Origin of the sequence: Streptomyces sp. NPDC044984, assembly GCF_040646935.1 — a bacterium.
Taxonomy (GTDB): Bacteria; Actinomycetota; Actinomycetes; order Streptomycetales; family Streptomycetaceae; genus Streptomyces.
On record NZ_JBEZBE010000030.1, the window covers coordinates 56,586 to 110,825 of the forward strand.

Sequence of the window (54,240 nt, forward strand, 5' to 3'; positions counted from 1 at the left end):
CGACGACGGCCGTGGACGACTTCTCAATGCGTCGCGCTCACGCTTGACTTGGAGCGCTCTCCAAGCGGAAGACTCCCGTTCCGTGCCCCGACGACGGGGTGTGAAACGGGAGGAGTCAGGCATGAAGTACCGCACCATCGGCACCGGTCCGCACAGCCGCCGCGTGAGCGTGCTCGCGCTCGGGGCGATGCTGTTCGGGTCGGTGACCGACGAGAAGACCTCCTTCGCCCTCCTCGACCGCTATGTCGAGGCCGGCGGGAACTTCGTCGACACGTCCGACAACTACGCCTTCTGGACCGACGGCGGCCAGGGCGGGCAGAGCGAGGAACTGCTCGGCCGCTGGCGCCGCAGCCGCGGGGTCGGCGACGAGATCGTCTTCGCGACCAAGCTCGGCGCCCGCCCCCTCGCCCCCGGCACCGGCTACACCGACAACGCCGAGGGCCTGTCCGCGAAGGTGATCCGGGAGTCGTCCGCACGCAGCCGCGAACGGCTCGGGCTGGAGCGGCTGGACCTGCTGTACGCGCACATCGACGACCACACCGTTCCCCAGCGCGAGACGGTCGAGGCCTTCGGGGCGCTGGTCGCCGAGGGCGCGGTGGGGCTGCTCGGCGTGAGCAACCAGGCCGTGTGGCGAGTGGAGCGGGCCCGCGCCCTCGCGGCGGCGGCCGGCCTGCCCGGCTACGAGGTCCTGCAGTACCAGCACAGTTATCTGCGGCCCCGCACCGACGTCCCCGACGACCTCTTCCCCGACGGCAGCCTCGGCCACGCGGGCGCGGAACTGGCCGGCTACCTGCGCGCCGAGCCCGCCCTGACCCTGGTCGCCTACTCGCCGCTGCTCAAGGGCGCCTACACCCGCCCCGAACGCCTGCCCGGCGACTACGACCACCCGGGCACCCCGGCCCGCCTCGCCGTGCTGCACGAGGTCGCCCGGGAGACCGGGGCGACGCCGGGCCAGGTCGTGCTGGCCTGGCAGATCGGTCACGAACTGCCGATCCTTCCACTGGCCGGCGTTTCGTCACTCGCGCAGTTGGAGGAGAACCTGGCGGCGGTGGACCTGGAACTGTCGGCGGAGCAGCGGGCCCGGCTGGACGCGGCCCACTGAGACGGACGTCCGCGCCCGCCGGTGGGACGGTGGAAGGGGTACCCGCACCTCCGGAGGGAGCCCCCGCCATGATCACCCACCCCGCCGCCCGTTCCCCGCGGGCGACCCCCGAGGGCCTGCTGTGGGAGCCCAGCGAGCGCTGGGTGCGCGGCACCACCGGCGGCGTCACCGTCGTCGACAGCCGCCACCCGGTCCTCGTCTGGGAACCCCGGCTGCCGGTCCCGCAGTACGCCTTCCCCCGTGAGGAGGTGCGCACGGACCTCCTCCGTCCCGCCCGGCACCCCCGGACGGGCAGCCACACCGGTTCCACGGTCTTCTACGACCTCCACGCCGGGGGCGGCCCGCGCCCGAACGCCGCCTGGACCTTCCCCGCCGACGACCTGTCCGGGTACATCGCCTTCGCGTGGTTCGGGCGCACCGACACCGGCCTCGACCACTGGTACGAGGAGGACGAGGAGATCTTCGTCCACCCCCGGGACCCGCACAAACGGGTGGACGCGATGCCGAGCAGCCGCCGCGTCCGGGTCGAGATCGAGGGCACCGTCGTCGCCGACTCGGCGAACCCGGTCCTGCTGTTCGAGACCTCGCTGCCGACCCGCTACTACCTTCCGCGCGAGGACGTCCGCCTGGACCTCTTCGAAGCCACGGACCACAGCACCCGATGCCCGTACAAGGGCACGGCCGACGCCTACTGGTCCTGGCGCGGCGGGGGAGCCGTACCACCGCACATCGTATGGAGCTACTCCGACCCGCTGCCCGCGGTGGCCGTGATCAAGGACCGCCTCGCCTACTACAACGAGGCGGTCGACCTGACCGTGGACGGCGAACGCCTGCCGCGCCCGGTCACCCCGTTCAGTGCGGGCCTCAGGACCTGACCAGCAGCTGGAAGTCGAACGAGTACCGGGACGCACGGTAGACGTGGGTGCCGTACTCCACCGCCCGCCCGGTGTCGTCGTACGCCGTGCGCTGCATGGTGAGCAGGGCGGCGCCCTCCTTCTCGTCCAGGCGGGCGGCCTCCGCCGCGGTGGCCGCGCGGGCGCCGACCGTCTGCCGGGCGCTGTGCAGGGTGATGCCGGCCGAACGCATCATCCGGTAGAGGCCGGTCGCCTCGAGCCGGGCACTGTCGAGGCCGAGCAGGTCCGACGGGAGGTAGTTGCACAACAGGGCCACCGGCTGGCCGTGGGTGCGGCGCAGGCGTTCCAGCAGGACCACCTCGCCGCCCTCGGCCAGCCCCAGGGCGGTCGCCACGTCCGCGGGTGCGGGGACCGTCTCGTTGCGGACCACCTGCGTGGTCGGGCCCTGCCCGGCCGCCTCCAGGTCGTCGTAGAGGCTGCTCAGCTCCAGGGGGCGCCTGACCTTGCTGTGCACCACCTGCGTGCCCACCCCGCGCCGCCGGACAAGGAGCCCCTTGTCGACGAGGGACTGGATGGCCTGGCGGACGGTGGGGCGGGACAGGCCGAGCCGCACCGACAGGTCGACCTCGTTGCCCAGCAGATTGCCCGGGGTGAGGACGCCCTGCTCGATCGCCGCCTCCAGCTGCTGCGCGAGCTGGTGGTACAGCGGCACCGGACTGCCCCGGTCCAGGGCGAAGTCCAGGGTGCTCAGCGCGGGTCCGGTCGCGGCACGTGCGGGGTCACCGGTCTTCGCCATGGACGTACCTTCCTGTAGCAGCGTGGGTGGGTTCAGAGGTGGCGGCGGCGTCCGGCGACCTCGGTGTCGTACCGTGCGCGGGCCCGGACGGCGGCCTCACGGGCGGACACCTCGGCCACCGGCACGTCCCACCAGGCCTCGGCCGGGGGCGCGGTGGGGGCGGGGTCGGTCTCGACGTACACGCACGTCGGCCGGGCGGAGGCACGCGCCTCGGCCAGCGCGTCGCGCAGCTCCCGCACGGTCTTGGCGCGCAGTACGTCCATGCCGAGGCTGGCCGCGTTCGCGGCGAGGTCCACGGGCAGCGGGGCGCCGGTGAAGGTGCCGTCGGCGGCCCGGTGACGGTAGGCGGTGCCGAAGCGTTCGGCGCCCACCGACTCCGACAGGCCGCCGATGGAGGCGTACCCGTGGTTCTGCACCAGGACCAGCTTGACCGGGAGGTCCTCCTGGACGGCGGTGACGATCTCCGTCGGGTTCATCAGGTACGTGCCGTCGCCGACCAGCGCCCAGACCGGGGTTCCGGGCGCGGCCTGCTGGACACCCAGCGCGGCCGGGATCTCGTAGCCCATGCAGGAGTAGCCGTACTCCAGGTGGTACTGGCGGGGGCTGCGCGACCGCCACAGCTTGTGCAGGTCACCGGGGAGCGAACCGGCCGCGTTGATCACCACGTCCTCGTCGCCGACGACCGCGTCGAGCGCGCCGAGCACCTGCGTCTGCGTCGGTACGGCCGTGTCGTCCTGCGCGCGGTAGGCGCTCTCGACGACCTGCTCCCAGCGCTCCTTGCCGGCCCGGTACTCGGCCTCGTACGACTGCTCCACGCGGTGCCCGGCCAGCGCCTCGGCGAGCAGCTCCAGACCGCTCCGCGCGTCGCAGACCAGGGTGCGCGCCGCCAGCTTGTGCGCGTCGAAGCCGGTGATGTTGAGGTTGAGGAAGCGGACGTCCGGGTTCTGGAAGAGGGTGCCGGAGGCGGTGGTGAAGTCGGTGTAGCGGGTGCCGACGCCGATCACCAGGTCGGCGGTGCGGGCCAGTTCGTCGCTGACCGCCGTGCCGGTGTGGCCGACGCCGCCGAGGTCGGCGGGGTGGTCGTGGCGCAGGGAGCCCTTGCCGGCCTGGGTGGAGGCGACCGGGATGCCGGTGGCGTCCACGAACGCCTTCAGCGCCTCCTCGGCCTCGCTGTGGTGGATCCCGCCGCCCGCGACGATCAGCGGGCGCCGCGCGGCCCGTACGGCCGCCACGGCCGCCGCCAGCTCCGCCGGGTCCGGGGCGGGACGGCGTACGGACCAGACGCGCTCGGCGAAGAACTCCTCCGGCCAGTCGTACGCCTCCGCCTGCACGTCCTGGGGGAGGGCCAGCGTCACCGCACCGGTCTCGGCCGGGTCGGCGAGCACCCGCACGGCGCCCAGCGCGGAGGGGATCAGCGCCTCGGGGCGGGTGACGCGGTCGAAGTACCTGGACACCGGGCGGAGCGTGTCATTGACCGACACGTCCGCCTCGACCGGGTGCTCCAGCTGCTGGAGCAGCGGGTCGGCGACGCGCGAGGCGAAGTAGTCGCCGGGGAGCAGGAGCACCGGCAGCCGGTTGACGGTGGCCAGGGCGGCGCCGGTGACCAGGTTGGTCGCGCCGGGACCGATGGACGTCGTCACCGCCTGCGCCGAGAGCCGGTTCAGCTGGCGGGCGTACCCGACGGCGGCGTGCACCATGGCCTGCTCGTTGCGGCCCTGGTGGTACGGCATCACGTCGGAGTACTCGACGAGCGCCTGCCCGACGCCCGCCACGTTGCCGTGGCCGAAGATGCCCCAGGTGCCCGCGATCAGCCGGCGGCGTACGCCGTCCCGTTCGGTGTACTGGGCGGACAGGAACCGCACCAGTGCCTGGGCGGTCGTCAGTCGGCGGGTGGCGGCGCTCATGCGGACCTCTCCGGTGCGGTGTAGAGGGGGAGTCGGGGGTCGACCGCCTGGTCGGGCCAGGTGGCGCGGATCCAGGCGTGGTCGGGGTGGTCGCAGATCAGCCAGGCGCGTTCGGCCCCGGGTCCCGCCATGACGTTGAGGTAGTACATGTGGTGGCCGGGCACGGCCATCGACGGGCCGTGCCAGCCGTCCGGGATGAGGACGACGTCGCCGTCGCGCACCTCCGCCAGCACGTCCGTCTCCCGGCCCGGACCGGACGGGGAGACCCGCTGGTAGCCGAGGCCGGGGGCGCCGTCGTGGCCGGTGAACTCGAAGTAGTAGATCTCCTCCAGCACGGACTCCTCGCCGGGCCGGTGCTCGTCGTGCTTGTGCGGCGGGAAGGACGACCAGTTGCCGCCCGGGGTGAGCACCTCGACCGCGATCAGCTTGTCGCACTCGAAGACCCCGGCGGCCCCGAAGTTGTTGACCTGCCGTGAGCAGTTCCCGGTGCCGCGCAGCTCGACGGGGACGCCGGAGGCGGGCCCGTACCGGGCGGGCAGCCGGCGGGTGCAGCGGGCGCCGGTGAGCGCGAACCGTCCGCCGTCCGAGGCGGACACCGTCGTACGGGCGTCGCGCGGGACGTAGGCGAAGTCGGTGACGCCGTCGAACACGCCGGTGCGGCCGGTGAGTTCGAAGGTGTCGTGGCCGAAGTCGTCGTCGGCGGTGACCGTGCAGCCGCCGCTCAGCGGCAGCACGATCCACTCGCTGTCGCCGGTGTCGAAGGTGTGCGTACCGCCCGGGGGCAGCTCCAGGACGCGCAGGCTGGAGTAACCCCAGCCGGCGGATTCCGGGGTCACGCCGACGGCATAGGGGCCGGCGGACGCCTTGCCCGCGGGAAGGTGATGTGTCATGCGATGCCTCCGTCTTCGTACGGGCTTCTCACAACAGGCCGACGGCCGTGTCGACCGCCGTCTCCACACTGCCCTCGGCCGGGTAGAGCAGCGAGCGGCCGACGACCATCCCCATCACGGTGGGCAGCCGCAGCGCCTTGCCCCACCGCTCGTACGCCGCCTCCTGGTCGCCGACCTCGCCGCCGAGCAGGACGACGGGGAGCGTGGAGGCCCCCAGCACCTCCGGCATGGCGTCGACGTCGTCGGTGACGGGGAGTTTCAGCCAGGTGTAGGCGGAGGTGCCGCCCAGCCCGGAGGCGATGGCGATGGAGCGGGTGACGGCCTCGGCGGACAGGTCGTTGCGGACCCGGCCGTCCGCACCCCGGCGCGATATGAACGGCTCCACGAACACCGGAAGCCGGCGTGCGGCCATGGCGTCGACGGCGCGGGCGGCGGACTCCAGGGTGGCCAGCGAGCCCGGGTCGTCGTAGTCGATGCGGACCAGCAGCTTGCCCGCGTCGAAGCCCAGCCGGGCGATGTCCTCCGCGCGGTGGCCGGTGAAGCGGTCGTCCATCTCGAAGGACGCCCCGGCCAGGCCGCCGCGGTTCATCGAGCCCATGACGACCTTGTTCTCCAGCGCCCCGAGGAGCAGCAGGTCCTCCAGGATGTCGGCGGTGGCCAGCACGCCGTCGACGCCCGGGCGGGACAGCGCGGTGCAGAGACGTTCCAGCAGGTCGGCGCGGTGGGCCATGGCCAGCCGGCGGTCGCCGATGCCGAGCGCGCCCCGGGCGGGGTGGTCGGCGGCCACGATCATCAGCCGCCCGCTGTCGCCGATCAGCGGGCGCCGTGCCCGGCGGGCGGCGGCCTCGGCGACGGCCTCCGGATTGCGGGCCCGGACCGTGGTGAGGTCGGGGATGCTGAGGTTCAAGGAAGGGCTCCGTTCAGGACTGGCTCGGCAGGTCCGCCGCGTCCGGCGACGCGGCCCGCGCGAGGAGGTCCGCGACCTCCGGCCCGGTCGGCATGGCGGACGAACAGGCGAGGCGCGAGGCGACGAGGGCGCCGGCGGCGTTGGCGTGGCGCATGGTCCTCTCCAGGTCCCAGCCGGAGAGCAGGCCGTGGCAGAGCGAGCCGCCGAAGGCGTCGCCCGCGCCGAGGCCGTTGACCACCTCGACCGGTACCGGGGACACCTCGACCCGGGTGCCGTCGCGGTGCACGGCGAGCACGCCCCGGGGTCCCTGCTTGACCACGGCCAGCTCCACCCCGGCCGCCAGCAGCGCCTCGGCGCAGGCATCGGGTTCGCGCACCCCGGTGGCGACCTCGCACTCGTCGAGGTTGCCGACGGCGACCGTGGCGTGGCGCAGCGCCTCGCGGTAGTACGGACGGGCCTGGTCCGGGTCGCGCCAGAACATGGGGCGCCAGTCCAGGTCGAAGACGGTGGTGCCGGACCCGTCCCGCGCCTCCAGGGCGGCGAGCGTGGCCGAGCGGCTGGGCTCCTCGCTCAGGCCGGTGCCGGTGATCCAGAAGATCCCGGCCGCGCGTACGGCGCTCAGGTCCAGCTCGTCGGCGCGGATCTCCAGGTCGGGGGCCTTGGGGCGGCGGTAGAAGTACAGCGGGAAGTCGTCCGGCGGGAAGATCTCGCAGAACGTGACCGGCGTGGGATACGCGGCGACCGGCGTGACCCAGCGGTCGTCCACGCCGAACCCCTTGAGCGCCTCGTGCAGAAAGGTGCCGAAGGGGTCGTCACCGGTGCGGGTGATCAGTGCCGTGGAACGGCCCAACCGGGCGGCCGCCACCGCGACGTTCGCGGCCGATCCGCCCAGGAATTTCCCGAACGTCTCCACCCGCGACAACGGAACGCCGGTCTCCAGTGGATAAAGATCGACCCCGATGCGACCCATGGTGATCAGGTCGAAATACTGTGGTGAGTGGGCCATTGAGCGACGCTCCTCGAGCAGCTGGGGATGCGGGTCCCGGGGCGCCCTGCCACGGTGGGGATGGATTCCAGGGACCTGCCGCCTCCCAGGTGTAGGTCTCGAAGGGCGACGCTGTCAATAGTTTGTACTTACATTCGGACTAGCTCGTGAAATGATGTCTTAACAAAGTATTGACAGCAGGCGGTTCTGGGGATTGGATCGCGTCCCAGCACGACCGCCGTGTTCCATGGCACACCCCCGGACTTCCGGGGCTCCGCGCACCGGATCCTCGGACTCCCGCCCTTTCCCCGCGTAACACAGTGAGGTGCAGGACAGATGGACCGCTCTTCTCACACCCGCTCCCGCAGAATCGCGCCGTTCGTCGCGGTCGCGGCGGCAGCCGCCCTTGCCCTCGCCGGCTGTTCCAGCGGTTCCGGAGGCAAGAAGTCGGAGGAGGGCGGAGCCGACGCCTCCGCCGGCAAGGCCTCGACCCCCCGCATGAAGGTCGCCCTGATCACCCACCAGGCGCCCGGTGACACCTTCTGGGACATCGTCCGCAAGGGCGCCGAGGCCGCGGCCGCCAAGGACAACGTCGACCTCGTCTACTCGGCGGACCCCAACGCCGGCAGCCAGGCCACCCTGGTGCAGAACGCGATCGACCAGAAGGTCGACGGCATCGCCGTCACCCTCGCCAAGCCGGACGCGCTCAAGGAGGTCATAGCCGAGGCGGACGCGGCCGGCATCCCCGTCGTCGGCCTCAACTCCGGTCTGAGCGACTGGAAGGACCTCGGCCTGCTGGAGTTCTTCGGCCAGGACGAGTCGGTGGCGGGCGAGGCGTTCGGCAAGAAGCTGAACGAGGTCGGTGCGAAGAACGCGGTCTGCGTCGTCCACGAGCAGGGCAACGTCGGCCTGACCCAGCGGTGCGACGGGGTGAAGAAGACCTTCGAGGGCGAGACCCAGATCCTCAACGTCAACGGCACCGACATGCCGTCGGTCAAGTCGACGATCACCGCGAAGCTGAAGCAGGACTCCTCCATCGACTACGTCGTCACCCTCGGCGCGCCCTTCGCGCCGACCGCGGTGCAGTCGGTGGGCGACGCGGGCAGCAAGGCGAAGGTCGCCACCTTCGACCTCAACAAGGAGCTGACCAAGGCGATCGAGGCCAGCGACATCCAGTTCGCCGTGGACCAGCAGCCCTACCTGCAGGGCTACCTCGCCGTCGACGGCCTGTGGCTCTACGAGAACAACGGCAACTACAGCGGCGGCGGTGAGCAGCCGGTGCTCACCGGCCCGGCGTTCGTCGACAAGTCCAACGTCGACGCGGTCTCCGAGTACGCCGCGAAGGGCACTCGGTGATGAGCATGGCCCGACAGGCGGAGCCGGCGGTGAACACACCGCCGGCCCCCGGCCCGAAGCAGACCGACGGCCGCACCGCGCGGCGCTCGCCGGCGCTGCGTCTGCTCGCCCGGCCCGAGGTCGGCGTGTTCCTCGGGGCCGTGGCCGTCGTGGTGTTCTTCCTGTTCGCCGCGCCGCCGGTGCGGGACGGCAGCTCCATGGCGAACATCCTGTACCAGTCGTCGGTCATCGGGATCATGGCGCTGCCCGTGGCCCTGCTGATGATCGGCGGCGAGTTCGACCTCTCGGCCGGTGTCGCCGTCGTGACCTCGGCGCTCACCGCGAGCATGCTCAGCTACCAGCTCACCCTGAACGTGTGGATGGGCGTGATCGTCGCCCTGGCGGTCTCCCTGGGCATCGGCGCGTTCAACGGCTGGATGCTGGTCAGGACGGGGCTGCCCAGCTTCCTGGTCACCCTCGGCACCTTCCTGATCCTGCAGGGCGTCAACCTGGCCGTGACCAAGCTGGTCACCGGCAACGTCGCCACCGACAGCATCAGCGACATGGACGGCTTCGACCAGGCCAAGGCGATCTTCGCCTCCAGCTTCGAGGTCGCCGGCGTCCAGGTGAAGATCACCGTGGTGTGGTGGCTCGTCTTCGCCGCGCTGGCCACCTGGGTGCTGCTGCGCACCAAGTACGGCAACTGGATCTTCGCCGTCGGCGGCAACCAGGACAGCGCCCGCGCGGTCGGCGTCCCCGTCACCTTCACCAAGATCTCCCTGTTCATGCTGGTCGGCTTCGGCGCCTGGTTCGTCGGCATGCACAACCTGTTCTCCTTCAACACCGTGCAGTCCGGCGAGGGCGTGGGCCAGGAGCTCATCTACATCGCCGCGGCGGTCATCGGCGGCTGTCTGCTGACCGGCGGCGCGGGCAGCGCGATCGGCCCGGTCTTCGGCGCCTTCATGTTCGGCATGGTGCAGCAGGGCATCGTCTACGCCGGCTGGAACCCCGACTGGTTCAAGGCCTTCCTCGGCGTGATGCTGCTCGGCGCCGTCCTCATCAATCTGTGGGTCCAGCGCCAGGCGACCCGGAGGTGACCGCAATGACCGACAAGACCACCGGCACCCACGGCTCCGTCCGTGAGGACACCGCGCCCGACGGCGACCGCCCCCTGGTCGAACTCCGCGGAGCCGGCAAGTCCTACGGCAACATCCGCGCCCTCCACGGCGTCGACCTCACCGTCCACCCGTCCAAGGTGACCTGCGTCCTCGGCGACAACGGCGCGGGCAAGTCCACCCTCATCAAGATCATTTCCGGTCTGCACCAGCACACCGAGGGCGAGTTCCTCGTCGACGGCGCACCGGTGCGCTTCTCCACCCCGCGCGAGGCCCTCGACAAGGGCATCGCCACCGTCTACCAGGACCTCGCGGTCGTCCCGCTGATGCCGGTGTGGCGGAACTTCTTCCTCGGCTCCGAGATGACCAAGGGCCCCTGGCCCGTCCGCCGCCTCGACATCGACCGGATGAAGAGGACGGCCGACGAGGAACTGCGCAACATGGGCATCGTCCTGGACGACCTGGAGCAGCCCATCGGCACGCTCTCCGGCGGCCAGCGCCAGTGCGTCGCCATCGCCCGCGCCGTCTACTTCGGCGCCCGCGTCCTCATCCTCGACGAGCCGACCGCCGCCCTCGGCGTCAAGCAGTCCGGCGTGGTGCTCAAGTACATCGCGATGGCCCGCGACCGCGGCCTCGGCGTCATCTTCATCACCCACAACCCGCACCACGCCTACATGGTCGGCGACCACTTCAGCGTGCTGCGCCTGGGCACCATGGAACTCAGCGCCGACCGCAGCGCGGTCGGCCTCGAGGAGCTGACCAACCACATGGCGGGCGGCGCCGAACTGGCCGCCCTCAAACACGAGCTGGCGCAGGTCGGCGGCGTCGACACCGAGGAACTCCCCGAGGAGGGCGACCTCCAGGCCCCCGTAGTCGCAACTCCGGAAGGAAAGTCCTGACATGGCAGTCGCGCTCGACCGCATCCGGGTCGGTTCCGCCCCCGACTCCTGGGGCGTCTGGTTCCCCGACGACCCGCAGCAGGTGCCCTGGCAGCGCTTCCTCGACGAGGTCGCCGAGGCCGGCTACTCCTGGATCGAACTCGGCCCCTACGGCTACCTCCCCACCGACCCGGCCCGCCTCGGCGACGAGGTGAAGAAGCGCGGCCTCAGGGTCTCCGCCGGCACCATCTTCTGCGGACTGCACCGCGGCCCGTCCGAATGGGACACCACCTGGGAACAGGTCAGCCGCGTCGCCGCGCTCACCCGGGACATGGACGCGAAGCACCTCGTCGTCATCCCGTCCTTCTGGCGCGACGACAAGACCGCCGAGATCCTGGAGCCCCCGGAGCTCACCACCGAGCAGTGGGGCCACCTCACCCGGGGCATGGAACGCCTCGGCCGCGAGGTGAAGGACACGTACGGCCTGGACATCGTCGTCCACCCGCACGCCGACACCCACATCGACACCGAGGAGCACGTCGAGCGCTTCCTCGACTCGACCGACTCCGGCCTGGTCAACCTCTGCCTGGACACCGGCCACTACGCCTACTGCGGCGGCGACAGCGTCAAGCTGATCGAGACCTACGGCGAACGCATCGGCTACCTCCACCTCAAGCAGGTCGACCCGGAGATCCTCGCCGACGTCGTCAAGAACGAGGTCCCGTTCGGGCCCGCCGTGCAGCGCGGGGTGATGTGCGAACCGCCCGCCGGTGTCCCGGAGTTGGGTCCGGTCCTCACGGCCGCGCAGAAGCTGGGCGTGGACCTGTTCGCGATCGTCGAGCAGGACATGTACCCCTGCGAGCCGGACAAGCCGCTCCCCATCGCCGTACGCACCCGCGCGTTCCTGCGCTCCTGCGGCGCCTGACGAGCCCAAAAGGGGAGGCGAGAGACATGGACCGGCGCGAGCCGCTGCGCGTCGCCGTCATCGGCGCCGGCCGGATGGGCGCGGACCACGTACGCCGGATCGACCGGGTCGTCAGCGGCGCGCGGGTCACCGCCGTCGTGGACGTCGACGCGGAACGGGCCGAGGCGGTCGCCGCGGGCGTCGACGGCTGCACCGCCCACACCGACCCGGCCGCCGCGCTGGCGGCGGCCGACGTCGACGCCGTACTCGTCGCCTCCTCCGGGCCGGCCCACGAGGCCGCCCTGCTCACCGCGTTCGAGCACGACCTGCCCGTCCTGTGCGAGAAGCCGCTCACCCCCGACGCGGCCTCCGCCCTGCGCGTCATGGAAGCCGAACAGGCCCTCGGCCACCGCCGGGTCCAGGTCGGCTTCATGCGCCGCTACGACGCCGAGTACGTGAAGCTGAAGGCCCTGCTGGAGACCGGGCAGCTGGGCCGCCCGCTGATGCTGCACAACCGGCACCGCAACGTGGCCGGCCCGCCCTTCTTCACCAGTGCGATGCTCATCACCGACTCCGTGGCCCACGAGGTGGACGCCACCCGCTGGCTGCTCGGCCACGAGATCACCGCCGTGACGGTCCTGCGCCCCACCCCGTCGGCCGGCGCCCCCGAGGGACTGGCCGACCCGCAGTTCGTCGTCCTGGAGACCGACGGCGGCGCGCTCTCCGACGTCGAGATCTTCGTCAACTGCGGCTTCGGCTACCAGGTGCAGGTCGAGGCGGTCTGCGAACGCGGCACCGCCCGCATCGGCGACGGCCACGCCCTGGTCACCAGCACCGAGGGCCGCTGGGGCGGCACCATCACCCAGGACTGGACCGAACGCTTCGCCCAGGCCTACGACGACGAGATCCGGACCTGGGTCGACGCCGCACGGCGCGGTGAGGTCACCGGGCCCAGCACGTGGGACGGCTACGCCGCGGCGGCCGTCTGCGAGGCGGGGGTACGGGCGCTGGAGGAGGGCGGCCGGGTGGAGGTCGACCTGGTGGAGAAGCCCGCGCTGTACCGCTGACCGCCCGCCCGGCTGTGGGCAGTCGTCAGGCCATGGTCCGAGGCCGCGGGGCGAGCCCCGCGGCCTCGTAGCACGCGTCGATCAGCCGCATCGTCGTCACCGCGTCGTCCGCGTCCAGGGGAAGCGCCGTACCGGCGCGTACCCGGGCGGCGAACGCCTCCAGCTGGTAGGTGTACGAGGACCGCGTGCCGAGGTGTTCCGTGCGTTCGCCGTCCGGAGTGCGGACGACGACCCGGTCGTCCCGCTGCGGGAGCACGAAGTTCGGGGCCGTCGCCTCGCCCCGGCTGCCGACGACCCGGATGCTCATCTCCAGCCGGTCGTACGCCATGTGGCAGCGGGCGCTGCCCGTCGCGCCGGACGGGAACCCCAGGTCGGCGTCCAGCCACTCGTCCACGCCCGGAGCGCCCGCCCGCTCACCCGCCCGCGCGGACAGCGGACGCGGGGCACCGCCCGCCCAGGGGGCCAGCATGCGCAGCGCGTGCACGCTGTAACAACCCAGGTCCATCAGGGCGCCGCCGGCCAGCGGCAACGACCAGCGGGGGTCGGTCGCCTCCGGGGCGGGGATCGCCACCATGGCCTCCGCGTGGCGGAGTTCGCCCAGCTCACCGGAGGCCAGCAGCTCGTGCAGCCGCCGGGTGACCGGGTGGAAGAGGTAGTGGAAGGCCTCCATGAAGACGGTGCCCGACTTCGCGGCCGCCTCCCGCACCTCCTCCGCCTCCTCGGCGTTGCTCGCCGACGGCTTCTCGCTCAGGACGTGCTTGCCGGCCGCCAGCGCCGCCCGGTTCCACGGGCCGTGCAGGCCGTTGGCGAGCGGGTTGTAGACGACGTCGACCTCGGGGTCGGCCAGCAGTTCGGCGTACGAGCCGAGGGTGCGCTCCACGCCGTGTGCCGTGGCGAAGGCCTCGGCCCGTGAACGGTCGCGGGCGGCCACCGCCACCAGGCGGTGGCCGGTCGCCCCGGCCGGGGCGACGAGGGAGCGCTCGGTGATCCGCGCGGCTCCCAGGATTCCGATGCGCAGGGGTTCCGGGCCGGACCCGCTCATGCGTGCCGTACCTCCTCGATGGTGACGGGACGGTGCTCGTGCAGCGACAGTGTGCACGCCTCGGCGATCCAGCCCGCCTCCAGGGCGTCCGCGATGGTGCACGGAGAGGGCCTCGACCCCGCCACGACCTCGGTGAACGCGGTCAGTTCGGCGCGGTAGGCGGCCGCGAAGCGGTCCATGAAGAAGTCGTGGGGAGTACCGGCCGGGAAGGTCGTGCCCCGCTCCACCGACCGCAGCGGCAGCTTGTCCTCCAGCCCCACCGCGATGGAGTCGGCGAAGCCGTGGATCTCCATGCGGACGTCGTACCCACGGCCGTTGTGGCGGCTGTTGGAGACCACCGCGAGGGTGCCGTCGTCCAGCGTGAGGACCGCGCCGGTGGTGTCGGCGTCGCCCGCCTCCCTGATGTAGCCGGCGCCCCGGTTGCCGCCGGCCGCGTACACCTCGGTCACCTCGCGGCCGGTCACCCAGCGGATGATGTCGAAGTCGTGCACCGAGCAGTCCCGGAAGATGCCCCCGGACGCGGCGACGTACGCGGCCGGCGGCGGCGCCGGGTCCAGCGTGGTCGAGCGCACGGTGTGCAGCGTGCCCAGCTCCCCGCTCCGCACGGCGGCCCGCGCGGCGACGAACCCGGCGTCGAAGCGGCGGTTGTAGCCGATCTGGACCGGCACGTCCAGGCCCTCGACGGCCTTCAGCACCGCCACCCCCTCGGCCATGGTGCGGGCCACCGGCTTCTCGCAGAAGACGGGCACGCCCGCCTCCGCACAGGCCAGGATCAGCGCCGGATGGGCGTCGGTCGCGGCGGCGATCACCACGCCGTCCACCCCGGCCGCGAGCACCGCCTCGGGGGAGTCCGCGACCTCGGCGCCGAACCGCTCGGCGGCGGCCTTCGCGGCGTCCGTGAACGGGTCGGAGACGACGAGGGACTCGACGGCGCCGAGCCCGGAGAGCGTCTCGGCGTGGAAGGCGCCGATGCGGCCGAGGCCGAGGATTCCGATGCGCATGGGTGGTGCTCCTTGCTTGCGGGTTCGTACGAGCGGGGCGTGCGGGGAGGTCAGTCGAGGCCGCCGAGGACGTTCTGGTCCCAGTCGATCACGGAGCCGGTGACCACCCCGGAACGGTCGGAGAGCAGCAGGACCACGAAGTCGGCGATCTCGTCCGGTTGGCCGAGCCTGCCCATCGGCAGCCGCGCGGCGGCCTGTTCGCGCCAGTCGTCCCCGGCGCCGTGGAAGGCGCGCTGGGTGGCGTCCTCGCCCTCGGTGGCGGTCCAGCCGATGTTCAGGCCGTTGATCCGGATCCGGTCCCAGCGGTGGGCGTGCGCCGCGTTCCGCGTCAGGCCGATCAGCCCCGCCTTCGCGGCGACGTACGGCGCCAGGAACGGCTGCCCGCCGTGCGCGGACGAGGTGATGACGTTGACGACCGTGCCGGGCGCCGCGCGCCGCACCATGTCCGCGACGGCGGCCTGCATGGCGAAGAACGGCGCCTTGAGGTTGACCGCGATGTGCTGGTCGAACAGTTCGGGCGTGGTGTCGAGCAGCGTCCCGCGCGAGGTCAGACCGGCGGAGTTGACCAGGCAGTCGATCCGCCCGTACGCCTCCACCACCCGCGCGACACAGGCCTTGGCCTGTTCGGCGTCCGCCAGGTCGGCCCGTACGAACATCGCCTTGCCGCCCGCGGCGGCCAGTTCGGCCACCAGCGCCTCACCGGGCTCCGGGCGCCGCCCGCTCACGGCCACGACCGCCCCCTCGCGGACCGCGGCCCGCGCGACGGCCGCACCGACGCCCTGACTGCCACCGTTGACGAGGACGGCCTTGTCGTCGAGAAGTCCCATGCCGGTGTCCGGCTCCTTTCAGCTCTCGCGCCGCTTGGCGCCGGCCCGCAGTTCGCCCCGCAGGGTCCGGGCGGTCCACCCCTCGCGCAGGGCCCGGCGCACGACGTCGGCCTGCGAGGGCGGGGCCAGGCCCTCGACCGGCGGGTCGCGGTCGAGGTTGGTGGGGAAGGGGTAGCCCTCGGCGCTCGCCGCGATCACGTTCTCCAGCCACCGCTCGCCGGCGCCCTCGGCCTTGCGCTTGAGGAGCACCGGGTAGACGGCGTCCACCACCGCCTCGCGGTCCACCGTCTCCATCGCCCGGCCGAACGCCGAGGACACCTGGAGCAGGTTGGCCATGCGTCGGATGTCCGCCGAGTGGTTGGCGCCGGCGGCGTGGAACAGCGCCGGGTTGAAGAACACCGTGTCGCCCTTGGCCAGGGGGAGTTGCACGTGGTGCTCCTCGAAGTACGCCCGGAACTCCGGCAGCCGCCAGGCGAGGTAGCCGGGCTCGAACTTCTGGGAGTGCGGCAGGTACAGCGTGGGCCCGGACTCGACGGGCATGTCGCAGTGCGCCACCGCACCCTGGAGGGTGAGCACGGGGGAGAGGCGGTGCACGTGGGCCGGGTAGGCGGCGGCGACCTCGCCGGAGAGGAACCCGAGGTGGTAGTCGCGGTGCGCGGTCTGCGCCGCGCCGCCCGGGTTGACCACGTTGACCTGGGAGGTGACCTGGTAGCCGGGGCCGAGCCAGGCCGAGGAGACCAGCGCGATCACGTCGTTGGCGTAGTACTCGGCGAACGCCTCCGGGTCGTACAGGGCCGCCTTCTCCAGGGCGTTCCACACCCGGTCGTTGGCGCCCGGCCGGGCGAAGTGGTCACCGGCGCCGCCGCCCGAGGCGCGCTGCTCGGCGATCAGGGCGTCGAACACGGCGGTGGTCCGGTCCACGACCGCCGGGTCGGCGAAGGCTCCGCGGATCACCACGATGCCGGGGCCGTCCGCGAGCGCGCGCACCAGCTCGGCCTGGACGGCACGGCGGTCGGCGAGGGCGAGCCGGTCGGCGTCGTACAGCGGCACGTTCCGCTCGATGCCACTGGCGTGCGGGTGGGCGGCGGCATCCGTCGGCTGCTCGACCAGCGCGCGGAAGGCGTCCAGGTCGCAGTCCCGCTCGGACAGCCAGGTGGCCGGCGCGGGGATCCGCTGGTGCGTGGATGCGGACATGGGGTCGTCCCTTCGGGTCACGGAGCGACGCGGCTGGTGTCATTCTTGTCAGTACAAACCCTTCGAACAACCAGCAGCAAGCCATCAAAAACCCCTCAGGAGCGGATGTGGGCCACCCCTTCCCGATCCGGGAAATCGCACGTCAGGCCGGGTTGAGCGAGGCCACGGTGGACCGGGTCCTCAACGGCCGGGGCGGAGTGCGGGAGAGCACCGCGCGGGAGGTGCACCTGGCGATCGCCGACCTGGACCGGCAGCGCACCCAGGTCCGGCTGGTCGGCCGGACGTTCATGGTGGACATCGTGATGCAGTCGCCGGAGCGGTTCTCCACCGCCGTCCGGGCCGCCCTGGAGGCCGAACTGCCCTCCCTGCACCCGGCGGTGGTCCGCTCCCGCTTCCACTTCCGGGAGACGGGCCCGGCGGGGGGACTGGTCGCCGTCCTGGACCGGATCGGCCGGCGCGGCTCCCAGGGCGTGCTCCTCAAGGCCCCCGACGTCCCCGAGGTCACCGCGGCCGTCGGCCGGCTCGCGGCGGCCGGGATTCCCGTGGTGACCCTGGTGACGGACCTGCCGGCGAGTGCCCGGATCGGGCACGTCGGCAGCGACAACCGCGCGGCGGGCGCGACCGCCGCCTACCTCATGGGGCAGTGGCTGGGCGACCGGCCCGGCAATGTGCTCACCAGTCTCTCCAGCGGCTCCTTCCGCAACGAGGAGGAGCGCGAGATGGGCTTCCGCGCCACCATGCGCGCCCGGTTCCCCGGGCGGGCCCTCGTCGAGATCGCGGAGGGGCAGGGTCTGGACGCCACCCAGTACGACCTGGTCCGGGCCGCCCTGGAACGCGACCCGGGGATCCGCGCGGTCTACTCGATCGGCGGCGGCAACATCGCCACCCTGCGCGCCTTCGAGGACGCCGGACGCGAGTGCGCGGTGTTCGTCGCGCACGACCTCGACCACGACAACACCCGGCTGCTGCGCGAGCACCGGCTGTCCGCCGTGCTCCACCACGATCTGCGGCACGATCTGCGCGAGGCCTGCCACCTGGTGATGCGGGCGCACGGTGCCCTGCCGCCGGCCGGGCCGACCCTCCCCTCCGCCGTCCAGGTCGTGACTCCCTACAACATGCCGCTTCCGACGGTGACAGGGTGACGGCCGGGGGCGAGGAAAAACGTCAGGACACCTCCGGCGTCACCCAGGCCCCGCTCTCCGCCGACCGAGCCATCGCGTCCAGCACCGCCGCGCTGTGCACGGCGTCCGCGAGCCCCGCACCGTACGGAACCCCCTCCGCGACGGAGCGCAGGAACCGGTACGCCTCGATCACCTTCAGGTCGTCGTAGCCCATGGCGTTCGCCGCCCCCGGCTGGAAGGCCCCGAACTCCCCGTGCCCCGGGCCGACGTAGACCGTGCTGACGGGCTGGTCCTGGTAGCCGGTGCCCCGGCTGACGCCCAGTTCGTTCATCCGGCGGAAGTCCCAGAACACCGCTCCCTCGGTGCCGTGCACCTCGAAGCCGTAGTTGTTCTGCTCGCCGACCGACACCCGGCAGGCCTCCAGCACTCCGCGCGCACCGGAGGCGAACCGCAGCAGACAGCTGACGTAGTCCTCGTTCTCGACCGGGCCGAGTTCACCGCCGGCCGCGCGGGAGTGACCGGCCGTGGCTCCGACGGGACGGGCCCGCTCGGGCAGGAAGACCGCCGTGTCCGCGGTCAGCGAGGCGATGTCGCCCAGCAGGAAACGGGCCAGGTCGGCGCCGTGCGAGGCCAGGTCGCCGAGCACCCCGCTGCCGCCGCGCTCCCGCTCGTAGCGCCAGGTCAGCGCACCCTCGGGATGGGCCGCGTAGTCGCTGAAGAGACGGATGCGGACATGGGTGACGGTGCCGATGTCACCGGAGGCGATCAGCTCGCGGGCCGCCTCCACGGCGGGCGCGTTGCGGTAGTTGAAGCCGACCGCGCCCTGGACTCCGGCCTCGGCGACCGCGTCCGCGACCGCGCGGGCGTCGTCCGCGCCCAGGCCCACCGGCTTCTCGATCCAGATGTGCTTGCCGGCCTCGGCCATCGCGACACCGATCTCGCGGTGCAGGAAGTTCGGGGCGGTGATGCTGACGGCCCGCACCCGGGGATCGGCGGCCACCTCCCGCCAGTCGCGGGTCGTCGAGGCGAACCCGAACTGCGCGGCGGCCTCCTCGGCCCGGCCCGGCACCTCCTCGGCGACCGCGACCAGTTCGGGACGCAGGGCCAGCTGCGGATAGTGGTGCCGCACGCGGGCGTACGCCTGGGTGTGCACCCGCCCCATCCAGCCGAATCCGACGACGGCGACGCCCAGCGCATCCACCATGAAAGTCCCTCTCCGGCCCGGTCCGTGTCCTGTCCGCCCACCTTCTGCGGGCATCCGGCGTCATGTCAACCTTTTGACAGGACAATCAGTGCGCCGGGAGCGGCACCCGCAATACGGCGAACAAAATTGTTGACAATCTTGTTTGGCTAGATTTACGTTCGACAGGCACTCACTCAGGGAGGGCGACCATGCCGAACCAAGCCCGTCCGGGCACCGGGGAGCAGGCCAGACAGCTTGCGCTCGGGCAGCTGCGGGAGGCGATCCTGCGCGGCGAGATGGCGCCGGCGCAGCGGCTGGTGGAGAACGAACTCGCCGAGCAGTTCGGCGTGACCCGGGCCAGCATCCGGGCCGCGCTGATCGAGCTGGAGTCCCAGGGGCTCGTGGAGCGGATCCGCAACCGTGGTTCACGGGTGCGGGTGGTGACCGTGGAGGAAGCGGTCGCCATCACCGAGTGCCGCCTGGTCCTCGAAGGGCTCTGCGCGGCGAAGGCGGCGGCCGCCGTCACCGACGCACAGGTCACCGAACTCGAGGACCTGGGCACGGCGATGCGCAAGGCCGTGGCCGACGGCGAACCGCTCACCTACTCGGAGCTCAACCACGAACTCCACGCCAGGATCCGGGAGTTCTCCGGCCAGCTGACGGCCGTGGAACTCCTGGAGCGGCTCAACGCCCAACTGGTGCGGCACCGCTTCCAGCTGGCGCTGCGACCGGGGCGTCCGCAGCAATCCCTGAACGAGCATCTGGCCATGATCGAGGCGATCGGGGCCAGGGACCCGCGGGCGGCCGAGGCGGCCGTCCGCGCCCACCTCACCAGCGTGATCGAGGCGCTGCGCGACTGACCCACGCACCGGGGCGGGCGTCACCTGTCACCAAGGAGATCTTCACTCATGACGCATGCCAACGCGCCCGCCGCCGTCCCGCGTTCGACGCTCGTCGTCACCGCCCACGCGGGGGACTTCGTGTGGCGGGCGGGCGGCGCCATCGCCCTGGCCGCCTCCCGCGGGGAGAAGGTCACCATCGCGTGCCTGACCTTCGGCGAGCGCGGCGAGTCCGCCAGGGCCTGGCGCGAGGGGAAGAAGCTGGAGGAGATCAAGGCGATACGCCGGGAGGAGGCGGAGAAGGCCGCCGCCGTCCTCGGCGCCGAGGTCCGCTTCTTCGACGCCGGCGACTACCCGCTGACCGAGACCCCCGAGCTGACCGACCGGCTCGTCGAGGTCTACCGCGCCACCCAGCCCGACGTGGTGCTCACCCATCCCGTCGAGGACCCGTACAACGGCGACCACCCGGCCGCCCACCGCATGGCCCTCCAGGCCCGCGTCCTCGCCCAGGCCATCGGCTACCCGGGCGAGGGCGAGATCATCGGCGCCCCGCCCGTCTTCTACTTCGAGCCGCACCAGCCCGAGATGAGCGGCTTCAGGCCGGAGGTCCTGCTCGACATCACCGAGGTGTGGGAGACCAAGCGCAAGGCCATGGAGTGCCTCGCCGCCCAACGGCACCTGTGGGACTACTACACCGACCTGGCCGTCCGCCGCGGCGTCCAGCTCAAGCGCAACGCGGGCCCCAACCTGGGCCTGCCGCACCGGACCATGGCCGAGGCGTTCATGCGCCCGTACCCGCAGATCGCGAAGGAGCTGGCATGAGCGGCGTCGTCGTCACCGACCCCCCGAAGGCCGACGCCGAGGACGTCGAGGCGCTCGCCGGGTACGGCGTGGCCACGATCAGCGAGGCGATGGGCCGCACCGGGCTGCTCGGACCGGAACTGCGGCCGGTCCAGCAGGGCGTACGGATCGCCGGCACCGCGGTCACCGTGCTCTCCTGGCCCGGCGACAACCTGATGATCCACGCCGCCGTGGAGCAGTGCGGCGAGGGCGACGTCCTGGTCGTCACCACCACCTCCCCCTCCACCGACGGCATGTTCGGCGAGCTGTTCGCCACCGCGCTGCAACGGCGCGGCGTCCGCGGCCTGGTCATCAACGCGGGCATCCGCGACACGCAGGAGCTGCGCGAGATGGGCTTCGCCGCCTGGTCCCGGGCCGTCTCCGCGCAGGGCACGGTCAAGGCCACCGGAGGCTCGGTGAACGTGCCGGTCGCCGTCGACGGCCAGGTGATCCGCCCCGGCGACGTGATCGTCGCCGACGACGACGGCGTGGTGGTCGTGCCGCGCGAGAAGGCCCGGGAGACGGCCGAGGCGTCCGAGGCCCGGGAGAACAAGGAGGCCGCCTCCCGCGCCGCCTTCATCGAGGGCCAACTCGGCCTGGACCGCTACGGGTTGCGCGAGAAGCTGAGGCAACTGGGCGTGACCTACCAGTCGTACGACGCGTACGCGGCGGGGGAGCGGCCGTGACCGGCCCCGAGGGGGTGCGCTGCATGCTGATGCGCGGCGGCACCTCCAAGGGCGGCTACTTCCTGGCCGGCGACCTGCCCGCCGATCCCACCGCCCGCGACGACCTGCTGCTGAGGATCATGGGCAGTCCCGACCCGCGCCAGATCGACGGCCTGGGCGGCGCCCACCCGCTGACCAGCAAGGTCGCCGTGGTCTCCCGCTCGGCCGACCCGGACGCGGACGTCGACTACCTGTTCCTCCAGGTCGCCGTGGACACGCCCGAGGTCACCGACCGGCAGAACTGCGGCAACATCCTCGCCGGAGTGGGCCCGTTCGCCGTCGAGCGCGGGCTGGTGGCCGCCGGGGACGACGAGACGTCCGTACGCATCCGGATGCTCAACACCGGCGAACGCGCCGTCGCGACCTTCCCGACCCCGGGCGGACGCGTCGACCCCACCGGCACCGCCGGAATATCCGGTGTGCCGGGCACCGCCGCCCCGGTCGTCATCGAGTTCCCGCAGGGCGAGGGCCCGCTGCTGCCCACCGGCAACGCCCGCGACACGATCGCCGGCACCGAGGTGACCTGCGTCGACAACGGCATGCCGGTGGTGCTGATCCCGGCGGCCGCGCTGCAGGTCACCGGGTACGAGACGCCGGCGGAACTGGAGGACGACGCGGCGCTCGCCGGCCGCCTGGAGGAGATCCGGCTGGCGGCCGGGCACCTGATGGGCCTCGGGGACGTCGAGGGCGCCACCGTGCCCAAGGTGACCCTGCTCGCCCCGCCCCGGCACGGCGGCGCGGTCACCACCCGCACCTTCATCCCGGTGCGCTGCCACACCTCCATCGGCGTCCTGGGCGCCGCGAGCGTGGCGGCCGGACTGCGCGTCCCGGACGGGGTGGGGGAGGGGATCGCGCGGCTCCCCGGGTCCGGCGACCGGGTACGCGTCGAACACCCCACCGGCTTCCTGGAGGTCGACGTCCACGTCGACCCCGGCTCCGCCGTGGTCCGCCGCACCGCCGTCGTGCGCACCGCGCGCAAGATCTTCGACGGCACCGTCTTCCCCCGACCCGCCGAGACGGCTCCGATCCCCGCCCAACGCCCTGGAGGCACCCATGACTCCGCCGCTCGGTGACATCGCCCATGTCGGCCACGTCCAGCTGTTCACGCCCGACCTGGACGCCAGCGTCGCCTTCTTCACCGACTACCTCGGCCTGACCGTCAACGGCCAGGACGGCGACACCGTCCACCTGCGCACCTACGACGACTACGAACACCACAGCCTGGTCCTCACCGCCCGCGAACACCCCGGCCTCGGCCGGCTCGCGCTGCGCACCTCCAGCGAGGAGGCCCTGCGACGCCGGGTGGCGGCCCTGGAGGCGGCGGGCCGGCCCGGGAAGTGGGTCGAGGACGAGCCCGGCATCGGCAGGCTCTACCTCACCGCCGACCCCGACGGCCACGAGCACGCCCTGTACTGGGAGAGCGAGCACTACCGGGCCCCCGACGAGCTGAAGCCGGCGCTGAAGAACCAGCCGCAGGCCAGGCCCAACCGGGGCGTCGGCGTACGCCGCCTCGACCACGTCAACTTCCTCGCCGCCGACGTGCTCACCAACGCGGAGTTCCAGGAACAGCTCCTCGGCGCCCGGCCCACCGAGCAGATCCGGCTCGACTCCGGGAAGATCGCCGCCCGTTGGCTGACCTTCACCGACAAGTCGTACGACGTCGTCTACACCGAGGACTGGACCGGCTCCTCGGGCCGGCTGCACCACATCGCCTTCGCGGCCGACACCCGCGAGGACATCCTGCGCGCCGCCGACCTCGCCATCGACACCGGCGTGTTCATCGAGACGGGCCCGCACAAGCACGCCATCCAGCAGACGTTCTTCCTCTACGTCTACGAGCCGGGCGGCAACCGCATCGAGCTGTGCAACCCGCTCACCCGCCTGGTGCTGGCGCCCGACTGGCCGCTGATCACCTGGACCGAGGCGGAACGGGCCAAGGGGCAGGCCTGGGGCCTGAAGACCATCGCGTCGTTCCACACCCACGGCACACCGCCGGTCGCCTGACGAGGACCGCACCACCGGGGGGTGGGTCATGCGCACATGTGTGCGTGACCCACCCCTCAAATTGTCGCTTGGATTGTCAACAAAAGCGTTGACACTTCTGGAGCGGGGTCCTTAGCGTCGCCCCATCACACGTCCCCTCCAGGGAAACTCCTCCTGGACGAGAGGAAAACAACGATGTCCTCCTCCTCCGCGCTGTCCGCCCGCGGCAGCAGACTGGCCCTGCTGGTCGTCGGCCTGTGCTGGCTCGCCGTCCTCTTCGACGGCCTGGACATGTTCATCTACGGCTCGGTGCTGCCCCACATGCTCGAGGAGAAGGCCCTCGGCATCACCTCGTCCCAGGCCGGCGACCTCGGCAGCTACGCGACCTTCGGCATGCTCGTCGGCGCGCTGACCGCGGGGACGGTCGCCGACCGCATCGGCCGCAAGAAGCTGATGGTCTCCTGCGTCGCGCTCTTCTCGCTGGCCTCGGGCCTGTGCGCGGTCGCGAACGGCGTCGCCGTCTTCGGCCTCGGCCGGATCCTGGCCGGCGTCGGCCTCGGCGGCCTGCTGCCGACCGCGATCAGCATGGTCTCCGACTACGCCCCGCGCGGCCGCGCCGCCCTCACCATCGGCCTGCTGATGACCGCCCACCACGCCGGCGGCATCCTCTCCGCCTACGTGGCCCTGTGGATCGTCGAGCCGCTCGGCTGGCGCGCCGCCTTCTGGGTCTGCGTGGCCCCGCTGCTCTTCGTCCCGGTGCTGGCCAGATTCCTGCCCGAGTCGCTGAGCTTCCTCGTCGCCCGCGGCCGCGTCGAGGAGGCCCGTGCGCTGGCCGCCCGCTACGACGCCGAGGTGCCCGCCGCCAAGGACCGGACCGCCGCCGGCGCCCCCTGGGCCAACCTGCTCAACCTGTTCCGCGGCGGCGAGTGGGTCCAGACCCTGCTGTACTGGCTGGCCTCCTTCGGCGGCCTGCTCCTCGTCTACGGCGTCGCCACCTGGCTGCCCACCCTGATGCGCAGCGAGGGCTACGAGCTCGGCTCCGCGCTCACCTTCGTCGTCCTGTTCAACCTCGGCGGCATCGTGGGCATGCTGGTCGCGGGCCGGGCCTCCGACCGCTTCGGCGCCCCGCGCATCTCGGCGGTCTGGTTCGCGCTGACCGCCGGCGGGGTGTTCCTGCTCAGCGTCCACATGCCGCTCGCGCTGACCTTCGTCGTCGTCTTCCTCACCGGCGTGTTCCTCAACAGCGCCCAGACGATGATCTACGCGACCGTGTCCATCGGCTCCGCCCCCGCCAACCGCGCCACGGCGGTCGGCTGGACCTCCGGCATGGGCCGCTTCGGCGCGGTCTTCGGGCCGTGGCTGGGCGGCCAGCTGCTCGCCGCGGACAAGGGCGACTGGGGCTTCACGGCCTTCGCCCTGGCCGGCGCGGCGTCGATGGTGTTCATCGGGATCGCGGCGCTGCGGACCACACGGCCGACGGGGCGGGACGGCGAGCCGCGGCAACTGGTCGCCGCCGGCTGAGCGCGGGCCGCTCGCGCCGTGCCCCCGCACCCCTGGACGAGGAGCGCGGGGGCACGGCGCGCGGGGCGTTCAGCCGCGCCCCATCCAGTCCTCGTCCGACAGGTGCTCCACCGTGCGGCCGGTCTCCGTGAACGTCCGCGTCACATGACCCGAGGAGCACACCCACGGGATGCGCGGCGGGGTGTCGCCGACGTCGCGGAACGGGTGCGGGACCGGCGAGGGGCACGGCCGCGGCCTTGATGACGGTGGTCATCCCGGGATTCCTCTCCACTCCGACGCCCCGGCCGGCCGCAAGCACCGCCAGAACGTCCTGCTCACCGCCCTCGACCCGGCCGCCTTCGGTGGCAGCGCCGCGGACTTCACCGCGGCCGTCGACACCACCCTGTCCACCCTCAGGGGGCTGCCCGTCGCGGAGGGCGCCGACGGGGTCCCCTACCCGGGCGAGCGCAGTGCGGCCGTGACGGCCGAGCGGGACGAGCAGGGGATCCCGGTGGCGCCGAAGGTGTGGCGCGAGCCGGACGAGAGCGCCGTCCGGCCGGGGGCACGCCCCCGGCTCCCGCCGTACGGGGATGACACCCCCGGCGCCCGATGAGGTACTGTTGACCAGCGTGATCACGCGGTTCACCGCGCGAACCGCATCGGGACGTGGCGCAGCTTGGTAGCGCACTTGACTGGGGGTCAAGGGGTCGCAGGTTCAAATCCTGTCGTCCCGACTTTACGAAGTCGCAGGTCAGGGGCCGTTTCAGAGGGGATCTGAAACGGCCTTTTGATCATTTTTTGGGGGACCGGCGCACCGTGACCGGGTCAAGGTGCGCCATGCGGTCAGTTGACGTGTGCACTTTCCGCTCCCTGTGGGGCGACGGCGGCTACACCCCCTGGTCCATCTGGAACAGGCAGCCCGCGACCACCAGGTCACGGTCACCGGACCACTGCCGGTCGACTCCACCTCGCCCACGTGGCCCTGGGTGCGGCCCAGGGGGCGCTCGCGGAGGCGCGGGATCTCAGCCGCGTGGCGTCCCGCACCCGGCCGAGAGGCAGTGGGGAGAGCCTTCTCGTTCTGCCTCCCGACGGCCGGCCTGCTGCCGGCCGTCGGGGAATGGGTCCTCGCCGTCCACAGCGCGTCGGCGGTCGTCGGACGCGCCACTTCCGCCATGGCGGAAACCCTCCGGGCGGGCCGAGCGCTGGACGCGGAACAACGGGCGGACACCGCCGCACTCGTAGCGGCGGCCGAAGCCGTCACCGTCAAGGCGGCCCTGTTCACCGAAGAGCGTGCCCTGGACACCGCCGGTGTCGGGGGGCTCGACCGATTCTGGCGTACTACCGGGGTCCTGGCAGACTGCGGACCCGCCGGCCCTGCCCTGTGTGCGATCGGCGACCACTTCCCGCACCGCGACGCCGTCACGTCGGCGCGATGGACCTGGGGCCCCGTTGGCCGCGGAGCGGGTGACGAACTGCGGGCCGGCGGAGCCCTGCGGTGCGGCTTCGTCGTGAGCGCAAGCCGGGTGGCGTGCGCCCGGGTGAGGCCCTCGGCCGGGGGCTGGCGGAGCCATGCGTGCGGTGAAGCGGAAGACCGTCCTCGGTGACGGTGACGGCATCGATGGGCGGGATCGGAGGCCAAGCGGTTGCCTCGAGTACGACAGTGGTGCGCGGCCGGCATGCGCTGATGACGGTCCGCCCCGGATCCATGAGGGAGCCCCGCACCCGGGGGCTGAACGCCGGCGGTGGGGGCCGGGGGCAGACTCCCGTCGGTGAGGCGTCAACCAGCTCTGGAATAGCGGCTGGTGGGGCGTGCCAGCCCCAGGTGTCCACGTAGCGTGGTGGACGCGTACTCCGTACGGAAGGCCCCGCGCCGCTGCAACTCCGGGACCAGGCCCCTGGTGATCGCCGTGAGGTCGTGCGGGAGGGCGCCCGGGCGGAGACGGAAGCCGTCCAGGCCGGTGGAACGCCAGTCCAGGAGGAGGTCGGCCAGTTCGGTGGGCGTACCGGTGAAGATCTCGGCGTCCGAGGCGAGTTCCGCTCCGGCCACCTCGTCCAGGCGGACCTTGCGCCGTGCGGCGGCGCCCGGTTCGTCGTCCAGGAGGACGACGAGATCCGCGAAGGTCCGCAGCGGGCGTTCCGTCACGTCACGGCCGGTGCGCTCCACCGCCTCGGCGACCTGGGCGAGGACCGCCGCCGTGCCCGGCCGGTCGTGTGGGGTGACGGCGACGACGTCGGAGCTGAGGGCGGCGAACTCGTACGGGATGGTGGCGTGCGCGAGGCTCACCACCAGAGGCTGGCCCTGGGGGGAACGCGGGGTGATCGACGGGCCCTTCACGCTGAAGTTCGAGCCCTGGAAATCGATGTGGTGGACCTTGTCGCGGTCGAGGAAGCGGCCCGTCGCCGCGTCCCGAATCTCAGCTCCGTCCTCCCAGCTGTCCCAGAGTCGCCGGGCTGCCTCCACCACCTCGGCGCCCTCCGTGAAGAGCGCGCGCAGCGGCTGGGAGATCAGCTCCGAGTCGGTCACGTCGTCCTCGGTGAGCTGGGGCGTGGTCCGGCGGCCGAAGTGCGCGGCGTCGGCCGCGCGGGACGATATCTGCGGGCGCCAGCCGGCCCGGCCCTTGCTCGCGTGATCGAGGGTGGCGATGCCGATGGCGAGGTGGAACGGTTCGGTGTGGGTGACGTTGGTGGTCGGGACCAGGCCGATGTGCGTGGTGAGCGGGGCGAGGTGGGCGGCGAGCAGCACCGCGTCGATGCTGCCCCTGACGTGGTCGGTGCGGTCGTCGGGCAGGTGGAAGGCGGCGGACTGGAGGCCGAGCGCGTCCTCGAAGGTGACGAAGTCGATCAGGCCCCGTTCGGCCTCGGCGACCAGGTCGGCCCAGTACACGGCGTCGAGGAGCTCACCCGGCCGGGCGCCCTCCTCCCGCCAGGCCGCCGGGTGCCAGCCCGCGCCGTCGAGGGCGACGGCCAGGTGCAGGGGAGCGGTGGGCGTGCCGGAGGCGGCGGCCGGGGTGGCCTTCGGGTCGATGGCGCCGGTCGTGCCGGTCGTGCCGGTCATACTGAGGTCTCCTTCCGGCCGCGCGGACGCTCGTCGCGCAGGGGTTGTCCGGGGCCGCCCCACGCGGCCGGGCGGGGTGCGGCGGACAGGCCGAGGTGGTCCCGGAGTGTGGTGCCGGTGTAGTCGTCGCGGTAGACCCCCTTCTCCTGAAGGATCGGCACCACCCGGTCCACGAAGTCGTCCAGGCCACCGGGGGTCAGGTGGGGCACGAGGACGAAGCCGTCGGCGCCCTCGGTCTGGACGTAGTCGTCGATGGCGTCGGCGACCGTCCGCGGGCTGCCGACGAACGTCTGCCGCCCACCGACCTCGATGACGAGCTCCCGGATGGAGAGGTTCCGTTCCTTTGCGAGCCTGCGCCACTGTCGCGCCGTCTCCGCCCGGCCCCTGCGGAACACCGAGTGCCCCTTCAGGAAGTGGGCGTCGTCCTCGGGCTCGATGTCGGGCAGTGGCCCGTCAGGGTCGTACGCGGACAGGTCGCGGCCCCAGACCGCCTCCAGGTGGGCGATCGCTGTCTGTGGGCTGACCAGCTCGCGGCTGATCTCCTCCGCGTACGCGGCGGCCTCCTCGTCGGTGTCGGCGACCACCGCGTTGGCGGTGGGGAGGATCAGCAGGTCATCGGGGTTCCTGCCGTAAGTGGCCAGGCGCCGCTTCACATCCCGGTAGAACTCCCGCGCCACATCGATCCGGTTGTGCTTGCTGAAGACGACCTCGGCGTCGGACGCGGCGAACTCGCGGCCCGCGTCGGACTCGCCGGACTGGACGATCACCGGGTGGCCCTGCGGTCCCGGCGGGGTGGCGAACCGGCCGGAGATGTCGAAGTGCTGCCCCCGGTGGGCGAAGCGGCCGGCTCCGGAGCTGACGAACTCGCCCGTCGCCGCGTCGGCCTTCAGGTCGCTTCCCGACCAGCTGTCCCACAGCTCTCGTGCCGTGGTGAGGAATTCGGCGGCCCGGGTGTAGCGGTCGGCCTCGTGGAGGAAGCCGCCCCGGCGGAAGTTCTCGCCGGTGAAAGCGTCGTAGCTGGTGACCACGTTCCAGCCGGCCCGGCCGCCGCTGAGCCGGTCCAGGGTGGCGAACCGGCGCGCCACCTCGTACGGCTCGTTGAAGGTGGCGTTGACCGTGGCGACCAGGCCCAGGTGCGTGGTGACGGCGGCCAGGGCGCTCAGCATGGTCAGGTTCTCCGGCCGTCCCGCGATGTCCAGGTCGTAGACCTGCCCCTTGTGCTCGCGCAGCCGCAGTCCTTCGGCGAGGAAGAAGAAGTCGAACTTGCCGCGTTCGACGGTCTGCGCGAGCCGCATGAAGGAGCCGATGGCTATCTGGCTCTCGGAGCGTGGGTCCGACCAGACGGTCACATTGTGGATGCCGGGCAGCTGCGCTGCGAGATGCACCTGTTTCTTGGTGGTGGCGGGCACGGTGCGGTCTCCTCCTGCGAAGTCCGTCGGCGGAACGGGGTGGGCGGGTGGTGGTCCTCAGAGCGTGCCTGGGCCGGACTCCGTCTGCACAGATCGACCGGCCCGGCTTCACGCGGTGTTCATGCCGTGGTGACAGGCGCGGGAGCGGCGGCCGGGGTGGTGGACGGTGCCGTGGAGACGTACCGCACCTGGTTCTCGAAGGCGACCCCGTGGCTCTTCACGTCGATGGCGATGCGGTCGCCGTCGGCGATCCGGAACCCGTCGTGGAAGCTCGCCTCGTCGGCGCCCAGGAGCACGTAGTTGACCAGCCCGGGACGCCGTACCGCCGGGAACGTGAACAGGTGGTCCGCCATGTCGCGCCCCCGGTAGTAGAGGGCGTCGTCGCCGCAGTCGAACGGGCCCTCCCAGGCCGTCGCGCCGTCCCGGACGATGGTGACCCGGCCGGTCACCGTACGCGGCGGCGGGCCGAGGAAGAGCAACGGGGAGAGGGCGGTGTCGCACAGCTTGCAGTACGGGTTGTAGCCCGGGTCCTGGCGGTGCAGGCCGATGTCGCACAGGTCGTTGCCGAAGGTGTAACCGGCGTAGTGCGGGGTGCCGTCGGCGTCGTTGACGTAGACGAGGGCGACCTCGGGCTCCTCGATGAGGGCGACCGGCCGGGCGGGCACGTTCAGCTCCTCGCCGGGCAGCCTCACCCAGTCGCCGAACCCTTTGAAGAACCACTTGGGCGGGATGAACTCCCCGTCTTCCGGAGCGGTCTCGCCGCCCCACTTCTTCTTGTGCGTGCCCATGAAACCGCTCAGCAGGGCGTTGCCGGTGGCCTGCGGAAGCAGGGGAGGCAGCAGGCGCAGTCCCGGGTCCCCGGCCGTGACGACGACGGTCGCCGCGCCCTCGGTGAGAGCGGCCCGCAGGGCCTCCTCCGAGCCGTCGGTGGCGATGAAGGCGGCGGCGACCTGGCCGTCCTCCACCCGGTACAGGGTCTGCCGCGTGCCCTCCTCGGGGCGACCGAAGCCGACATGGCGTTCGCCGTCGTACCGGGCCTCGAAGAGGACGGGGAGGTGGGAGTGGGGCATCGGTGACTCCTTCAGTACGTGGACGAGTCGGATGACATCAGGCGTGCGGGGCGAGAGCGGGGACCGGCGACCCCGCCAGGTCGGCCAGGACCTCGCCGACCCGGTCGACGGATTCCCTTATCCATGGCAGGGAGAGCGGATCCGCCGATCCCGCCGCCTCCAGCGCCGCCGTCTGCTGCTCGGCGGTCTCGCCGTAGAAGCGGCTGGTCGCCGCGCGGATGCGCAGGGGGCGGCCGGGCTCCCCGAAGGCGGTGGCGGCCAGGACGCCGACCCCGTACCGCTCGGAGAGCAGCGCGGCCAGGCCGTCGCCTCCGTGCACGCCGTGGGCCTCGGCCAGGTGCTTCCGCAGGGGCTCGAAGTCCGGGTAGAGATAGCAGGTCGCGGCGGCGGGGGCGAGCTCCGCGCCCACGGCGGTGAAGCGGGCGGCGACCGCGCGCACCACCGCCTGGTGCAGCCGCCGGCTCGCCGCGACGCGTTCGGTGACCTCCGGCGGCTCCCCGAACGCGTACGCGGCCGCCGTCTGCACCGGAGCGGGCGGGCTGGACCAGATCTGGCTGGCGACCGCGGTGAGCCGGGTGTGCAGGGCGCGCCCCAGCTCGCTGTCGGGCAACCGGGCCACGCCCGTGCGCCAGCCGCCGAGCGCCAGGTTCTTGGTGAGCCCGGTGGTGACGACGGTCCGCTCGGGTGCGTGCAGGGCCGGGGAGACGGCCGGTCCGGAGCCGTCGTGGACCAGGTCGCGGTAGATCTCGTCGGAGACGATGACGAGGTCCAGTTCGCGGGCCGCCTGCGCCAGCCGCCGTACGGTGGTGGCCGAGGCGATCGTCCCGGTCGGGTTGTCCGGCACGGTCACGACCACCGCCCGGGGGTGCTGCCCGGCCGTCCGCGCGTCGGTGACCGCCTCGCGCAGCCGGTCCGGGTCGGGCACCCCGCCCTGCCCCGGCAGGATGGGTACGGGGACGGACCGCGCCCCGGCCAGCCGGGCCTGGGCCGCGTAGCTCACCCAGCTCGGCACCGGCACGATCACGTCCCCGCCGATGGCCAGGAGCAGGGCGAACAGCAGCGACTTGCTGCCGGGGCCCGCCACGACGAGCCCCGGGTCGACGGCCAGGCCGCGCCGTTCCCAGTACCCGGCGACGGCGGAGCGCAGGGCGGGGCTTCCGGCGACGGCGCCGTACGCGTTCTCGCCGGCCGCCGCCGCGAGCCGGTCCCTGAGGGCCGGGAGGACGGGCAGGCCGATCTCCCCGCTCGCCATCGACAGGACCCGCTCCCCGGCCCGGCGCCGTCGGGCCAGGGCCTCGTCGGCGGCGAGGGTCGCCGACATGGAGACCGGTGTGGGTTCGGGCATGGCAGCAGCTCCAGTGCTCGGTGGGGGATACGCGTACGGGGTCAGGCGGGGGTGCTCGCGGCGTACCGCTCCCGCAGCTCGGCCTTGCGGACCTTGCCGGTCAGGGTCTTGGGGAGGGCGGGGACGTGTTCCACCCGGTCGGGAAGGAAGCGGGCGTCGTGGCCCGCCTCCGTGACCCGGGCCCTGACCTCCTCCAGCGTCGGGCCCTGTCCACCGCGCGGGACCACGACGGCGACGATCACGTCGCCTGCCCCGTTCGCGGCCTCCAGCCCCACCAGTGCGGCCTCGGCCGCCTTCGGGTGGCTGCCGATCACAGCCTCCAGTTCCGTCATCGGCACCACCCGCCCGTCCCGTAGGACCGCGTCCCGGGCCCGGCCGATGATGCGGATGCCGCCCCGGCCGTCGTCCCGGGCGAGGTCGCCGGTGTCGAACCAGCCGTCCTCGTCCAGCTCGGCCGCGAACGCCTCGGGGCGCCGGTGGTACCCGAGAGCGAGCGATGCGCCCCGCACCTTGAGCCTCCCGACGGAGCCCGCGGCGGCCGAAGCCCCGTACGCCTCCGACGTCTCGATCCGGGTCTCCATGGCGTCGATCGCGCGGCCGTTGCTCCGCGCCGACCAGCCGTCGGGGTCCTCGGGCCGGGTGGTGGTCACGGGGCCGTTCTCCGACATGCCCCACAGGGAGTGGGCGTGGGCACCGAGCGTCTCGTGGACCTCGTCGGCCAGCTCCCGCAGGACCGGCGCCGAACCGATCACCACATGGCGCAGCGTGCTGGTGTCCCGCCGCTCGGCGCGCTGGGAGGCGGCCACATCGGTGAGGGTGGCGGGCGGTCCGTACAGCAGGGTCGCCCCGTACCGCTCCACCAGGTCCAGCAGCGCCTCGTTGCGGCGTACGTCCTGGAAGGCGACGGTACCGCCCAGCATGACCCCGGCCAGGACGCCCTGCGCGAACCCCGAGTAGTGGACCAGCGGCGTGGAGACCGCCGCCACCCAGCCGGCACCGTCCCCGCCCTCCCCCGCTCCGAACGCGTCGACATACCCGCGTACGGCCGAGTGCACCGTGTTCTGGCTGTGCAGGACCCCCTTGGACAGGCCGGTGGTGCCGGAGGTGAACAGGACCACGAACGGGTCGTCCGCGCCGAGCGCCAGACCGTCCAGCCGGGCGGCGGCACCTTCCCGCTCCTCCCGCTCGTTCGCCACGAAGTGCTCGTGGAAGGAGAGCGCGCCCTCGGACAGCGGCCCGTCCACCACCAACACGTGCGCCAAGAAAGGAAGTTCGCGGCTGAGGCGGGTGGCGATCTCCACCAGCGGGGTGCCCGACCATTCCGGGAGGGTGATGAACACCCGAGCCTCGGTGAGGCCGAGCCGGTGGCGCAGCTCCTCCTCCGCGCAGAGGGGCGAGATCGGGACGATGACCGCGCCGACCCGGATGGAGGCGAAGATCAGCGGCACCATCTCCCACCGGTTGGGGAGCTGCACGGCGACGAAGTCGCCCCGCTGAACGCCCAGTTCCAGCAGAGTCAGGGCGAACCGATCGGTCAGCCGGTTCAGTTCGGCGTAATCGAGTGTGTCGGTACGGGACTCCGCCACGCGCCGGCCCGCGACGGCCAGCCGGCGCGGGCACTCCCGGGCCTGGCGGTGCAGGTCGTCGAGGAAGGTCTCGTCCCGCCACCAGCCGCGGCGGCGGTACTCGGCGGCACGTTCGCCAGGAGCGGCCGCCGCGGCGTCGACCGGCCGTTCCTTCGCCGCCGTACTCATCAGCGCTCCTTCCGGCGGGCCGCGAGCAGCTCGGGCAGCGGGTCGCCTGCCCGGGAGGCCGCGATCTCCAGCAGGTCCCGGGTGTTCTGCCGGACCCGGTCGCCGACCCAGTCGAAGACCCACGCCTTGCGCGCCGCGGCCTCCAGGCCGAAGGGGACGACCCGGGTGACGGCCAGGGCAGCCGAGGCGGCGCCGCCGATGTTGGCGATCACGCCCGGGACCAGACCGGCCCCCGACGCGGCCACCTTCTCCTTGGCCGCCGCGCTGGAGGCGAGGTTGGCACCCTCGACCACCAGGCCGGCCCGCAGGCGGTGGGCGTTCTCGGCGTTGATCGCGTACTTCTGCGCGGCCAGGATCAGGATGTCCGCGTCCACGTCCAGCCAGGCGTCCGGTTCGCCGGACAGCTTCACATCCTGCGGCAGTCGGCTGCGGTCGATGGCCCCGAACCGGTCCGTGACGGCAACGAGTTCGGCCACCGGCAGCCGGTCCGCGCTGATCGTGCCCCGGATGTCCGCGATGCCCACGACGATGTGCCCGCGGTCCTCCAGGAACCGCGCCACCGCCCGGCCCACCGCGCCGAACCCCTGCACCACGACCCGGGCGGGTCCGGTGCGGCCTCTCGCCTCCAGGGCGGTGATCGCGGCGACCCCGACACCGTGGCCGGTGGCGTCGATCAGGGGCTCGTAGTACGTACGCCAGTCGATCGGCATGTCCGGGGCGCCCAGCCGGTAGCGGGGGTCGTACTTCGCCTCCTCGAAGAAGACGGCTCGGTCGGCGGGGGTGACGCCCATGTCGATGCCGAGGTGGATGCCGCCGTGCAGGAGTGGCTTCACCGTGCGGCCGAAGGTGCGGAAGGTCTCGTCGCGGCCCGCGCCCTCGGAATTCGTGGCGTCGGCGACGATCCCGGCCTTGGCGCCGCCGATGCGCAGCCCCGCCAGGGTGAACTTCTCGGTCATGTCCCGGGCCAGGCCCGCGACTTCCTCCTCGGTGACCCCGGTGGTCATCCGGGTGCCGCCCATCGCCAGGCCGTCGACGAGCGTGTCGACGACCACCCATCCCTTGATGGCGCCGCCGCTGCCGTTGAGGTGGACGGTGAGGGCGGGTTCCTGCGGTTCTTCCACTGCTGCACTCATGGCGAAGTCCTTGTTCTGTACGAAGGGGTCGGCAGGGGCTCGGGTCACTGGTAGAGCTGTGCGAAGCCACGCAGGATCTCCAGACCGTCCCTGCGGAACTCCAGGTGGGCCTGGGCGCCGTGGATCCGGCCGTCGTCCGAGCGCAGGAACTCCACGGGCGCGTGCTCGGAGCGGCCGATGGAGCGGTAGCCCGCCGGGGCCTCCTGGAGGTAGAGGGTGTGCCGGTGGAAGACGGTGACCGTGGGCTTCACATAGGTGAAGAGCGGCTCCTCCGTGTCCACCCGCACCTCGTAGCCGCCGACCCGCTGCGGCCCCTCCGCGAGGCGTCCGCCGGCCGCGACGGCGAGGATCTGCATCCCGCCGCAGATGCCGAAGACCGGCACGTCCGCTGTCGTCACCAGGTCGATCAGGGGCTTGTAGAACTCGCTGTCGTACGCGCGCACCTTGGTACCGCTCAACACGATGGCCTGGTAGCGGCCGTCCACCCGGGCGGGTACGGAGGAGGCGTCGACCGTTTCCGTTTCCGAGCCCAGTTCTTCCAATCGCGAACGGAGTTGCCTGAGCGAAAGCGTTCCGTTGTCGACGACCAGCACGCGGGACCGGCTCATGCGTCAGCTCCTGACGTACCGGCCCCGCCGGGAGCCTTCGTGATCAGCGTGCCGGTGGAGCCGTCCAGCAGCTCCGTGACGGCGGCGCTGCCGATGACGACCCGCTCCACACCGTGCTCCAGGGCCTCGCCCGCCGCCCGCAGCTTCTTGCGCATGCCGCCCTTGGCGCCCTTGTCGCGGAAGGCGACCGCGTCCTGTGCGCTGATCCGGCGTACCGGCTCGTCGTCGATCAGCAGATGGCCGACGTCGGTGACCAGGACCAGGTCCGACGCGCCGATGGCCCCGGCGATCGCGGCGGCGGCCCGGTCGGCGTCGGTGTTGACCTCCTGGCCCGCCGCGTTCCTGGCGAGCGGGGTGACCAGGTAGGCGTGGGCCGGCTGGAGGTTCTTGAGCGGGGCCGGGTCGACCCCGGTGATCGGGCCGACGAGGTTCTCCAGCTCCACGAGCTGCTTCTCCCGCCACCACCACCGCTCGCCCGCTCCCGCGCCGACCAGCCCGTCGCTGCCGAGCAGCCGCTCGGCGGTGATGCCGCGGTCCTTCAGCCGCGCGAGGACGTCCTCGGCCAGGGTGGCGCTGACCGTCTTGATGTCGTCGATGACCTCGGGCGTGGTCCACCGGCTCTGGTTGCCGTACCGGTCGCGCAGGATCGCCGACGGTTCGCTGTAGCGGGCGTCGAGTCTCTTCAGCGGCTTGGACCAGCCGTGCACGAGGACCAGCGGGCGGTCCTGGCCGTGCCGGGCCAGGTCGTCCCACCAGGTGCCGTCCAGATCGTCCAGGCAGCTGCCGCCGAGCTTCACCACGGTCGGGACGGAACGGTCCGCTGTCATGCCGGCATCACCGGCTGCTGCGTCAGCCCCGTCTCCTCCGGCAGGCCGAAGCGCAGGTTCGTCACCTGCACGGCCTGGCCCGCGGCGCCCTTGACCAGGTTGTCGAGTGCGGTGAGCACGACGATCCGGCCACCCTCCTCGTCCCACAGCACCGTGACGTCCGCATAGTTGGAGCCGAGGACGACCTGGGGGTCGGGCACCGGGATCAGCGTCTCGTCGTGCCGCCGCACCCGGACGAACGGGCGCCCCTTGTAGAAGCGCAGATAGGCCCGGTTCAGCTCGCGCCGGTCCACCTTCTCGTCGGTGAACACGTACGAACTGGTCAGCAGCCCGCGCACGTTGGGGACGCCGTACGCCGACATGGACAGGTTCCCGATGGTGCCGGACTTGCTCCGCTCCAGGAAGTCGCGGACCTCGGCGGCGTGCCGGTGCCCGGTCGGGGAGTAGGGGGCGATGGCCCCGGCCCGGAACGGGTGCAGGTCGGAGGTGCGCAGGTGGACGCCGCCGCCGCTGGACCCGCTCTTGCCGTCCACCACCACCGTCTTCAGGTCGAGTCCGAGGCCGAGGGTGAGCGGCGCGAGGCCCAGGGTGATCGCGGTGGCGTAGCAGCCGGGCAGCGAGATGAGTGCGGCGTCCTTCAACTGGTCGCCGATCAGCTCCGGTACGCCGTAGACGAAGCGGTCCGCCAGGTCGGTGCGGCGCTCGACCTTCGGGTACCAGCGGTCGTGCAGCTCCGGTGTACGGATGCGGAACGCGCCGCTGAGGTCGACGATCACCGGGACGCGGTCGGCGAGCAGTGAGGAGAGGTCGGCCGAGACCGGTGCCGGGGTGGCCAGGAAGAGGACGTCGGCCTTGTCCGCGATGTCCTCGGTGACCGGCTGGATGGTCAGGCCCTGGTCGTCGCGGAGGCCGGGGTGGAGCTCGGAGGGGCGGCGGCCGATGTGGGAGGAGCCGCCCAGGAAGGTGAGTTCCAGGTCGGGGTGCTGGGTGATGAGGCGGATGAGTTCGCCGCCGGCGAGCCCGGAGGCGCCGACGACTCCTGCACGGATCATGCGATCAGCTCCTGCACATGACGGCCGATGGCCGAGGGGATGTCCGCTCCGGTGGCGGAGGCCACGGCCCGGAAGCCGGGGGCGTGGTTGACCTCGTTGACGACGAAGCCGTCGGGGGTGGCGAAGAGGTCGACCCCGTAGATGCCGGGTCCGAGCACGTCCACCACACCGTCGACGATCTTCAGTACGTCGGGGTCGTGGGCGACGGCGCGGTTCCTGTTGCCGAGGGCCGCGTTGTTGCGCCAGTCACTGCCGCCGGTCTCGAACTCGGCCGCCCCGATCAGCTCCCGCCCGACGACCAGGCACCGCACCGAGCTGCCGCCGAGGTACGGCTCCACCACACTGGCCTGCTCGAAGGCGTGGGCCAGGTCCTCGATGTAGTCGTACACGGAGTGAGCGGTGTCGGCGTGCCGGACCAGCGTGACCCGCTTGCCCATCCCGCCGAAGACGGGCTTGAGGACGAGAGGCAGGGGCAGATCGGCCAGCGCCTTGTCGAAGTCCTTGCGGGAGAGCACGAGCCGGTGGTCGGGGACGGGTACCCCGGCGGTCGTGAGAAGGGCGCGCAGTGCGGCCTTGTTCTCACAGGCGTGGATGGCCCGGGCGGTGTTCAGCGTGGGGACGTCGGCCGCCTCGGCCAGGGTGGCGATCAGGCCGCCGCGCGTGTAGCTGCGGCTGCGGATGAGGAGGGTGTCGTACCCCTTGATCGACGGGGCGTCCGGGTGGCCGAGGGAGAGGGACTCGTCGTTGACCCAGTCGAGACGGAGGCCGAACGCCGGGGCCGCCTCGATGAGCAGGCGTTCCTCCCAGGCGATCCGGTCCGCGACGACCGCGACGGGACGGACAGCGCCCATGTCACTGGCCCCAGTCGCGCAGCTGCACCTCGACCATCTCCAGCGTCAGCCGGCCGTCCTCGACGGCCTCGACGCGGAGGGTCAGGATGCACTCGGGGCAGGAGAGCGTCTCGCCCGGGGCGACCGGGGGGACGGTCAGGTCGGTCTCGCACTCGGGGCATACGCCGGTCAGGGTGGCGGTGGACATCGTGAACTCCGTATGCAGATGGGGCGGGTTACGCGGGTACGGGGCGGAAGTCGATGGCGGCCTTGCGGATCGTGTCCCGGTCCAACAGCGGGCGGCCGTCCCGCTCCTGCCGGTCGGCCAGCCACGGGGTGAAGGCGTCGACGTCGACCTCCAGGCCCGAATCGGCCAGGGCCCAGTGGACGAGGGCGGTGGTGAGGCGGCTGCGGACGCGCAACCCGCGTCTGTTGCCGACGAGTTCGGCGGGCAGTGTCTCGTACGCGTGCGGGTGGTTCAGCTGGCCCGGCAGCTCGTACGCGAAGGCGTGCGGGGTGGTCGGCCCGGACTGGAAGGCGTCGCCGAGGCCGGCGCCCCGCAGGGCGATCCGGGACAGCTCGGTGAGGTGGGTGAGGTCGAAGCGGGTGTCGCCGTGGATGACGCGCAGCGAGGTGAGCAGCTCGGCCAGCGGGGCGTTGCCGCCGCGCTCCCCGATCCCGCCGACGGTCGCGGAGATCCACTGGGCGCCCGCCCGCACGGCGGCCAGGGAGTTGGCGACGGCCATGCCCAGCATGTTGTGCGAGTGGATCTCGATCTCGGAGCCGTCGATCGCGGTGATGTCCGCGATGACCTCCTCCATCTGCCAGGGCGAGAGGTACGCGACGGTCTCCGCGAGCCGGAACCGGTCGGCCCCCGCCGCGAACCCCGCCTCCACATAGGGGACGAGCCGCTCCCGGGGCGTCCGGGCGCCGTCCTCACCGCTGAACGTGACGTGGAAGCCGCGCTCCTTCGCTTGCTGGATCGCCGAACGCGCCAGCGTCTGAAGGAACTTGGGGCTCGCCGAGTCGAGTTTCAGCTGCGCGTGCTGCTCGGAGGTGGGGATCGAGTACATGATGTGGCGCACCCCCAGGCGCTCGGCCTCGTCCAGCGCACGGGCGACCTGGCGGCGGTCGCGTACGACGACGAGCGTCATGCTGCGCTCGGCGGTGACCGCCTCGTGGGTGGCGAGGACGAGGTCGGCGTCCTTGGAGTCCGGTCCGGAGACCATGCCCACCTCGACGAGTTCGACGCCCGTCCGCACCAACAGGTCCGCGATGGCGGCGGCGTCCTCGGGGCCGAATTCCACCCCCGCCATGTGCGCGGAGTCCCGCAGCGTCGCGTCCGATATGCGGGGCGGCCTCTCCGGTTTCTCGGGTCCTTCTGCTGCCATTTCTCTTTCTCCTCTTTCCCGAAAAGGGTCGACCAAAGTGCTGTATTCGCCGAGTCATATCCTTCGGCGCCTGGCCGGGAAGATCAATGTCTGCCGTGTGAGGGCTGTGTTGCGGAGTGTCAAGGAATGTCAGGAAGGAAAGGGAGTGCAAGGGTGGTGTCCAGGCATGCCAAATAGCGGACGAAGAACACCCGTTGATGTGACGTACGCCCTACGGTGCTGGGCATGGATCTCTTCTCGCTGCCCCGGCTGGGGGTCGTCGTACCGCCGGAGAACCCCACGGCGGAACCCGAGTTCATGCGTCTGCTCGGCGCCGGAATGAATGTGTACACCTCCCGCTTCCCGGTGACTCCCGGGGTCGGGCTCCGGGCGATGCTGGAGACGTACAACGAGGTGCTCCCCACCCTGCTCGGCAGCTTCGGTGCGCTGCGCCTGGACGCCACGGTGGTGGCGTGCAGCGCATCGCACTACCTGCTGGAGCCGACGGGCGACCGGGCCTTCTGCGACGAGCTGTCCGAGCGCGTCGGCTCGCCCGTGCGGTCCTCCACGCAGGCGATCCTCGCGGCCTGCGAGGCGCTCGGGGTGGCCCGCCTGACGCTCGTCTCCCCGTACGAGCCCTGGCTCACCGACACCTCCCGCGCCTTCTGGGAGCGGGCCGGCCTCACGGTCGACGGGGTGGTGCTCGTCCCGGCGGAGGAAGCGGCGCGCCCGGGCGGGGACGCGCACTTCGATCCGTACGCGGTGACGACCGGGGCCATCCTGCGGCGGATACGGGAGCGGGAGCTGCCCGCCGACACGGCCCTGCTCTTCACGGGCACGGGCATGGGCACGCTCGCCGCCCTGACCGAGCTGGCCCGCCGCGAGCCGCACCGCACCCTGCTGACCTCGAACCTGGCCTCGGCCTGGTGGGCGCGACGGGCGGTGGGGGAGAAGGGCGAGGCGCACCACCCGCTGCTGCGGCGGCTGGAGGGGGCGGCGGTGTGACGGCGGGGCCCCGGGGAGCGTGCGTGCTCCGGGGAACGGCGAGGGCCCCGGGAGCACGCGTGTCCCGGGGCCGTACGCCCCGATCCGCTCAGCCCGAGGGCGTCTTCGACATCTGCCAGGCGTACCCCATCCGGTAGCCGACGCCCCGGACCGTGATGATCCAGCCGCTGGAGCCGAGCTTCGCCCGGATGCTGCTCACATGCGTGTCGATCGTGCGGCTGGTGTGCCCCCAGTCACTGCCCCAGACCCGGGCCATCAGCTCTTTCCGCGTCACGACCGTCTCCGGGGTGGCGGCCAGGGTGTAGAGCAGCTCGAACTCCTTCGAAGTGACGCCGACGAGCCGTCCCCCGAGCCGAACCTCCTGCCTACGTGGATCGATATGCAGATCGCGCAGGGAAATGGTGCCCGGAAGGTCCTGTCGGGGCCGGGTCCGGCGCAGTACCGCTTCGATACGGGCTCCGATTTCCCGGAATCCCCAGGTTTTCACCACACAGTCGTCCGCGCCCGCGTGCAGCACGAGGACGCGCTCCAGTTCGGCGTCGGCATCGGTGACCGCTATCAGGGCCGTGTCCCCGCCGCTGCGCAGGGAACGGCACAATTCCAGCCCGTCGATATCGGGCAGTTCCAGGGAGAACAGCACCAGATCCGCTTCTCCGTACACCCGCACCGCCCCCTCTCCGGTGGAGACGCTGCGGGCGGTGAATCCCTGCCGACGCAGATCGCTCACCATGGCCGCCGCCGCGGAGGTGTCCTGCTCCACCACGAGTACCTGTCTCACGTGCCCCACCCACCCTTTCCCCTCGGCCTCACGCCGGTTCGCAGCGCCGCCATGTCAGTGGGAGGCGCCGGTGAGGGCGACGGCGGGAGGTGCGGTGGGCGGGGTCCGGGCACGGGGTGGCGCTTCCGGCGGGGCGGTGGTGTCCCCGGCGGCACCGGGCAGGCGCTGGTAGACGTAGGCGGCCGAGACCATGGTCATGTGGTGGTGCCAGCCGGGGAAAGAGCGGCCCTCGAAGTCGAGGACGCCGAATCTGCGGCCGAGCGTGGTGACGGCGGAGAGGGCGGCGGCGTGGCCGCGCGCCAGCCGGAGGACCTCCTCCACCCGCCGGTCGGTGAGGGTGGTGAGCCAGTACCGGGCGGGCTGCCGGCCGTCCGGGTCGGGCCGTTCCAGGAGGCGGTACGGGCGTACGCCCATGTCGTCGCCGAGGCCGGGCCGCGGCGCCACGACCGTGTCCGCATAGGTGTGGACCGGTACGGGCCGGACCCGGCCGTCCGGGGTCTGCCGGAGCAGGACGTGGGTCTGCCGGGCGTGCCGGACCTCCATGAGCGCGCTCACCTTGGTCACGACGGGCGTGTGCTGCCCGGTGAGGAGCACCAGGTGGTCCGGGGACACCTCGCACACCACGTCGGCCCGTTGCCGGGCGAGGCCCGCGAGGACTCCCGCCGCGTCGTCGCACCGGGTCAGGTCCAGCACCCAGGGCAGCCTGGCGAGTCGGGGCTGAGCGGCCACTTCGGCGGCGTACCCGACGACATGGTCGGCGGGGGTGCGCCCGGCCTCGGACCCGGGGATGCGCGCCCGGCGTCTGCGTTCCCGGTCCGAGTCCCACGCCCCGCCGAGCACGAGGCTCCAGTCCACCGGGTAGCACTGCGTCCCCGAGACGAGGAAGAAGACCAGCGCCCGCTGGCAGTTGACGGTGCGCCCGGTGACGGGGTCGAGGCGCCGGTGCACGCCCACCGAGTGCTCGCCGCGCTTGGGGATGATGAGTTCGGCGACGGTCCATGCGTGCGGGGTCGTCCGCGCGGCGACCCGGCGGGCGAGCCGGCGGCGTACCGGCGCCCACTCCCACGGGCTGGCGTTGATGAACTGGTGGAGACCGTGAGCCGCGGCCGGGGGTAAGGGCTTCGCCAGTGCCATGCGGCGGGGTGTCTTCTTGCCCGATCCATGGATCAGGGCCCACAGATAGGCATGGGCCCAACGGCGCTGCTCCGGCCGCTGGAACGCCCGGAAGATCTCGTCCATGAACGTCTGCATGTACGCGCCGTCGCCCGGCACCGCCGCGCGCACCTCACTTGACGACATGTAACGCTACGCCCCCTCGATACTCGTCACCGCTCGCACCCGAGTGGATGCATGGCACATCAGTACGAGGTGAAAGTACCGCTCGGAACGGAGTTTGCCCGGGTCGGCCGTCTATTTTGCGAGTTCGGGGCCTGACCTGCGAAGACGCCCCTCGGCGGGGCATACGTGACGGGCACGTGGACCCGAAGGACCCGGCTCCGCCACTGGTGGAGCCGGGTCCCGGAGCCGACCGGCGAAGTGTCAACAAATCATGAACATGGTCGGGGCGCGGTGCGTCAGGCTTCCACCGGCCGATGGGCGGGGAAACCGGCCTGACGGGCGTAGAGCACGACCGCGATCACCGGCAGCAGGAGCAGCAGGACCGTCCAGGGGAAGGACTCACTGCCCAGGGTGTCCAGCAGGATGCCGCCGACGATGCCGCCGCCCGCCATCGCGACGTTCCAGAGCGTGACGAGCATCGCCTGCGCGGCATCGGCCGACTCGCCCCCCGCGTCACCGACGGCGGTCTGCAGCAGGGTGGGCACACCACCCCAGCCCAGACCCCACAGCACCACCGCCACATAGACGAGGGCGGTGGTGTCGGAGAGGACGGCCAGCAGCAGCGAGGCCACGGCGACCAGCAGCGCGCCGCCGACGGTGAGGCCGCGCAGCCGGCGGTTGATCTGCGCGCCGACGATCCAGATGCTCGCCAGCGAGGCGGCTCCGAAGACCAGCAGGATGAAGCCGGTGGAGCCACCGAGGCCCAGGTCCTCGAGGTACGTGGCGATGTACGCGTACAGGATGGTGTGCCCCAGCACGAAGACCAGCGTGACGAAGAGGACCGGGGAGACGCCCGGGACGGTCAGGGTCCGCAGCAGTTTCGGCCGCTCGCCGCGCCCCTGGCCGGGGAAGTCCGGTACGCCCACGAAGATCCACACCAGGAGTACGACCGTGAGCACCGTCATCGACAGGAACGCCACGCGCCAGCCGAGCCACTCGCCGAGGAACGTCCCCGCGGGCACACCGAGGGAGAGCGCGACGGGGATGCCGGCCATGGCGACGGCCATCGCCTTGCCCTGGAGGTGCACGGGGGCCATGCGGCGGGCGTACCCGGCGAGCAGGGCCCAGGCGAGACCGGCCGCGACCCCGGCGACGAACCGTGCCACCATCGTCAGCTCGTAGACGGACGACACGGCCGTCACGGTGTTGGCGAGGGCGAACCCGCCCATGGCCGTGAGCAGCAGCTTCTTGCGCCGCCAGCCCGCCGTGGCGGCGGTGAGCGGGATCGCGGTCAGGGCGGTGCCGATCGCGTAGACCGTGACGGTCTGACCGGTCGCGGACTCGCTGACTCCCAGGTCCTTGCTCATCGCGGGCAGCAGACCGGCGGGGAGGGTCTCGGTGAGGCTGGTGACGAAGACGGCGGTGGCGAGGGCGAGCAGGGCGAACAGCGGCAGCTTCCGCTGTTCCTCGCCTGGGCCCTTCGGGTCCGTCGCCGCGGCGGTGGGCGCCGTGTCGGGTGTGGTGCTCATGGGGTGTGCTCCAGGTTTCCGGATGGGAAAGGTGGGGTGCGGGGACGGTGGGGTGTGAGGCGCGGGGTCACGGGCCGCCGAGGCCGCCGTCGACGGGGAGTCGGGCCCCCGTGGTGAACGTCGCCTCCGTGGCCAGGAAGAGCGCGGCACGGGCCACCTCCTCGGCGGCGCCGAGGCGCCCGAGCGGAGGCAGGGGCACGGCGCCGGATCCCGGCGCCTCGATACAGCCCGGGGCCACCGCGTTGACACGGATGCCCCGGGCGGCGAGTTCGGCGGCGAGCGCCCGCACGGCGTCGGGGCACGGGGTGGGGGCGGTCAGTACGATCGCGCCGCCGTCCTCGACGTACGGGAGCAGGAGGCGCGCGGTGGGGACGGCGTCGGTGAAGAGGAGACCGACGCCGCCGAAGCCGGTGGTGCCGTCCCCGGTGATGGCGGCCCCCACGGCCGACGGCGTGACGACCCGGGCGGCGGAGCCGAGTTCGGCGACCGCGTGGGCGCGCTCGGCGTCGGTGCGGGCGGTCAGCAGGACGCTCGCCCCGCCCTCCACGAGCCGCTTGGCGATGGCCAGGCCGATATCGGTGGCCTCACCGACGACCAGGGCCTTCCTGTGCGCGTACTTGGTCATGGTTGCCGCTCCCTCCAGGTGCCGCCCGCGGGGACGCATCGCGGTGTCGCTCGCGAGGACGACTCTGCGCCCGGGCGCTTCGGGGAACCTTCGGGAAACCTTCGGGCCGGCCGGCGGCCGGGGCGGTGGGTGCCCGGAGCCCCGGGGGCCGGTGCCCCGGACCTGTACGGTGGCGCCCATGCGGTTTGGGGTGCTCGGGCCACTGGCGGTGTGGGACGGCGAGGGACGGGAAGTCAGAGTCCCCGAAGCCAAGGTCCGGGCCCTGCTGGCGGATCTGCTCGCGAACGACGGAGGACCGGTGTCCGCGGACCGTCTCATCCACGACCTGTGGGGAGACGCCCCGCCGGGCAGGCCCGCGGGCGCTCTCCAGGCCAAGGTCTCCCAGCTGCGCCGGGTCATCGGCCGCGACCGGGTGGTGCGCCAACCCCCTGGATACCGGCTGCGGTTCGACGACGGCGACGAGGTGGACGCCGTACGCTTCCGGGCCCTGGTGGCACAGGCCCGCCCCGTCCAGGACCCGCGCGCCAGGGCCTCGCTGCTCACCGAGGCCCTGGAGCTGTGGCGCGGACCGGCGTACGCGGACTTCGCGGACGGCCCCTTCGTACGGGCGGCCGCCCAGCGCCTCGCGGAGCAGCGGCTCTCCGTGCTGGAGGAGCAGGCCCAGGCACGCCTGGAGGCCGGGGACCACGCGCTCCTCACCGGGGAGCTCGCCGACCTCGTCGCGCTCCACCCGCTGCGGGAGCGCCTGCGCGCCGTCCAGATGAGGGCCCTGTACGCGGCGGGCCGCCAGAGCGAGGCGCTCGCGTCGTACGAGGACCTCCGCACCCGGCTGGTGGGGGAACTGGGGGTCGACCCGAGCCCCGAACTGGCCGCGCTGCACGGGGCGGTGCTGCGGCAGGAGCCGGGGCTGAGCGCGGGGGCCGCGGACCGTACGCGGGCGGGGGGCACGGAGCCCACCCCGGCCGCGACTCACGCCGCGAGCGTCATACCCACCACACCCCCCACCCCCCCACCCCCCCGCTCCAACCTCCCCGTCCCCCTCACCCCCCTCGTGGGCCGCCGCCAGGCGCTCGCCGACCTTTCACGACTCCTCGCCGAAGTGCGCCTGGTGACCCTCACCGGACCCGGCGGCGTGGGCAAGACCCGGCTGGCCGTGGCAGCGGCCACCGCGGAGCGGGACAGGGCACGGTCGGGCGAACTGGCCGACGGCGCCTGGCTCGTGGAGTTCGCCGGGATCCGTGCCGGCACCCCCGCCGACCTCGCCCAGGTCGTCGCCGCCACCCTCGGCATCCGCGACGACGCCCCCCGATCACTGCCCGGCACCGGCACCTCCGCACCCACCCTCCCGCACCGCCTCGCCGCCGCCCTGCGCGACCGCCGCACCCTGCTCGTCCTCGACAACTGCGAGCACGTCGTGGACGCCGCCGCCGAACTCACCGAGCTCCTCCTGCGCACCGCCCCCGGCCTGCGGATCCTCGCCACCGGGCAGGAGCCGCTCGGCCTGGCGGGTGAGGTGATGTTCCTGGTGGAGCCGCTGGAGCCCACCGACGCGGTCCGGATGTTCATGGAGCGCGCGGCCGCGGCCGCCCCCGGTTTCCCGCGAGACCCCAAGGCGCCGGACGAGTCGGAGCGCAGGGCGGTCGCCGATATCTGCCGCCGCCTCGACGGCATCCCGCTCGCGCTGGAGCTCGCCGCCACCCGCGTACGGGCCCTGGGGGTGAAGGAGTTGGCGGAGCGGCTCAGCGACCGCTTCCGGGTGCTGACCTTCGGGCAGCGCGGTGCCCCGGCCCGCCAGCAGACGCTGCGCGCGGTGATCGACTGGAGTTGGGAGCTGCTCAGCGCGCCCGAACGCATCGTCCTGCGCCGCCTCGCCGCCCACAGCGACGGCTGCGACCTGGCCGCCGCCGAAGCGGTCTGCACGGGGGACGGCGTGGCCCGGGACGAGGTGCTGGACCTGGTCACCCGGCTGGTCGACCGGTCCCTGGTGGTCGTGGTGGCCGGACCCACCGGCCCCCGCTACCGGCTCCTGGAGTCCGTCGCCGCGTACGCGACCGAGCGGCTCCACGAGATGGAGGACCTCACCGCCGTACGCGACCGTCATCTGCGCCACTACCGGGCCTTGGCCGAACACGCCGAGCCGCAGTTGCGCGGCGCCGGGCAGCGGCCCTGGCTGGACCGGCTGGACGCGGAGGCCGGCAACCTCCGTACGGCACTCGACGAGGCGGTGCGCCGGGCGGGTGCGGGGGAGCCGGAGGAGGCGGTCCGGCTGGCCACCGCCCTCGCCTGGTGGTGGCTGCTGCGCGGCCGCCTCACCGAGGCCCGCCGGAGCCTGGGCGCGGTGCTGGCGGTGACGGACGGGCCGCCTGAACTGGCTTCGCTGCACGCGGCTTTCGCGCTCCTGACCGGAGATCCCGGAGCAGCCGCCATCGCGGTGGACGGTCACGGTCCCGCCCCCGCGTTCGACGCCGTCCCCGACCCCGTACGCCGGGCCCGCGCGCTCTGGCTCTGTGCGTTCGGCCTGTTCAGCGCGGGTGACGCGGCGGGGAGCAGCGAGCTGAACGCCCGCGCCCTCACCCTGTTCACCGCCGCCGAGGACCGGTGGGGCACCGCCGCCGCACTCGGCCTGCGCGCGACGCTCGCGCTGGTCCGCGGCGACCTCGCCGGGCTCGGCCGCGACGGCACGCGCAGTGCCCTGATCTTCCGCGAACTGGGGGACCGGTGGGGCGAGTTGCAGACCGTCTCCCCGCTCGCCGCGCTCGCCGAGATCAAGGGAGCGTACGAGGACGCCGAGCGCCGCCAGCGCGAAGGGCTGCTCATGGCACGGGAGTTGGGACTGGAGGCGGAGGTGTCCGCACGGCTCTCCGGCCTCGGACGGCTCGCGCTGCTCGCCCGCGACTGGGACCGCGCCCGCGACCTGCACGAACAGGCACGCCGGATCGCCGCTGAACAGGGCTACAAGTACGGCGAGATCCACTCCGAGATGGGCCTCGCCCTCGGCGCCCGCCGCTCGGGCGACCTCGACGGGGCCGAGGCGCACCTGTGCCGCATCCGCGACGGCTACGCCGACGTCTCCTCCCAGGCGGGTGACCACCTGCTCCTGGCCGAGCTCGGCTTCGTCGCCGAGCTGCGCGGTGACGCGCACGGGTCGGCCGCCCGCCACCTGGAGGGTCTGGAGATCGCCCGTGCCCTCGCCGAGCCCCGCGCCCTGGCCCTCTCCCTGGAGGGCCTCGCCGGTGCGGCGGCCCTGTCCGGGCATCACCCCGCCGCCACTCGTGCGGCCGTCCTGCTCGGCGCCGCGGCGGCCGCCCGGCGCCGGGCCGGAGCTCCCCTGCCGCCCGCCGAACGCACCGACGTCGATCGCATCACGGCCTCGGCACGGGCCGTACTGGGGCCGGACGTGTTCTCGGAGGCGTACGGCAGGGGCACCCGGCTCACCCCGGAGGAGGGGATCCGGTTCGCCCGTGAGGCCCTGGCGACGGAGCGTCGGGCTTCAAGTCCTTCGGCAGCCGTGGGGTGCGGGGGCCGTGGAGGGTGCCGTCGCGGAGCATCATGAACAGCAGCAGGTTTGACGCGGTGGCTGAGGGCCGGGTGAGGGCTCGGGTGCGGGTCTTTCGCCGAGGCCCTCAAGGTGTCGCCGGCCAGGCCCGGCCGTCCGGGACGAGCTGGAGCGGCCCCCCGACGGGCCGCTGCAGCCGGTCTTCCGTGGTGAGGTGGGGGAACGTGGCGCGCCAGTGGGCACGGACACCTGGTGGGGCCGTGATCCGCGCCGAGTGCCGGTCGCGTTGTCGGACGGCGCCTGGCTCCGGCCGACGTCCTGCCGCGCGCCACGAACCCGGTCGTGCCCCTCGGGCCCGGCGATCCCGCCGCGCGTCAACCCCCGACATGCGCCTGAAGGCTGACAGCGCTGCCGTCGTGGCCCTTGGGCCTGCTGGGCGGAACGGAGCTCAGAGATCGCAGCAGGGTGCGGGCCACCTCGTCGTTCTGCCGAAAGGCGGGGGCGTTGGTGCGGGGCCGGGCGAACGCGGCCTGAGCGCGGCTGTCGGTCGGTGCGCCGAGCGCGACGAGGCGGGGCGGGGCCGCCCGGACCCGCGTCGATGACGTGGCCGCCTGCCGGGGTGACCCTGAGCCTGCCGGAGCGGTGGGTGTGTGGAGTCGGAGACGACCTCCTCCGTGAGGGTGCCGTGGCGGTGCAGGTGCCGTAGCAGGGGGTCGTGCGTGCGGTCGAGGTTCGGGCCCGGCAGGTACGCTTCGACCAGCGCCGTGGCGTGCACCGTGTGGCCGGGTACCGTGGGGCTGGTGGCGACGAAGGTGCCGGTGGTCTCGTCCGTGTCGATGCGGAGGTCCGCGCCGAGGAAGTGAACGAGCCCGGCTTCGGAGAGGGCCAGGAGCTGGCGCAGCCGGAATCCCGGCGGGCCGGAGGCGAGGAAGCTGAAGAAGCCGTGCCACCAGCCGTCGAGATCGTCGGCGACGGAGCGGGCCGTCAGCCGTCCGGCGGTGACCAGCGGGGGCAACTGCCCGTAGACCGAGAGCAGTGCGAGGAAGGCGCCCAGGTCCGCACTGTGGGTCGCGTCCTCGCGGCGGGCGACGTCCCGTGCGATGTGGTCGCGCAAGTGGCTCCGAAAGGCTTCCGGCGTTGCGGAGGTCAGCCCTTTCAGCGGATGGTCCAGGGCCTCGAAGTCCAGGCGGTCCGCCGGGTCCTGCACGGCCCTGGTGGTGAGAGCCGTCATCTCGTCGGAGTACCAGCCGAAGCGGTCGTAGGCGGTGAGGAACTCCGGCCAGGACAGCGCTGTGCGATCGGGGTGGGCGTGGAACAGTTCGTGGTAGCGGTCGGCGTCGTCGGAGAAGTTCGGTGGCAGGTGGAAGCGGCCGTGGCGGCGGGCGAAGGCGGCGCGGGTGCGGTGTTCGACGGTGGGAGCCGAGCCCAGGTGCCCCTGGGCGAGAACCACCCGGTCGGCACGGAGAGGGGCGGTGCGGCCGGACAGGCGCACGTGCTGACGCCCGTCCGGGGCGTCGGAGACGGCGGTCGCGGTGGTGCGGTGCCACTCCACCGTGACCGAAGCAGGCAGCTCGGTCAGCACTCGGCGGAACACCCAGTCCAGGTAGGCGCTCTGAGCACGGCGGGTGGGAAAGTCCGTGCCGGCGAGGGTGCGCAGTTCGGCGAGCACGTCCGGGTCGGCGGGACCGGTGTGCGGCGCGTGGCGCGGCGCCTCGGATCCTTCGGAGAACGAGGCGGCCCACTCGGCCAAGGACGGGCCCGGCCGCACGGGCCCCTCGATGGTGGACGTCTCGTCGGTGAACATGGTGACGTCCTCGGCCATGGAGTTCATGCGCAACAACGGCGACTGCCCGTGCCGCCAGATCCGGCCCGGTCCCGGCGGGTGCGGATCCACGAGATGGATGATCAGCTTCCTGCCGTTGTCCCACAGCTCGGGAGCATTGGCGGCGATGCGCTCCAGCAGTCCGGTGGCGCGTGGTCCCGCGCCCACGATGACGAGGACGGCCGCGGAGGGTGTGGGGCTCACTGGTCACCGCCCAGGGTGGAGCGGGCGTCCGCGGCGGTCGCCCGGTTCAGCCGGGCACGCGAGACGGCCAGGCCGGCACGGAGCCGTTGCAGCGGAGTGGGAGGCAGGGCGCGGGCGGCACCGCGCGCGTAGTACCGCTCGACGTAGTACTGGCCGACGCTGAGCACGGTCGTCACCGCGATGTACCACAGCGTGGCGACCAGAAGAAGGGGTATGACCTGGTAGGTGCGGTTGTATATCAGTTGTACCGAGAACAGCAGGTCGTGCACGGCCAGCACACTGACGATGCTCGTTCCCTTGAGCGTGCCGATCAGCATGTTCCCGGCCGTCGGCACGATCGAGCGCATCGCTTGCGGAACGACGATCCGGCGCAGCGTGCGCCGCCTGCCGAGGCCCAGGGCCTGAGCGGCCTCCGTCTGGCCCGCGTCCACCGACAGGATGCCGCCGCGTACCACTTCGGCGGCATAGGCCGCCTCGTGCAGGGTGAGGCCGATCACGGCGGTGAGGGTGGGACCCAGCACGTTCACCGTCTTGACGGTCACGAACTCCGGACCGAACGGGAGGCCGAGTCCGAGAGTGGGGTAGAGGGCTCCGATGTTGAACCAGAACAGCAACTGCACCAGCAGCGGAGTGGACCTGAAGATCCAGACGAAACCCCAGCTCAGCGTGCGCAGTACCGGGTTCGCGGACAGCCGCATCACCGCCAGCGGGATGCCGAGCAGGAAGCCGAGTGCCGTCACCGCCGCAGTGAGCCAGAGGGTCAGCAGCAGCCCGTCGAGCACGGCACTCGTGGTGAGGTAGCGGCCCACCACGTCCCACTGGAAGGCGCTGTTGCGGACGACGGAGTTGACCGTCATGGCGAAGAGCAGCAGTGCCACGGCCGCCGCCAGCAGCCGGCCGACGTTCCGGCGCGGCACGATCCGTGGCGAGTCGGTTTCGTGCGGGTCGGTTCCTCTCCAGGGTTTCGGAGCGGGAACGGACGTGACATCGGAAGGCGTGACCATCGAGAAGAGCTCCGGAGGGAGGAAGGAGTGCGGGCATGGGCGTCGTCACACATGTCGCGTCCCTCAACGCGGCCGGAGCGTCCACCGCGCTGCGGCGCGTGGCTGGTCCTCCGCCGAGATTAGCCCTCGAGGAGCGTGAACGGTCAATCGTTCCGGGGGAGTTGCAATGGTCCGTACACGCTGCCGTCACACGGTCCCAGGGTGCGGGACGGTATGCGGTCCGCGCTTGACGCGCGGCCGTCCGCACGGCTGAATAAAGGGCATGGCTGCCCAGGAACGCTTGGTCTCGCGCGACCACATCGACTTCGGTCGGGTGTGGTCCGCCGCGTGTTGCGTCTGACTCGGCAGCAGGCCGCAGGACCGGCCCTTTCCCTCCTTCGGTGACCCGTCGCGGGCCGGAATCCGTCCCTGCGTGAGCTGCCGCGGCACTGCCTCTCCCGACGTACCGGCGTCGTCACACCTGTAGTCACCCGTCATCCCGACGGCCCTCGTTCCGCGTACCCGGCGGGCTCCTCCGCCGTGCCCGCACGCGACTTCGTTCCGAAAGGCCCTTGCCATGCCCGTGGAGTTCCTCGGCATCGCCGCCACCCACAACGGTTCCGAAACCACGCCCCGTTCCGGTGCCGCCTTCGACAAGGAGTACACACTCCGCCTCGCCCGGGCACACGAGGAACACGGCTGGGACCGGGTGCTGTTCGCCTACGGTTCCGGCTCGCCCGATCCGGCCCCGGCCGCCGCGTACATCGCGAGCCGGCTGGAGCGCCTGCAGATCCTGCTGGCCCACCGGCCCAACGTCTCCTGTCCCACCTTCGCCGCCAAGACCTTCGCCACCCTCGACCGGATCAGCGAGGGCCGGCTGACCGTGCACTTCATCACCGGCGGCGACGACCACGAGCAGGGACGTGAGGGCGACACCCTGACCAAGGACGAGCGATACGCCCGCACGCGCGAGTACATCCGGATCGTGAAGAAGATCTGGACCACTCACGAACCGTTCGATCACGAGGGCGAGTACTACCGCTTCCATGACTTCGTGAGCGATGTCTTCCCCGTCCAGCAGCCCCGTCCGAACGTCTCGTTCGGTGGATCGTCGCCCGCCGCCTACGCCGCCGGAGGCGCGGAGGCCGACGTCTACTGCCTGTGGGGCGAGCCGCTGGCGAGGACCGCGGAGCAGATGGAGGCGGTGAGGAACGCGGCGAAGGCCGCGGGCCGTACCGACCTCCCGCGGTTCCAGGTGGCGTTCCGCCCGATCATCGCCCCGACCGAGGAGCTGGCCTGGGAAAAGGCCCACCGTACGGTCGGTGCCATCCGGGAACGGCGCGAGAAGGGACTCGTGCGGCACCATCGAAGCGGCGTCCCGCAGAACACGGGATCGCAGCGGCTGATCGCCATCGCCGAGGCGGGGGAGCGCTACGACCGTGCCCTGTGGACCCCGACCGCCGCCGCCACCGGCGGCGCGGGCAACTCCAACGCCCTGGTCGGCACTCCCGAGACCGTGGCCCAGGCGCTGCTCGACTACTACGATCTCGGCGTCGACATCCTGTCCGCCCGCGGCTACGACCTGCTGGGCGACGCGATCGACTTCGGCCGGTACGTGATCCCGATCGTCCGTGAGGAGGTCGCCAAGCGCGACGCGGTCCGGGCGGCGCGTGGTCCGCGGAGCCTGGCGGCGGTGGGCGAGTGAGTTCCGTCGCCCGAGCTTCGCTCCCCGATCTCACGGTCGTCCACGTGCCCGTCTCCGACCCGCGTGTGACACCGCTGTTGCGCGAACTCGGCCACGAGTACTCCACCCGGTACGGCAGCGACGCCCACACCGAACTCGCACGCTACCCGGACGAGGAGTTCACCGCCCCGCACGGCGGGCTGCTGCTTCTGCTCCTGGCGGGCGGTGAGCCGGTCGCGGGCGGGGCCTTCCGCCGGTACGACGCGAAGACGGCCGAGCTGAAGCGGATCTGGACCCACTCCGCCCATCGGCGTCGCGGCCTGGCTCGCCGAGTCGTCGCCGAGCTGGAGCACGAAGCGGGCATGCGCGGCTACCGGCGGATCTACCTGACCACGGGCCCACGCCAGCCCGAGGCTCTCGGTTTGTACCTCGCCACCGGCTACACACCGCTGTTCGACCCGGAGGCGGACCCGGAAGCCATCGGCCCCCTGCCCTTCGAGAAGCACCTCACCGTCGCACCCCGCACCGGAAAGGCCACCGACCTGTGAAGCCACTCGCCCTCCGCGGCAGTCTGCGCCCCGCCTTGGCCACTGCCGCCCTCGTGCCCCTGCTGTTCCTGACCGCGTGCGGCTCCGGCGACCCCGACCACACCGCCGCGGCCGGCGCGCGGAACTCTCCCGCGCCGACCGACGACCCGGTCGCCGGCGTACGCAAGGTCGACTCCATCGCCGCCCTGCTCCCCGCAGACGTGCGGAAGTCGGGCACACTCCGGGTCGGCAGCTCCGTCGCCGCCCCGCCCGCTGCGTACTACCCGAACGGATCGGACAAGCGGCCCGAGGGCCAGGACATCGACCTCGCCGACGCCGTCGCCAAGGTCCTCGGTATCGAGCTGGAGCGCCAGGACGCTTCTTTCGAGACGATCCTGCCCGCCCTGCGCAGCGGCAAGTACGACTTCGGAACCGGCAACTTCGGAGTCACCACCGAGCGCCTGAAGACCATCGACTTCGTCACCTACATCAACGACGGCCAGGGCTTCGCGGTGAGGGAGGGGAACACGTCCTTCGGCAAGAAGGTCACGGACCTGGTCCAGCTGTGCGGGCGCACGGTGGGCATCGGCGCCGGGACCACTTTCGAGGCGACACTGGACGCGAACAAGGGGGTGTGCGCGAAGGCCGGCAAGAAGCCCTACGACGTGAAGGTCTACTCGGAGAACGGGGCGACCGTCACCGCGCTCCAGCAGGGCCGGATCGACGTGATCATGTCGACCATCAACGGCCTGCGGTACCAGGCGTCACAGCCCGCCGCGCACACCACGTTCCTCGGCGAGTTCCACCGCCTCGACGTCGGCTTCGCCTTCAAGAAGGGCTCTCCGCTCACCAAGGCGTTCCAGG

General features: G+C 72.4%; 48 protein-coding genes and 1 tRNA gene. 21 read left to right on the forward strand and 28 right to left on the reverse strand.

Annotation, left to right across the window (positions count from 1 at the left end; translation table 11 throughout):
- Nucleotides 1-121 precede the first annotated feature (121 nt).
- Nucleotides 122-1,102, forward strand: coding sequence for an aldo/keto reductase (locus AB0A94_RS28530; RefSeq protein WP_361748768.1), 981 nt, complete (start codon nucleotides 122-124; stop codon nucleotides 1,100-1,102).
- A gap of 68 nt (nucleotides 1,103-1,170) precedes the next feature.
- A complete protein-coding gene (locus AB0A94_RS28535) occupies nucleotides 1,171-1,977 on the forward strand; it encodes a DUF427 domain-containing protein (protein ID WP_361748769.1) in 807 nt (268 codons plus the stop codon).
- On the opposite strand, the gene AB0A94_RS28540 is transcribed toward AB0A94_RS28535, so the two are convergent.
- The 5 genes from AB0A94_RS28540 to iolC are packed head-to-tail and all read right to left on the reverse strand — an operon-like array spanning nucleotide 1,967 to nucleotide 7,459.
- Nucleotides 1,967-2,752: a GntR family transcriptional regulator gene (locus AB0A94_RS28540; RefSeq protein ID WP_361748770.1), complete on the reverse strand. Its 786-nt coding sequence runs from the start codon at nucleotides 2,750-2,752 to the stop codon at nucleotides 1,967-1,969. The genes AB0A94_RS28535 and AB0A94_RS28540 overlap by 11 nt on opposite strands.
- A 32-nt stretch (nucleotides 2,753-2,784) precedes the next feature.
- Entirely contained in the window at nucleotides 2,785-4,656 is a 1,872-nt protein-coding gene (gene iolD / locus AB0A94_RS28545; protein WP_361748771.1) for a 3D-(3,5/4)-trihydroxycyclohexane-1,2-dione acylhydrolase (decyclizing), read from the reverse strand.
- Nucleotides 4,653-5,546: a 5-deoxy-glucuronate isomerase gene (gene iolB, locus AB0A94_RS28550; RefSeq protein WP_361748772.1), complete on the reverse strand. Its 894-nt coding sequence runs from the start codon at nucleotides 5,544-5,546 to the stop codon at nucleotides 4,653-4,655. Before iolB ends, iolD begins: the two co-directional genes overlap by 4 nt.
- Nucleotides 5,547-5,574: 28 nt before the next feature.
- On the reverse strand, nucleotides 5,575-6,453 hold the full coding sequence (locus tag AB0A94_RS28555; protein ID WP_361748773.1) for a deoxyribose-phosphate aldolase: 879 nt from the start codon (nucleotides 6,451-6,453) through the stop codon (nucleotides 5,575-5,577).
- A gap of 13 nt (nucleotides 6,454-6,466) precedes the next feature.
- Nucleotides 6,467-7,459 carry a 5-dehydro-2-deoxygluconokinase gene (gene iolC / locus AB0A94_RS28560; protein WP_361748774.1) on the reverse strand — a complete coding sequence of 331 codons (993 nt, stop codon included), beginning with the start codon at nucleotides 7,457-7,459 and terminating at the stop codon, nucleotides 6,467-6,469.
- 315 nt (nucleotides 7,460-7,774) lie between these two features.
- Between iolC and AB0A94_RS28565 the strand changes: the two genes are divergently transcribed.
- The 5 genes from AB0A94_RS28565 to AB0A94_RS28585 are packed head-to-tail and all read left to right on the forward strand — an operon-like array spanning nucleotide 7,775 to nucleotide 12,737.
- Nucleotides 7,775-8,794, forward strand: a complete 1,020-nt coding sequence (locus AB0A94_RS28565) for a sugar ABC transporter substrate-binding protein (RefSeq protein WP_361748775.1) — start codon at nucleotides 7,775-7,777, stop codon at nucleotides 8,792-8,794.
- Nucleotides 8,794-9,870, forward strand: a complete 1,077-nt coding sequence (locus tag AB0A94_RS28570; protein WP_361748776.1) for an ABC transporter permease — start codon at nucleotides 8,794-8,796, stop codon at nucleotides 9,868-9,870. The genes AB0A94_RS28565 and AB0A94_RS28570 overlap by 1 nt, the downstream gene beginning before the upstream one ends.
- 5 nt (nucleotides 9,871-9,875) lie before the next feature.
- The gene (locus AB0A94_RS28575; protein ID WP_361748777.1) at nucleotides 9,876-10,787 is read left to right on the forward strand and encodes an ATP-binding cassette domain-containing protein; all 912 of its coding nucleotides are present in this window, start codon (nucleotides 9,876-9,878) and stop codon (nucleotides 10,785-10,787) included.
- A 1-nt stretch (nucleotide 10,788) separates the two neighbouring features.
- Nucleotides 10,789-11,691: a sugar phosphate isomerase/epimerase gene (locus AB0A94_RS28580; protein ID WP_361748778.1), complete on the forward strand. Its 903-nt coding sequence runs from the start codon at nucleotides 10,789-10,791 to the stop codon at nucleotides 11,689-11,691.
- A gap of 26 nt (nucleotides 11,692-11,717) precedes the next feature.
- Nucleotides 11,718-12,737 carry a Gfo/Idh/MocA family oxidoreductase gene (locus AB0A94_RS28585; protein WP_361748780.1) on the forward strand — a complete coding sequence of 340 codons (1,020 nt, stop codon included), beginning with the start codon at nucleotides 11,718-11,720 and terminating at the stop codon, nucleotides 12,735-12,737.
- Nucleotides 12,738-12,762: 25 nt separating this feature from the next.
- On the opposite strand, the gene AB0A94_RS28590 is transcribed toward AB0A94_RS28585, so the two are convergent.
- The 4 genes from AB0A94_RS28590 to AB0A94_RS28605 are packed head-to-tail and all read right to left on the reverse strand — an operon-like array spanning nucleotide 12,763 to nucleotide 16,801.
- On the reverse strand, nucleotides 12,763-13,779 hold the full coding sequence (locus AB0A94_RS28590; RefSeq protein ID WP_361748781.1) for a Gfo/Idh/MocA family oxidoreductase: 1,017 nt from the start codon (nucleotides 13,777-13,779) through the stop codon (nucleotides 12,763-12,765).
- On the reverse strand, nucleotides 13,776-14,780 hold the full coding sequence (locus AB0A94_RS28595; protein ID WP_361748782.1) for a Gfo/Idh/MocA family oxidoreductase: 1,005 nt from the start codon (nucleotides 14,778-14,780) through the stop codon (nucleotides 13,776-13,778). Before AB0A94_RS28595 ends, AB0A94_RS28590 begins: the two co-directional genes overlap by 4 nt.
- A gap of 50 nt (nucleotides 14,781-14,830) precedes the next feature.
- Complete coding sequence (locus tag AB0A94_RS28600; protein WP_217130993.1) at nucleotides 14,831-15,607, reverse strand: SDR family oxidoreductase; 777 nt, start codon at nucleotides 15,605-15,607, stop codon at nucleotides 14,831-14,833.
- Between the two features lie 18 nt (nucleotides 15,608-15,625).
- Nucleotides 15,626-16,801, reverse strand: coding sequence for a phytanoyl-CoA dioxygenase family protein (locus AB0A94_RS28605; protein WP_361748783.1), 1,176 nt, complete (start codon nucleotides 16,799-16,801; stop codon nucleotides 15,626-15,628).
- Between the two features lie 107 nt (nucleotides 16,802-16,908).
- Here AB0A94_RS28605 and AB0A94_RS28610 point away from each other — a divergent pair, with 107 nt between their 5' ends.
- Complete coding sequence (locus AB0A94_RS28610; RefSeq protein WP_361748785.1) at nucleotides 16,909-17,943, forward strand: LacI family DNA-binding transcriptional regulator; 1,035 nt, start codon at nucleotides 16,909-16,911, stop codon at nucleotides 17,941-17,943.
- 22 nt (nucleotides 17,944-17,965) lie between these two features.
- Here the strand turns inward: AB0A94_RS28610 and AB0A94_RS28615 are convergent, their stop codons facing one another.
- Complete coding sequence (locus AB0A94_RS28615; protein ID WP_361748786.1) at nucleotides 17,966-19,126, reverse strand: Gfo/Idh/MocA family oxidoreductase; 1,161 nt, start codon at nucleotides 19,124-19,126, stop codon at nucleotides 17,966-17,968.
- 188 nt (nucleotides 19,127-19,314) lie between these two features.
- On the opposite strand from AB0A94_RS28615, the gene AB0A94_RS28620 reads away from it, so the two are divergent.
- The 8 genes from AB0A94_RS28620 (at nucleotide 19,315) to AB0A94_RS28655 (ending at nucleotide 25,726) form a co-directional block, all read left to right on the forward strand.
- Nucleotides 19,315-19,965, forward strand: a complete 651-nt coding sequence (locus AB0A94_RS28620) for a GntR family transcriptional regulator (RefSeq protein ID WP_361748787.1) — start codon at nucleotides 19,315-19,317, stop codon at nucleotides 19,963-19,965.
- 48 nt (nucleotides 19,966-20,013) lie between these two features.
- Complete coding sequence (locus tag AB0A94_RS28625) at nucleotides 20,014-20,766, forward strand: PIG-L deacetylase family protein (RefSeq protein ID WP_361748788.1); 753 nt, start codon at nucleotides 20,014-20,016, stop codon at nucleotides 20,764-20,766.
- Entirely contained in the window at nucleotides 20,763-21,470 is a 708-nt protein-coding gene (locus AB0A94_RS28630; protein WP_361748789.1) for a 4-carboxy-4-hydroxy-2-oxoadipate aldolase/oxaloacetate decarboxylase, read from the forward strand. The genes AB0A94_RS28625 and AB0A94_RS28630 overlap by 4 nt, the downstream gene beginning before the upstream one ends.
- A complete protein-coding gene (locus AB0A94_RS28635; protein WP_361748790.1) occupies nucleotides 21,467-22,582 on the forward strand; it encodes a 4-oxalomesaconate tautomerase in 1,116 nt (371 codons plus the stop codon). The genes AB0A94_RS28630 and AB0A94_RS28635 overlap by 4 nt, the downstream gene beginning before the upstream one ends.
- On the forward strand, nucleotides 22,563-23,513 hold the full coding sequence (locus AB0A94_RS28640) for a VOC family protein (RefSeq protein ID WP_361748791.1): 951 nt from the start codon (nucleotides 22,563-22,565) through the stop codon (nucleotides 23,511-23,513). Before AB0A94_RS28635 ends, AB0A94_RS28640 begins: the two co-directional genes overlap by 20 nt.
- A 174-nt stretch (nucleotides 23,514-23,687) precedes the next feature.
- Nucleotides 23,688-25,013 carry an aromatic acid/H+ symport family MFS transporter gene (locus AB0A94_RS28645; RefSeq protein ID WP_361748793.1) on the forward strand — a complete coding sequence of 442 codons (1,326 nt, stop codon included), beginning with the start codon at nucleotides 23,688-23,690 and terminating at the stop codon, nucleotides 25,011-25,013.
- Between the two features lie 169 nt (nucleotides 25,014-25,182).
- Complete coding sequence (locus tag AB0A94_RS28650) at nucleotides 25,183-25,605, forward strand: Ldh family oxidoreductase (RefSeq protein WP_361748794.1); 423 nt, start codon at nucleotides 25,183-25,185, stop codon at nucleotides 25,603-25,605.
- A 47-nt stretch (nucleotides 25,606-25,652) separates the two neighbouring features.
- Nucleotides 25,653-25,726 (forward strand) — tRNA-Pro (locus AB0A94_RS28655).
- A gap of 1,043 nt (nucleotides 25,727-26,769) precedes the next feature.
- Here the strand turns inward: AB0A94_RS28655 and AB0A94_RS28660 are convergent.
- From AB0A94_RS28660 to AB0A94_RS28715, 12 genes are all read right to left on the reverse strand, one after another.
- Nucleotides 26,770-28,047: an LLM class flavin-dependent oxidoreductase gene (locus AB0A94_RS28660; protein WP_361748795.1), complete on the reverse strand. Its 1,278-nt coding sequence runs from the start codon at nucleotides 28,045-28,047 to the stop codon at nucleotides 26,770-26,772.
- Nucleotides 28,044-29,456: an NtaA/DmoA family FMN-dependent monooxygenase gene (locus AB0A94_RS28665; protein WP_361748796.1), complete on the reverse strand. Its 1,413-nt coding sequence runs from the start codon at nucleotides 29,454-29,456 to the stop codon at nucleotides 28,044-28,046. The genes AB0A94_RS28660 and AB0A94_RS28665 overlap by 4 nt, the downstream gene beginning before the upstream one ends.
- 119 nt (nucleotides 29,457-29,575) lie before the next feature.
- Nucleotides 29,576-30,526, reverse strand: a complete 951-nt coding sequence (locus AB0A94_RS28670; RefSeq protein WP_361748797.1) for a fumarylacetoacetate (FAA) hydrolase — start codon at nucleotides 30,524-30,526, stop codon at nucleotides 29,576-29,578.
- A gap of 37 nt (nucleotides 30,527-30,563) precedes the next feature.
- A complete protein-coding gene (locus AB0A94_RS28675; protein ID WP_361748798.1) occupies nucleotides 30,564-31,871 on the reverse strand; it encodes a pyridoxal phosphate-dependent aminotransferase in 1,308 nt (435 codons plus the stop codon).
- A 41-nt stretch (nucleotides 31,872-31,912) separates the two neighbouring features.
- Entirely contained in the window at nucleotides 31,913-33,625 is a 1,713-nt protein-coding gene (locus AB0A94_RS28680) for an AMP-binding protein (RefSeq protein ID WP_361748799.1), read from the reverse strand.
- Complete coding sequence (locus AB0A94_RS28685; RefSeq protein WP_361748800.1) at nucleotides 33,625-34,758, reverse strand: Glu/Leu/Phe/Val dehydrogenase dimerization domain-containing protein; 1,134 nt, start codon at nucleotides 34,756-34,758, stop codon at nucleotides 33,625-33,627. The genes AB0A94_RS28680 and AB0A94_RS28685 overlap by 1 nt, the downstream gene beginning before the upstream one ends.
- Before the next feature lie 44 nt (nucleotides 34,759-34,802).
- Nucleotides 34,803-35,366, reverse strand: coding sequence for a gamma-glutamyl-gamma-aminobutyrate hydrolase family protein (locus AB0A94_RS28690; protein WP_361748801.1), 564 nt, complete (start codon nucleotides 35,364-35,366; stop codon nucleotides 34,803-34,805).
- Nucleotides 35,363-36,193, reverse strand: coding sequence for an acetylglutamate kinase (locus tag AB0A94_RS28695; RefSeq protein WP_361748803.1), 831 nt, complete (start codon nucleotides 36,191-36,193; stop codon nucleotides 35,363-35,365). The genes AB0A94_RS28690 and AB0A94_RS28695 overlap by 4 nt, the downstream gene beginning before the upstream one ends.
- Nucleotides 36,190-37,245: an N-acetyl-gamma-glutamyl-phosphate reductase gene (gene argC / locus AB0A94_RS28700; protein WP_361748804.1), complete on the reverse strand. Its 1,056-nt coding sequence runs from the start codon at nucleotides 37,243-37,245 to the stop codon at nucleotides 36,190-36,192. The genes AB0A94_RS28695 and argC overlap by 4 nt, the downstream gene beginning before the upstream one ends.
- A complete protein-coding gene (locus AB0A94_RS28705) occupies nucleotides 37,242-38,096 on the reverse strand; it encodes a RimK family alpha-L-glutamate ligase (RefSeq protein ID WP_361748805.1) in 855 nt (284 codons plus the stop codon). The genes argC and AB0A94_RS28705 overlap by 4 nt, the downstream gene beginning before the upstream one ends.
- A 1-nt stretch (nucleotide 38,097) precedes the next feature.
- The gene (locus AB0A94_RS28710) at nucleotides 38,098-38,283 is read right to left on the reverse strand and encodes a lysine biosynthesis protein LysW (RefSeq protein ID WP_217131010.1); all 186 of its coding nucleotides are present in this window, start codon (nucleotides 38,281-38,283) and stop codon (nucleotides 38,098-38,100) included.
- Between the two features lie 28 nt (nucleotides 38,284-38,311).
- Nucleotides 38,312-39,466, reverse strand: a complete 1,155-nt coding sequence (locus tag AB0A94_RS28715; RefSeq protein ID WP_361748807.1) for a LeuA family protein — start codon at nucleotides 39,464-39,466, stop codon at nucleotides 38,312-38,314.
- Between the two features lie 225 nt (nucleotides 39,467-39,691).
- On the opposite strand from AB0A94_RS28715, the gene AB0A94_RS28720 reads away from it, so the two are divergent.
- Nucleotides 39,692-40,450, forward strand: coding sequence for an arylmalonate decarboxylase (locus AB0A94_RS28720; RefSeq protein ID WP_361748808.1), 759 nt, complete (start codon nucleotides 39,692-39,694; stop codon nucleotides 40,448-40,450).
- 88 nt (nucleotides 40,451-40,538) lie between these two features.
- Here AB0A94_RS28720 and AB0A94_RS28725 read toward each other — a convergent pair whose 3' ends face one another.
- The 4 genes from AB0A94_RS28725 to AB0A94_RS28740 all read right to left on the reverse strand — a co-directional run bounded on the left by AB0A94_RS28725 (nucleotide 40,539) and on the right by AB0A94_RS28740 (nucleotide 44,660).
- Nucleotides 40,539-41,228: a response regulator transcription factor gene (locus AB0A94_RS28725; RefSeq protein ID WP_361748809.1), complete on the reverse strand. Its 690-nt coding sequence runs from the start codon at nucleotides 41,226-41,228 to the stop codon at nucleotides 40,539-40,541.
- Between the two features lie 54 nt (nucleotides 41,229-41,282).
- A complete protein-coding gene (locus AB0A94_RS28730) occupies nucleotides 41,283-42,527 on the reverse strand; it encodes a transposase (RefSeq protein WP_361748810.1) in 1,245 nt (414 codons plus the stop codon).
- Nucleotides 42,528-42,802: 275 nt separating this feature from the next.
- Nucleotides 42,803-44,035 (reverse strand): MFS transporter, encoded by a 1,233-nt coding sequence (locus tag AB0A94_RS28735; protein WP_361748812.1) that lies wholly within the window; start codon nucleotides 44,033-44,035, stop codon nucleotides 42,803-42,805.
- Between the two features lie 67 nt (nucleotides 44,036-44,102).
- The gene (locus AB0A94_RS28740; RefSeq protein ID WP_361748813.1) at nucleotides 44,103-44,660 is read right to left on the reverse strand and encodes an SDR family oxidoreductase; all 558 of its coding nucleotides are present in this window, start codon (nucleotides 44,658-44,660) and stop codon (nucleotides 44,103-44,105) included.
- Nucleotides 44,661-44,838: 178 nt separating this feature from the next.
- Between AB0A94_RS28740 and AB0A94_RS28745 the strand changes: the two genes are divergently transcribed.
- Complete coding sequence (locus AB0A94_RS28745) at nucleotides 44,839-48,213, forward strand: BTAD domain-containing putative transcriptional regulator (RefSeq protein ID WP_361748814.1); 3,375 nt, start codon at nucleotides 44,839-44,841, stop codon at nucleotides 48,211-48,213.
- A gap of 391 nt (nucleotides 48,214-48,604) precedes the next feature.
- Here the strand turns inward: AB0A94_RS28745 and AB0A94_RS28750 are convergent, their stop codons facing one another.
- Together AB0A94_RS28750 and AB0A94_RS28755 are read right to left on the reverse strand one after the other, a co-directional pair.
- Complete coding sequence (locus AB0A94_RS28750; RefSeq protein WP_361748815.1) at nucleotides 48,605-50,182, reverse strand: FAD/NAD(P)-binding protein; 1,578 nt, start codon at nucleotides 50,180-50,182, stop codon at nucleotides 48,605-48,607.
- A complete protein-coding gene (locus AB0A94_RS28755; protein ID WP_361748816.1) occupies nucleotides 50,179-51,186 on the reverse strand; it encodes an amino acid ABC transporter permease in 1,008 nt (335 codons plus the stop codon). The genes AB0A94_RS28750 and AB0A94_RS28755 overlap by 4 nt, the downstream gene beginning before the upstream one ends.
- Before the next feature lie 556 nt (nucleotides 51,187-51,742).
- Between AB0A94_RS28755 and AB0A94_RS28760 the strand changes: the two genes are divergently transcribed.
- The 3 genes from AB0A94_RS28760 to AB0A94_RS28770 all read left to right on the forward strand — a co-directional run.
- The gene (locus tag AB0A94_RS28760; protein WP_361748817.1) at nucleotides 51,743-52,870 is read left to right on the forward strand and encodes an LLM class flavin-dependent oxidoreductase; all 1,128 of its coding nucleotides are present in this window, start codon (nucleotides 51,743-51,745) and stop codon (nucleotides 52,868-52,870) included.
- A complete protein-coding gene (locus AB0A94_RS28765) occupies nucleotides 52,867-53,397 on the forward strand; it encodes a GNAT family N-acetyltransferase (protein ID WP_361748818.1) in 531 nt (176 codons plus the stop codon). Before AB0A94_RS28760 ends, AB0A94_RS28765 begins: the two co-directional genes overlap by 4 nt.
- A 35-nt stretch (nucleotides 53,398-53,432) precedes the next feature.
- The coding region (locus tag AB0A94_RS28770; protein WP_361748819.1) for a transporter substrate-binding domain-containing protein at nucleotides 53,433-54,240 on the forward strand (808 nt) is incomplete at its 3' end.

Bases quoted from the DNA above. Each gene is read 5' to 3' on its own strand.
- AB0A94_RS28600 (WP_217130993.1), bottom strand. From the start codon at position 15,607: ATGGGACTTCTCGACGACAAGGCCGTCCTCGTCAACGGTGGCAGTCAG.
- AB0A94_RS28585 (WP_361748780.1), top strand. From the start codon at position 11,718: ATGGACCGGCGCGAGCCGCTGCGCGTCGCCGTCATCGGCGCCGGCCGG.
- AB0A94_RS28720 (WP_361748808.1), top strand. From the start codon at position 39,692: ATGGATCTCTTCTCGCTGCCCCGGCTGGGGGTCGTCGTACCGCCGGAG.
- AB0A94_RS28745 (WP_361748814.1), top strand. From the start codon at position 44,839: ATGCGGTTTGGGGTGCTCGGGCCACTGGCGGTGTGGGACGGCGAGGGA.
- AB0A94_RS28660 (WP_361748795.1), bottom strand. From the start codon at position 28,047: ATGACCGGCACGACCGGCACGACCGGCGCCATCGACCCGAAGGCCACC.
- AB0A94_RS28630 (WP_361748789.1), top strand. From the start codon at position 20,763: ATGAGCGGCGTCGTCGTCACCGACCCCCCGAAGGCCGACGCCGAGGAC.
- AB0A94_RS28685 (WP_361748800.1), bottom strand. From the start codon at position 34,758: ATGAGTGCAGCAGTGGAAGAACCGCAGGAACCCGCCCTCACCGTCCAC.
- AB0A94_RS28650 (WP_361748794.1), top strand. From the start codon at position 25,183: ATGCGCGGCGGGGTGTCGCCGACGTCGCGGAACGGGTGCGGGACCGGC.
- AB0A94_RS28565 (WP_361748775.1), top strand. From the start codon at position 7,775: ATGGACCGCTCTTCTCACACCCGCTCCCGCAGAATCGCGCCGTTCGTC.
- AB0A94_RS28575 (WP_361748777.1), top strand. From the start codon at position 9,876: ATGACCGACAAGACCACCGGCACCCACGGCTCCGTCCGTGAGGACACC.
- AB0A94_RS28740 (WP_361748813.1), bottom strand. From the start codon at position 44,660: ATGACCAAGTACGCGCACAGGAAGGCCCTGGTCGTCGGTGAGGCCACC.
- AB0A94_RS28530 (WP_361748768.1), top strand. From the start codon at position 122: ATGAAGTACCGCACCATCGGCACCGGTCCGCACAGCCGCCGCGTGAGC.
- AB0A94_RS28620 (WP_361748787.1), top strand. From the start codon at position 19,315: ATGCCGAACCAAGCCCGTCCGGGCACCGGGGAGCAGGCCAGACAGCTT.
- AB0A94_RS28715 (WP_361748807.1), bottom strand. From the start codon at position 39,466: ATGGCAGCAGAAGGACCCGAGAAACCGGAGAGGCCGCCCCGCATATCG.
- AB0A94_RS28670 (WP_361748797.1), bottom strand. From the start codon at position 30,526: ATGCCCCACTCCCACCTCCCCGTCCTCTTCGAGGCCCGGTACGACGGC.
- AB0A94_RS28760 (WP_361748817.1), top strand. From the start codon at position 51,743: ATGCCCGTGGAGTTCCTCGGCATCGCCGCCACCCACAACGGTTCCGAA.
- iolD (WP_361748771.1), bottom strand. From the start codon at position 4,656: ATGAGCGCCGCCACCCGCCGACTGACGACCGCCCAGGCACTGGTGCGG.
- AB0A94_RS28540 (WP_361748770.1), bottom strand. From the start codon at position 2,752: ATGGCGAAGACCGGTGACCCCGCACGTGCCGCGACCGGACCCGCGCTG.
- AB0A94_RS28690 (WP_361748801.1), bottom strand. From the start codon at position 35,366: ATGAGCCGGTCCCGCGTGCTGGTCGTCGACAACGGAACGCTTTCGCTC.
- AB0A94_RS28710 (WP_217131010.1), bottom strand. From the start codon at position 38,283: ATGTCCACCGCCACCCTGACCGGCGTATGCCCCGAGTGCGAGACCGAC.
- AB0A94_RS28675 (WP_361748798.1), bottom strand. From the start codon at position 31,871: ATGCCCGAACCCACACCGGTCTCCATGTCGGCGACCCTCGCCGCCGAC.
- AB0A94_RS28595 (WP_361748782.1), bottom strand. From the start codon at position 14,780: ATGCGCATCGGAATCCTCGGCCTCGGCCGCATCGGCGCCTTCCACGCC.
- AB0A94_RS28640 (WP_361748791.1), top strand. From the start codon at position 22,563: ATGACTCCGCCGCTCGGTGACATCGCCCATGTCGGCCACGTCCAGCTG.
- AB0A94_RS28645 (WP_361748793.1), top strand. From the start codon at position 23,688: ATGTCCTCCTCCTCCGCGCTGTCCGCCCGCGGCAGCAGACTGGCCCTG.
- iolC (WP_361748774.1), bottom strand. From the start codon at position 7,459: ATGGCCCACTCACCACAGTATTTCGACCTGATCACCATGGGTCGCATC.
- AB0A94_RS28755 (WP_361748816.1), bottom strand. From the start codon at position 51,186: ATGGTCACGCCTTCCGATGTCACGTCCGTTCCCGCTCCGAAACCCTGG.
- AB0A94_RS28605 (WP_361748783.1), bottom strand. From the start codon at position 16,801: ATGTCCGCATCCACGCACCAGCGGATCCCCGCGCCGGCCACCTGGCTG.
- AB0A94_RS28680 (WP_361748799.1), bottom strand. From the start codon at position 33,625: ATGAGTACGGCGGCGAAGGAACGGCCGGTCGACGCCGCGGCGGCCGCT.
- AB0A94_RS28625 (WP_361748788.1), top strand. From the start codon at position 20,014: ATGACGCATGCCAACGCGCCCGCCGCCGTCCCGCGTTCGACGCTCGTC.
- AB0A94_RS28705 (WP_361748805.1), bottom strand. From the start codon at position 38,096: ATGGGCGCTGTCCGTCCCGTCGCGGTCGTCGCGGACCGGATCGCCTGG.
- AB0A94_RS28735 (WP_361748812.1), bottom strand. From the start codon at position 44,035: ATGAGCACCACACCCGACACGGCGCCCACCGCCGCGGCGACGGACCCG.
- AB0A94_RS28695 (WP_361748803.1), bottom strand. From the start codon at position 36,193: ATGACAGCGGACCGTTCCGTCCCGACCGTGGTGAAGCTCGGCGGCAGC.
- AB0A94_RS28535 (WP_361748769.1), top strand. From the start codon at position 1,171: ATGATCACCCACCCCGCCGCCCGTTCCCCGCGGGCGACCCCCGAGGGC.
- AB0A94_RS28615 (WP_361748786.1), bottom strand. From the start codon at position 19,126: ATGGTGGATGCGCTGGGCGTCGCCGTCGTCGGATTCGGCTGGATGGGG.
- iolB (WP_361748772.1), bottom strand. From the start codon at position 5,546: ATGACACATCACCTTCCCGCGGGCAAGGCGTCCGCCGGCCCCTATGCC.
- AB0A94_RS28570 (WP_361748776.1), top strand. From the start codon at position 8,794: ATGAGCATGGCCCGACAGGCGGAGCCGGCGGTGAACACACCGCCGGCC.
- AB0A94_RS28580 (WP_361748778.1), top strand. From the start codon at position 10,789: ATGGCAGTCGCGCTCGACCGCATCCGGGTCGGTTCCGCCCCCGACTCC.
- argC (WP_361748804.1), bottom strand. From the start codon at position 37,245: ATGATCCGTGCAGGAGTCGTCGGCGCCTCCGGGCTCGCCGGCGGCGAA.
- AB0A94_RS28730 (WP_361748810.1), bottom strand. From the start codon at position 42,527: ATGTCGTCAAGTGAGGTGCGCGCGGCGGTGCCGGGCGACGGCGCGTAC.
- AB0A94_RS28590 (WP_361748781.1), bottom strand. From the start codon at position 13,779: ATGAGCGGGTCCGGCCCGGAACCCCTGCGCATCGGAATCCTGGGAGCC.